Origin of the sequence: Mesosutterella faecium, from assembly GCF_022809315.2 — a bacterium.
GTDB lineage: Bacteria > Pseudomonadota > Gammaproteobacteria > Burkholderiales > Burkholderiaceae_F > Mesosutterella > Mesosutterella faecium.
On record NZ_JAKZJU020000001.1, the window covers coordinates 1,356,613 to 1,413,074 of the forward strand.

Below are 56,462 nucleotides of genomic sequence, written 5' to 3' on the forward strand. Positions count from 1 at the left end.
GGAGCGGCGGGAGTTTAGGTGGATATAAGGGAAAATACTAAGCCGTCCCCGTTCCCGAAACCGCGCCGGGAGTCTTAAGCGAGGCTTAATGACGATTTCCTAAACTTTCGCAGACGAAGTGCCGCGCCTGGCTGTAGGCGCAGGGCGGCGCGCTCCGGCTTCTATATAGACAGGGGCCGGCTGCAGGAAAAGAAAAAAGCAGGCAGACGTGCGCTCTGCCACATGAGACGATCCATCCGATGAACAGACAGGAGCAAAAGCCGCTTGCCGCCCCGAAGCTCAGCCTTCGGGGGGTGTCCTGCGTGAGGGGAGAGCGCTGCCTCTACCGGGGGCTCTCGCTCGAGGCCCGCGCCGGCGCCGTCGTCCGCCTTTTCGGGGAGAACGGCGCGGGAAAGACCACCCTCATGAGGATCATCACGGGGCTGCTCGAGCCCGAGTCGGGAGATGTGCTCTGGCGCGGCCGCCCGATCAGGGAGCTGGGCGGGGACTACCGCGCGGAGCTTCTTTACATCGGGCACATGAACGGCCTGAAGGAGGAGCTCTCCTGCCTGGAGAACCTTCGGGTGAACGCGGCGCTTTTCGGCCGCCCGGCAGACGAGGCCGGGTGCCGCGAGGCGCTTCGCCGCGTGGGGCTTGCGGGCTACGAGGACGAGCCCGCGCGCTCCCTCTCCCAGGGCCAGCACAGGCGCGCGGCCCTCGCGCGGCTCTACCTTTCGGAGCCGGTGCCGCTTTGGATTTTGGACGAGCCCTTCACGGCGCTCGACCCCCGCGGGGTCGAGGCCCTGTGCCGCCTCATCGAGGCGCACGCCGCCTCGGGAGGCATCACCGTGATGACGACCCACCAGGCCTCGGGGCTGAGCGCTCCCGGGTATTTCGAGTTTGACGTCTCGGCTTTCGCGCCGGGGCGCAAAGGCCGGGAGGCGCGCCATGCTTAAGCTGTTTTTTGCCGTCGTGCGCCGCGACCTGATGCTGGCCATGCGCCAGAAGGCCGACCTGCTGCAGACCGTCTTTTTCTTTCTGGTCGTGATCACGCTCGTGCCCCTGGGCGTGGGGGCGGAGACGGGGCTGCTTCGCAGCATCGCCCCGGGCGTCGTCTGGGTGGCGGCGCTGCTGGCGGCGCTTCTGTCGCTGCCAAGGCTTTTCGCGCAGGATTTCGCCGACGGGACGCTCGAGCAGATGATCCTCTCGCCCGATCCCCTCGCGCTCATCGTGCTCGCGAAGACTCTCGCGCACTGGCTCACCACGGGCATCCCCATCACGGCTTTTTCGCTGCTCGCGGGCCTGATGTTTGATCTGGAGCCCGCCGTGACCGGGGCGCTGGCCGCCTCGCTGCTGCTGGGCACCCCGGTGCTCTCGCTGATCGGGTCGGTGGGGGCCGCGCTCACGCTGGGGCTTCGGGCGGGCAGCGTCCTCACCTCGCTGCTGGTTCTTCCGCTTTACATCCCGGTGCTCATTTTCGGCGCCGGGGCGGCGGGGGCGGTCGCCGTGTCGGTGGCGCCCGGCGCCTACTTCCTCATCACCGCTGCCCTGTCGCTTTTCGCGCTCGCGGTGGCCCCCTGGGCCTCGGCCGCGGCGCTGCGCATCGCGGTCTCCTGAAGGCGCGCAGCGGGGGGTAACGGGGCGGAGTTCCGCGGGGAACAGGTCGACCGGTTGAAGAATGATTGGAGAAAAGAGGCTGACGCCATGAGCTTTCCTTGCTTTACGGATCCGGAGCGCTTCTACAAGTCTGCGGGCCCCCTTGCCAAAGGCTGCTTTGCGGCCGCGCTCGTCCTTTTTGCGGTCGGGTTTTACATGGGCTTTTTCGTGACCCCGATCGACTACCGGCAGGGCAATTCCTACCGCATCATCTTCATGCACATCCCTGCCGCGTGGATGAGCCTCTTCATTTACGTCATGATGGCGCTTTACACGGTCTGGGGGCTCGTCACGCGCTCGAAGATGGCCCCGGCCTTCGCCGTGGCGATGGCTCCGACCGGCGCCCTGATGGGCTTCATCGCGCTTTTCACCGGCTCGATGTGGGGCAGGCCCACCTGGGGCACCTACTGGGTCTGGGACGCGAGGCTCACGAGCATGCTGATCCTCTTTTTCCTCTATCTCGGGTACATCGCGCTGCACGAGGCGATCGACGACTACCGCAAGGCCGACCGCGCGGCCGCGGTGATCGCGATCGTGGGCGCGCTCAACGTGCCCGTCATCTATTTTTCGGTGCGCTGGTGGAACACCCTGCACCAGGGCGCCTCCATCACCACCCGGGGCACCTCGATGGAGACCACGATGTTCTACACCGTGCTCGTCATGGTGGCGGCCCTGTGGATTTACTGCACGGGAGCGGTTCTTGAGCGCACCCGCACCGAAGTGCTGAAGCGCTGCCGCCGCGAGCCCTGGGCCCGCGCGGTCGCGCTCCAAGGAGACCGTTAAATGCATTGGGAAAGCGCATCAGCCTTTTTCGCGATGGGCGGGCACGGCTTCTGGGTCTGGATGGCCTGGGGCGCCGCAGTGCTCGCGATCGTCCTTGAACTGATCGGCCTGCGGCGCGGCCGTCGCTCGGCGCTGGCCGAGATCCGCCGGATCGCGCGCCTGGAAGACGAACAGGCCGGGGCCGAACCCCGGCCGCGGGAGTGAAGCGATGGCAGCCAACCGCTCAAGAAGAAAGATCCTCATCCTCGGGGGGCTCGCCCTCGCCGCGTGCGTCGTGGCCGGAGGCCTCATTTACTCGGCCATGTCGGAGAACGTGGTCTTCTTCTACTCTCCCAGCCAGGTCGCGGCCGGCGAGGCCCCCAAGGGGCGCGCCTTCCGCGTGGGAGGCATGGTGAAGACGGGCACGGTGAAGATCTCCCCCGACGGGATGACCACCACTTTCGTCGTGACCGACGACAGCCATGACGTCGCCTGCTCTTACAAGGGGTCGCTGCCAGACCTTTTCGCGGAGAACACGGGCGTGGTCGCGCAGGGCAAGCTTGGCGAGTCGGGGGTTTTCGTCGCCTCCGAGGTGCTCGCGAAGCACGATGAAAACTACATGCCGCCCGAGGCCGCGAAAGCGATGGAAGACGCGAAGAAGGCCCGTGCGGCCGCCGCTCCGAAATGACGCCCCGCGCCACAGCCCGCAGGGGAAGGTTTTAGACAACGGGAGAAAGTTCTGTGATAGCCGAAATTGGACATTTTGCCCTGATACTCGCCCTCGTCCTGTCCCTCGTGCAGGGCGTGCTGCCCATGGCAGGCACGTATCTGGGCGTACGCAGCTGGGCCGACCTCGCGCGCCCGGCCTCGATCGCCGTGGCGCTGTGCCTCACGCTTGCCTTTGGCACGCTCGCCTGGTGCTTCTTTGTGAGCGACTTCTCGGTGCTCAATGTCGCGAACAACTCGAACTCGATGCTGCCCTGGTACTACAGGCTCGCGGCGACCTGGGGTTCGCACGAGGGCTCGATCCTCTTCTGGGTCGTGTGCCTCGGATGGTGGTCCTGCGCGGTGGCCTTTTCCGCAAAGCGCTTCCCTGAAGTGACGCAGGCCCGCGTGCTCTCGGTGCTGGGGCTGGTCGCGACCGGGTTCCTGCTTTTCATTCTGACCACCTCCGACCCCTTCCTGCGGCTTTTCCCGCCCGCGCCCGAGGGAGCGGACCTCAATCCCCTGCTGCAGGACCCGGGGATGATTTTCCATCCGCCGCTGCTCTACCTGGGCTACGTGGGCTTCTCGGTGCCGTTCGCCTTTGCGATCGCGGCGCTGCTCTCGGGCCGCCTTGACATCGCCTGGGCGCGCTGGATGCGCCCCTGGACTACGGCAGCCTGGGTGTTTCTCACGCTGGGCATCGCGCTGGGCAGCTACTGGTCGTACTACGAGCTCGGCTGGGGCGGCTGGTGGGCCTGGGATCCGGTGGAGAACTCCTCCTTCATGCCGTGGCTCACCGCGACCGCGCTGATGCATTCACTCGCGGTGGCCGAAAAGCGCGGCTGCTTCAAGATCTGGACGGTCTTTCTTGCGATCGTCACCTTCTCGCTGTCCCTGCTCGGGACCTTCCTCGTGCGCTCGGGCGTGCTCACTTCCGTGCACGCCTTCGCCACCGATCCGGCCCGCGGGCTCTTTATCCTCGTGTTCCTGTGCCTCGTGATCGGGCTCTCGCTCGTGCTCTTTGCCTGGAAGGCCCCTGAGGTGGGCAGCGGCGGGAGCTTCGCGATCGTCTCGCGCGAGTCGATGCTGCTCGTGAACAACATCTTCCTGCTGGTCGCGATGGCCGCGGTGCTGCTGGGCACGATCTACCCGCTGGTTCTCGACGCGCTGGGACTGGGGAAAATTTCCGTGGGCGCGCCGTATTTTGACGCGGTGTTCGGCCCGATCATGATGCCGGTGGTCTTCCTCATGGCGATCGGCCCGATGACGCGCTGGAAGGAGGCCGATCCCGCGGCCATCTGCCGCGAGCTCTGGCTCGTGCTGCTGCTGTCGGTCGCCGCGGCCGTCGCCGTGCCGCTCGCGATGGGGAGTCTGAAGCTCTGGCCGGCGGTGGGCGCCTTCCTCGCCTTCTGGGTTCTCTTTTCGATCATCCACGAGGCGCGCGCCGGATCCCGCAACGCCCCGTCGTTCTTCGCCGGACTGCGCCGGCAGAGCGCCTCCTGGTGGGGCATGCAGCTCGCGCACCTGGGCGTCGGCGTCACGGTCTTCGGCATTGCGATGGTGATGGGCTATCAGGCCGAGCGCGACGTGCGCATGCACCCCGGCGACGTGGTGACGGTGCGCTCGACCACCTTCCGGTTTGACGGCGTGTCCGAGCAACGCGGCCCCAACTACCTCTCGCGCAGGGCGGACATCACCCTGATCGAGGGCGGGCGCGAAACGGGCAAGCTCCATCCGGAAAAGCGCGACTACTTCTCCTCGCGCGGCATGCCGATGACCGAGGCCTCGATCAGGCACGGTCTCACCGGCGACGTCTACGCGGCGCTCGGCAACCCGACCAGCGACGGAGGCTGGATCGTGCGCGTGTACGCGAAGCCCTTCGTGCTTTTCATTTGGATTGGAACGCTGCTGATGGCGCTGGGCGGCATTTTCGCAATCAGCGACCGGCGCTACCGGCGCTCGGGCCGCGCCGCGGACGCGGGCTAGGAAATCAGGACGCATAAAGATGAAAAAACTCAAGTATCTGCTTCCGCTTGTTCTTTTCGTGGTGCTCGCGGGCTTTCTGGTGAAGGGCCTTTACCTCGATCCCCACGAGGTGCCTTCGCCCCTGATCGGCAAGCCTGCCCCCGCCTTCGAGCTGCAGGACCTCTACCACATGGAGCGCAAGGTCTCCAGCAGCGAGCTGAAGGGCCGGGTGTGGCTGCTCAACGTCTGGGCCTCCTGGTGCGAGAGCTGCCGCGAGGAGCATCCCTACATCATGAACCTGCGCCGCTCCGGGGAACTGAAGAGCGTCGTCGTGGGACTGCAGTACAAGGACAAGGCGGCCCCGGGGCTCGCCTTCCTCTCGCAGTTCGGCAACCCCTATGACTACGTGCTGCGCGACCCCGAGGGCAAGCTTGGAATCGACTACGGCGTCTACGGCGTGCCGGAGACCTTCATCGTGGACAAGAAGGGCGTGATCCGCCACAAGGTGATCGGGCCCATGATGGAGAAGGCCTGGAAGACGGACGTGAAGCCCCTGCTCGAAAAACTGGAGGCGGAATGATGACGAATAAATTGAAGCTGGCGGCCGCGGCGGCTGCGGGCGCCCTCCTTCTCGCGGCGGCTGCGGCCGGCGCGCAGACCGCGCCTTCGGCCGCGGCCCCGGCGGGTTCCTCTGCCGCGGCGGCCTCCGCGGCGGCTTCCGCTGCCGCCCCGGCTGCGGGCCGCGAGGCGGCCTCCGACGAGTTCGATCCGGCAAAGAACAAGCGGCTGCTGAAGATCTCGGAAAACCTCCGCTGCCTCGTCTGCCAGAACCAGACGATCGCGGACTCGAACGCGGACCTTGCGATCGACCTGCGCCGCCAGGTGCGCGACCAGATCGCGCAGGGGCGCACCGACGAGGAGATCATCCGCTACATGACGGACCGCTACGGGGACTTCGTGCTCTACAAGCCCCCGTTCAAGGCGACGACCGCGCTGCTCTGGCTCGGGCCCGCGGCGCTGCTCGTGCTCGTGCTCGCCTGGTACGTCGTCACGGTGCGCCGCAGGAGAAAGGGCGGGGGCCAGAGGCCCGCGCCCTTGACCGATGAGCAGCGCAGAGAGGCGCTGCGGCTTTTGAACGGCGGCTCGGACGAAGGCCGCGGCGGAAAGGGAGATGCGTGATGGCAGCCTTCATCATTACCGCGGTGATTCTCACCGCCCTGGTCCTGCTGCTGCTTTTCTGGGGAGCGAGAGGCGGCTCCGCCCGCACGGGCGATGACGGCCGCGTGAAGACGAACCTCGAGGCGCTGCAGGGCGAATACGCCGCCCTGGAGAAAAACCGCAGCGAGGGGCGCCTGAGCCAGGCCGAGTACGAGGAGGTCCGCACCGAGCTCGAGCGGCGCGTGCTCGAGGAGACGAAGCCCGACGCGGGCCTTGAGAAGGCCGACCGCAGGCAGCGCCTCGGCACCTTCCTCTTCATCGCGCTTTTTGTCCCGATCGCCGCCGGTGTGATCTACTGGCGCTTCGGCACCTGGGACGCCTTCAACCCCGAGGTGGCCCAGGCGCAGAGCAGCTCGGGCGGCCACTCGATGGCTGAGCTCGACGCCCAGCTCGCGCACCTCGAGCAGAACCTGAAGGACAATCCCTCGGACGTGAACGGCTGGATGCTCTACGCCCGCACGAACGATGCGCTCAAGCGCTTCGACAAGGCCTCGGCGGCCTACGAGAAGCTCGCCTCGCTGCTTCAGGGCAGCGCCCGCGCCCAGGTGCTCGCCGACTGGGCGGACTGCCTTGCCGCGCAGACCGGGAACCTCTCGGGGCGGCCCGAGGCGCTGGTCGATGAGGCGCTGAAGATCGAGCCCTCGCTCTGGAAGGCCCTCGCCCTCAAGGGCACGGCGCTTTACAACCGGGGCGAATACCGGCAGGCGGCCTCCGTCTGGGAGCGGATCCTGCGCACGCAGGAGCCCGGCAGCGAGGACTGGAGCAACACCATCGCCATGGTGAACGACGCCCGCGCAAAGGCCGGGATGCCGCAGCTCACCGAGACCGCCCAGGTGAAGCGCCTCGAGGAGCGCCCGAGCGGCAGGGCCGCCTCGCCCGCCGCGGCGGCGAAGCTCTCCGGCACAGTGACGATTTCCCCCGACCTGAAGTCGAAGCTCAGCGGCGACGAGACCGTCTTTGTCTTCGCACGCCCCGTCGAGGGCTCGAAGATGCCGGTCGCGGTGACGCAGCTGAAGGCCTCGCAGCTTCCCGCGTCCTTCACCATCGACTCCTCGATGCGGCTGCCGGGCGGCATGGGCGGGCTTGAATCCCTCAGCCGCGTGGTGGTGGGCGCGAGGGTCTCGAAGACCGGCAACCTGATGCCGCAGCCAGGCGACCTCGAGGGCTACACGCCCGCGGTCTCGGTCGGGAGCTCGAACCTGGTGGTGAAAATCACCTCCGAGGTCACGCGCTGAAAGGCCGGGGCTAGGGAAAGCCCGCCTTCCGTGAGGCGCGGCTGAAGGCGGTGAAAGGCGCCCTCCGGGGCGCCTTTCGCTTTAAGATGGCAGAGGCGCCTTTTGCCTTAAACGAAAAGAAGAGAGGAACAAAGAGTGACGAAGCGCAGGCCCCGCATAGCTGTCACCGCCACCGCCGGCGAAGTCCCGCAGATGCCCGCGATGACGGCCTACAATGAATCCGACGGGCTTCTCGAGGCGATTGAGTCGCTCGGAGGCGTGCCGGTTATTTTCGCCGAGACCGAGCGGGTGCCCCCCGAAGCCTACGCGCAGCTTTTCGACGGCTTCATCGCGCCGGGTGGCTGCGACGTGGCGCCGCATTTCTACGGCGAGGAGCCCCGGAGCGGGCTCGGGCGGACGACTCCGGTGCGCGATGCCTTTGAAATCGGGATCATCCGTGCGGCGCGGTCGCAGGCTCTGCCCGTTTTCGGCATCTGCCGCGGCCTGCAGGTGATCAATGTCGCCCTGGGCGGCACGCTCTACCAGGACATCCCCACGGAGCTGCCGGGCTCCTTCGTCCAGCACAGCCAGAAGGCCGCGCCGGACCGGCCCGTGCACCATGTCTGCATTGAGCCGGGGAGCCGCCTTGCGGCGATTTTCGGGAAAGAGGCCTTTGTGAATTCGCGCCACCATCAGGCGGTGAAGGATCCCGCTCCGTCGCTTGCGGTCGCGGCGCGCGCGAAAGACGGCGTGGTCGAGGCGCTCGAAAGCGCGGACGGCCTCGTCTCGGCCGTGCAGTGGCACCCGGAGGATCTCTGGCAGAGGGATCCGGCGCAGAGGCGCCTCTTTGAGGTTTTCATGGATCTCGCCGCGGCCGCCGCCGCGAGGCGCGCCTGAGCGGCGCAAAAGCAGAGGCGACGCCGGTCGACAGGGAGGAAAGGGCAATGAGCGACAGTGAAAAGGGCATCTACCGCGTGCCGGGCAAGGGCTATGTGATCGGAGCCGGCCGTCCCGGCATCCTCGTCTCCGCCTCCGGCGACACGCCCGGCGCGATGCTCGAGTCGGTCTCGAGCCTGAGCGCCCGCCCCGAGGTCGCAGGCATCGAGCTGCGGCTCGACCGGCTGGACTGCGGCCGCAACAGCGACGAGATCCTTGAGCTTGCCGATCTTGTGAACATCGCCTGGGCCCGCGCGGGCGCAAAGCTCCTCATCGTCACCGTCCGCTCGAAGGGCGAAGGCGGCGAGGCCTCCTTTTCAGGCCCGGAGTACGAGCGGCTCGTGGGCAGCCTCGCCCGCAGCGCGCGCGCCGACCTGATCGATGTCGAGCTCTGCTGGGGCGAGGGGATCGTGAGCCGCCTCGTGCAGGCCGCGCACCTGAGCGGCGCGGGCGTGATCGTGAGCCGGCACGATTTCGAGAAGACTCCGGAGCTCGAGGCGATGCTCTCGGTGCTGCGGCGCGAAGCCATGCTCGGAGCCGATGTCGCGAAGATCGCCGTGATGCCGAAGAGCGCGGAAGATGTCGCGCGGCTGCTGCTCGCGACCGCGCGGGCCCGCGCGGAGCTGTCCTGCCCGCTCATTACGATGGCGATGGGAGCCCTCGGTGCCGTGTCGCGCGTCGCGGGTGAAGTCTTCGGCTCGGCGCTCACCTTCGCCCGGGTCGGGGGCGGCTCGGCCCCGGGGCAGCTCGAGGCCGGGGAGGCCGACGCCGTGATGCGGGCGCTGTCGCTGCGGCGCTGAAGGCGCAGGGCCGGTGGATTTCAGTTCCGGATCCGGCCTCAGGCTTATGAAAAAACGGATCCCGCGCATGGTCCACGCGGAATCCGTTTTTTTATGGCCGGAACGAAGGGCCGGCTTTTACTTCGCGCACTTGCTGGTGGCGAGCAGGTCAATCAGCTTCGTGTCGAGCGTGGTCGTGTTCGCCTTCACCATGTCGGCGGGGCTCTGGCCGCGGTCGTTGCAGAGGTCCTTGCGGGCGCCCGCCTTGAGCAGCCTCTCGATGCAGGCGCGGTTGGCGATCCGCGCGGCCATGAACAGCGGGGTCACGCCGGACTTGGTGCGGACGTTCGGGTTGGCGCCCTTCTTGAGAAAGAGATCCACGAGCTCGGGCGAGCCCGCGGCCGCCGCATAGTGCAGCGGCGACCAGCCCGAGGAGCGGTCGACGATCGCGCCCTTCGCGAGCAGCTCGTTCACGAGCGTGCGGTTCTTCTTATAGGCCGCCACCATCAGGGCGGATTCCCCGGAGGCGTTCGCCTTGTCGACGTCGATGCCCTTCGCCTTAAGCAGCAGCGGGATCACCCGGTCGTTGTCGGCGCGGATCGCGTAGACGAGGGCGGGGTCGCCGTTGGGCATCTTGACGTTGGGGTTGTAGCCCTGGTCGAGCATCTTCTTCACGACATCGGCGCGGTTGTTCTTCACCGCTCCGGTGAAGTTCGCATAGGCCTCCTCGGCGCCTGCCTGGGCGGCCTGAGCGGCAGCGGCGGGCAGGGCCGTGAGGGCCGCGGCCGGCGCAAGCGCCGCCGCAGCGGCCGCCAGAGCTGAAAACAAAGAGGTTTTGACAAATTTCTTCATGCTGGTTCCTGAAAAACACGCGCCAGGCCTCACGCGGGCCCGCCCTGCTGCTGCGGGGAGGCGCCGCCGGGGAGGCGGAAAAACTTTATTGCGTTCTGCGTGGTGGCGGACGCCGCCTCTTCGACGGTGCAGCCATGCAGTTCTGCTATTTTAGCCACTGTGAAGGAGACGAACGACGGTTCATTGCGCCGGCCGCGCCTGGGGACGGGGGCGAGGTAGGGGCAGTCGGTCTCGGCAAGGATCCGCTCGAGGGGCACCGCCCGGCAGGACTCCTGGATCAGGGTGGAGCGCCTGAAAGTGACGTTGCCGTTGATGCCCACCATGCCGCCCGCGTCGAGCACCCGCCGCGCGACCTCAGGGCTTGAGGAAAAGCAGTGCAGCACGAAGCCCGTCTCGCCGGCGTTCTCCGCCCGGAGAATGTCGGCGGCCTCAGCCTCGGCCTCCCGGGCGTGCACGATGAGGGGCTTGCCCAGGCGCCGTGCGGCCTCGATGTGCCGCACGAAGCGTTCGACCTGCCAGTCCCGCGGGGGCTCGCACCAGTGGAAGTCAAGCCCGGTCTCGCCTACGGCGACAAAGTCCTTCGTGCTGTTCGCGCGGACGATCGCCTCCACGTCCGGCTCGGGCTCCGTGTCGCGGTACTCGGGATGGTAGGCCCAGGCGCCCCAGAGGTAGCCCGGGTTCGCGGCCACGAGCGAGCGAAGCGGCTCGAGCTCGCGCGTTTCGCAGCCGATCACCACCGCGCCGCACAGCCCCGCCTCCTTCATGCGGGCGATCACCTCTGCGCGGTCCTGGTCGAATTCCGGCGCGTTGATGTGGCAGTGGGAGTCAAAGAGGAGCATCGCTCAGGCCGGGCTGTTCTGATAGAGCCGCTCGATCTCGCCGAGGAAGCGGCTTGTGATCTGCTGGCGGCGCAGCTTCATCGTGGAGGTGGTGAGGCCGTTCTCCGGCGTCCAGTGCTCGGAGAGCAGCATCACCGCGCGCGGCACCCCGTACTGCGGGAAATGCTTCGTGCGGGCCCGGATCCGCAGGATCGCCGCGCGCCTCGCCTTCGGGTGCCTGAGTGTCGCGGGGTCGGCCGGATCAAGCCCGAGACCGCGGCAGAACTGCCCCCACTGCTCGGGGTTCACCACGACGAGGGCCGAGATGAAGGGGCGGCCTTCGCCCACCACGAGGACCTGCTCGAAGAGGGGATCGCCCTGGATCGCGTACTCGAGGTCGACCGGCGGGATCTTCTCGCCCGTCGAGGTGACGATGATCTCCTTGATGCGGCCCTTGATGCGGATGCGGCCCCCGTCGGAGAGGTCGGCCTGGTCGCCGGTCTTCAGGAATCCGTCCTCGGTGAAGGCCCCGCGGGTCGCCTCCGGGCGGTTCCAGTAGCCGTCCATGAGCTGGGCGCCGCGCACGAGCAGCTCGTCGTTATCGCCGAGCTTCGCTTCGATCCCGGGCATCGGCCGGCCGACGGTGGCGGGGTGGTTCCCCGGGGTCTCGGAGACCGAGATCACGGGCGCGGACTCGGTGAGCCCGTAGCCCTGCCGCAGGTTGATGTCCATCGCGCAGAAGAACTTCGCCACCGAGTAGTTGAGCGCGGCCCCGCCGCAGATCAGCTCCCGGATGCGGCCGCCGAAGATCGCCCGCACGCGCCCGGCCACCTTCTCGTCGAGCTGCGGCCACACCGCCTCGTCGAGTTCCTCGCGGGCCGTGTGCTCGACGGGCAGGTCGTTGATGCGGCAGAAGCGCCTCCAGCCGGCCTCCTGCGCCCAGGCGAGCGTCTTGAGAGCCGCCTCGCCCCCCGCGGAGGCGTCGTTGAGGAACTTCGTGTGGATTTTCTCAAGCACCCGCGGCACGGTGTTCATGTGCGTGGGGCGGGTGTGCTGCATGTCCTCGAGCAGCGTGCCCACCGAGCGCGCGATCGCGAGGCATGCGCCGTTGGCGATCGAGTAGTAGTAGGCCACGGTCCGCTCGAAGGCGTGCGAGAGCGGAAGATAGGAGAAATAGGTGTCCTTCGAGGTGAGCGGGAAGACGTGCGACATCTGCTCGAGGTTCGCGATGATCGCGCGGTGCGAGAGCATGACGCCCTTGGGCCGCCCGGTGGTCCCGGAGGTGTAGACAAGCGCGGCGAGGTCCTGGGGGCCCGGGCGGTTTTCGGGCCGCAGCCCGGCCGCCTCGCCCGCGGCGAGGAAGTCCTCGAGCGAGAGCACCCGCTCGTGGTACGGTGCGTCCTTTTCGCTGGGGGCGTCCGAGACCAGCACGACCGTTTCGAGCGCGTCGAGCCCGTGCTCCGGGGCGGCGTCGCGGATCGCGTGCCAGCGCGCCTCTGAGGCCGACATCAGGGCCCGCGCGCCGCTGTCCTGCAGCACGAAGGCGCAGGCCGCCGGCGTGTCGATCGCATGCATGGGCACGGGCACGAGGCCGTTCGCGAGCAGCGCCTGGTCCGTGAGGATCGCCTCGGGTCCGTTCGTAAGGAGCACCGCGACGCGGTCCCCGCGCCGCAGACCGAGGGCGGAGAAGGCCTTCTGCCAGCGCCGCACGAGGCCGAGCGCTTCCTTCCAGGAGATCCTGCGCCAGCTCTCGGAGCGGCGGTCGAACCACTCGTAGGCCCGGCCGTCAGGCCAGAGCCGGGCGGCCCGCTCAAGCAGAACGGGCAGCACCCGGCAGCCTTCCGGGTACTCCACAGGCCTCATATCCAAACGGTTGCTGTATGTCATGTTCACTCGCGGGAGCCGTAAAGCTCTTCAATATCCTTGTTGAGGCGCTGCAGGATCACGCGGCGCTTGAGCTTGAGTGTGGGGGTGAGCGCCCCGTTGTCGATCGTCCAGGGCGACAGGGTCAGAAGCACGTCGCGGGGGATCCCGTAGTTCGGGAAGCTGCGGGTGGCGGCCTTCACCAGATGCACGACCGCCTGCCGCACGGGCCGGGCCCGGAGCGTGGCGGGATCCGCAGGGTCGACGCCGAGCTTCGCGCAGAGCGCCTCCCAGGCCTGCCTGTTGGGCACGATGATGGCCGCGATGTAGGGACGGTCGTCGCCGATCACCATCACCTGGTCGACGAAGGGGTCGACTTCGATCGCCTGCTCGAGGTCCGCGGGCGGCACCTTCTCGCCGGTCGACGTGACGATGATCTCCTTGATGCGGCCCTTGATGCTGATCTGTCCGTCCTCGTAGATTTCCGCGACGTCGCCCGTGTGCAGCCAGCCCTCGGAGTCGATCGCCTCGTCGGTCGCCTTCTGGTTGTGCCAGTAGCCCTTCATGATCGAGGGGCCGCGCACGAGCAGCTCGTCGTCCTCGCCCAGCTTCACCTCGAGGTTCGGCAGGGCCGGGCCCACCGTGGTCGGGTGGATCGCGCCTTTTTTGTGCACCGTGATGATCGGGGAGGCCTCGGTCATGCCGTAGCCCTGGACGATGGTGACCCCGAGGCCGAGCAGGCACCGCGCAACCACCGGGTTGAGCGCGGCGCCGCCGGACACGAAGACGTTGATGTGGCTGTGCTCGCCGAAGGCCGAGCGCACCTTGGCGCCGACCAGCCGGTCAAGCGGGCCGGCCACGATCGGGTCGAGGAACGAGAGCCGGCCGGGCGCGGCCGGCAGCCCGTTTTCGCGGCAGAAGCGCCGCCAGCCCACGTCCACGGCCCAGTTGAAGAGCGCCTGCGCGGCCTTGGGCTGCCGGCGCACCTCCTGCATGATCTTCGCGTAGATCTGCTCGTAGACCCGCGGAACCGCCATCATCACGTTGGGCGCCGCGTACTTGAGATCCTTGGCGAGGGTGGCGATCGAGCGGTAGAAGATGATCGGGTTGCCCATGCCCATGCCCACGTAGTAGGTCGTCGTGCGCTCGAAGGTGTGCGACAGGGGCAGGAACGAGAACCAGCGGTCGGTGGGCTCGGGCTGCAGGTGCTTGAGCACGGCCCGCACGTTGCTCAGGATGTTGCGGTGGGTGAGCATCACGCCCTTGGGGCGCCCGGTGGTGCCGGAGGTGTAGACGATCGCCCCGAGGTCCGTGTCCTTCGGCCCGGGGGGCAGCGGCGTGCCGCGCCCGCGCTCGAGGAAGGTCTCGAGCGGGATCACCTCGATGCGGTCGGCGGGGTCGGCGGGAACCTCGTCGTCGGTGATCACGACGAGCTTCAGATCGGGCAGCTCCACGCCGCAGTCGCGGATGCCCTTCCACTTGAGGTATTTGTTCGTGACAAGGACGCGGCAGCCGGAGTCCTGCAGGATGTAGGCCGAGGAGCCCGGGGTGTCGATCGCGTGCAGCGGCACCGGCACGAAGGCGTCGGAGAGCACGCCCTGGTCAAAGCAGATCGCGTCCACGCAGTTCGGCATCAGCATCGCGCAGCGGTCGCCGCGCTCGAGCCCCGCTGCGGCGAAGGCCTCGCGCCAGCGCTGCACCCGCTCGTTCATTTGCTCGTAGTTGAGGCTCACCCAGCGCTTTTCGCGGCTGCTGTACTCCCTGAAGGCTTCGAGCCGGGCGTGGCAGGGGATGTGCTGCGTGAGCAGCTCGGGGAGCGTCTGCACCAGTTCTAGGCTTCTCAGGCGCGCTTCGATAGTGTCAGATGGCTGGTCCAATTTCTTATCCTTTTTTTAATGTCCGGCCTGTCCCAGGCCGCCCTGATCCGGACGGCGGATTGACCGGGCTTGAAGGCATTTTGACATGATTTCGGCGAAGCTGGGGGAACGGAAACTCCCGCGATCCTAGCTCCAGAAGGGGTTGACGCAGGACAAACTCAGGCCAAATTAATTTCAAATATCCCGGAAATTCAATGATTTGAATTTGCCGGGGTATTTATTTTATGGTATCATAGTCTATAATTAATAAAAACATGCTATCGCCATGGATTCTTCTGAAAACGCCTCCGGCAAAATGAACTTTTCCACTTACACGGACAAACAGGGAAGGACCTATGTCTACACCTACCGCAACAAGTGGGATCCAAAGAAACATCAGTCGCGCATTGCGGAGCGGCATCATGTCGGCAGGCTGGATCCGCAGACCCGCCAAGTCCGTGTGGGAAAAGCCTTTCTTGCCCTTCATCCGGAATACGCTGGCAGGGACTGGTACTGGGCTGGAAACTCACTGGTCAGCGCACAGGACGTCGGAGAAGCGGAGCCGCAGGAACCGGCTTCCGATGAAGGCTGGGAGCAGAACGAGACCGTTTCCATGGGCTGCACCTGGGCGGCCCGGGAATACTGCATTCTCCACGGCATCAGGGATGACCTGAAGTCCGTGTTTGGCGCGGATCTTGCTGAAAAGCTCATGGATCTGGCCATCTTCCAGTTCGACGCCGGCCAGGCCATGATGCTCTACAGCGACTGGCTCTCAGGGGTTTATCTGCCGGGGGCCCGGCCTTTGTCCAGCCAGAGAATTTCCGAAGTTCTGGAACAGGTGGACCGCGACAAGCTCAAGGCCTATTTCAAGCTCCGCTTCAAACGCTCTGCCGAGGAAGCCCGGCAGCGCAGCGCCCTGATCAAAGCCTCGCTCAAGCCCGGCAGCTATGTCCCGCCGCAAATGCTGGCCCTGGACAGCACGAGCATCTCCACCTACTCCGAGACGATCAGAGACGCCGCCTACGGTCATGCCAAACAGAACCCGGAACTCAGGCAGGTCAATCTCGCCTTCGTCTGCGACTACGTCACCGGAGAGGCAGTCTTCGCCCACATTTACGAGGGGTCCATCAATGACGCGGCCTCTTTCCGTGAAATCCTTTTTCAGATGCGGGACGAAGGCATTGAACTGGACAAGATGCTCCTTGTCACGGACCGCGGCTACAGCAGCATCATGAACACCCAGAAATCCCTGGAGCTGAACCTGCGGTTCGTCCAGGGCGTGCGGGTCGTCGAGGACTCGGTCAAACGAAAGTTTGACAAACACAGGAAGGATTTTGAAAAACCTGCCTGCCAGTCCGGTCTGCTGGAGGTTGCCGCCGTCACCGCGCCTGACGCCGAATGGCGCTCCAACCGCCAGGACGTCAAGGTTGCCCTCCATCTCTACAGAAACAACATCCGGGCAGCAAAGGAATCTTTTGACCTGCTCAAGGCCATCGAGAAAGCCTTGAAAAAGAAGAATGAAAGGCGTTCTGTCGACAGCCAGGCCTGGCAGGACGTTAAAAATTTTCTGACCTGCACAAAGGATGACTCAGGACGTCCGGTATGGAAGCCTGACTACGAAGCAATCGAAAAGGAAACGCGCTATTACGGCTGCTTTGTCATCCGCACCAATGAGATTGCGGATCCTTTCGCCGCTTTGGAAATTTATCGGGAAAGGAATGTGGTCGAGCAGTCCTTTGACCAGTTTAAAAACGAAATCCACGGCGACAGGATCCGCTCGACGGACAGCACCTACATCGGCCGGCTGTTCATTTACATCCTCGCGCAGACCCTCAGGACCAGGATGTCCTTCAGTGCTAGGGCTCAGACTCAAAGCAATTCTGATCTGAAGCTCCCGGGCAATTCCCTGACCCTCGCACTGGCCAAACTCAGGAACGTCCAGGCCACCAAGCTGAAGACTCACAACAAATGGGTCAGCCAGCAGTTAGCAAAAAAGCATCGTGATTTGTTCACGATGCTTGGTCTGCCCGTTCCTCCCAGGGTTCTTAAAGACTAGAAACCCCGGGAGTTCAGGGGGGAAGAGGATAACGCAACGGCCGCGGCCGGGGGCGGGCGGCCCGCGCAGGGAGCAAAAAAAATGGCCCAAGCCTGAAAAAGGCTTGAGCCTGCAAAAGCATGATCACTTTTGTCTGGCGAAACCGCCAGCCCCTCGAAAGGGATCACGCAGGGAGAAACTCTCAACTGGCCGGCTCCGGAGGCGTTTCCGCACTCCCTGCCGGACGCCTGAAAGTTTAGCCTTGCCTAGATAAAATCAAATAGGTAAAAACACCTACCTTTCATTCCGCAGGGCGCAGGCTGCCCGAATGTAGGTGTTTTCCCTGATGCCTCGGGCACAAATTGTGGGTGCAGAGCGCCCGGAGAGCCTTTATCCGGCCCAAAAATTGGGGTCTGCCTCACCGGGCCGCACCAACGGCGGCGCAGTCGTTTCCCCGCCCGCATGTTATAGTTATCAGACTGTCTTTGCTAACACTATATTTAGATAATAAACGGCAATAAAACACTAAGTATTGTGTTTGAATAGATTAACTCTTCGATTTTAAAAGATAAAATTTTCTCTTAAGGAGCCCTATCCATGGAACAGGTTCAGGAGCCTCTTCACATCATCAAGCGCGACGGAAGCATCCGGAGCTTCGACCCGGACAAGATCGTGATCGCGATCACGAAGGCAGGCAAGGCGACCGGGGAGATCGGCCCCGAGCAGGCCCGGGAGCTCACCGTGCGCGAGGTGATGCCGAGGATCCGCGCCCTGAAGACCCTCACGCCCGACATCGAGCGGGTGCAGGACGCCGTCGAGAAGTCGATTTTCGCGGCCGGGTATTTCGACACGCTGCGCGCCTACATCGTCTACCGCGAGCAGCATGCGAAGAGCCGCAACGCCAAGCACTCCTGGGTGGACGTGGAAAGCTCCATCAATGAGTACCTGAACCATCTGGACTGGCGCGTCAACGCCAACGCGAACCAGGGCTACTCGCTGGGCGGCCTGATCCTCAACGTCTCGGGCAAGGTGATCGCCAACTACTGGCTCAACGCCGTCTATCCCCCGGAGGTGGGCCTCGCGCACCGCAACGGCGACATCCACATCCACGACCTCGACATGCTCTCGGGCTACTGCGCGGGCTGGTCCCTGCGCACGCTGCTGCAGGAGGGCCTCAACGGCGTGCCCGGCAAGGTCGAGGCGGGAGCCCCGAAGCACATCTCGTCGGCCACCGGCCAGATCGTGAATTTCCTGGGCACCATGCAGAACGAGTGGGCGGGCGCGCAGGCGTTCTCCTCCTTCGACACGTATCTCGCCCCGTATGTCCGCAAGGACCATGTGTCCTACGAGGAGCTGCTGCAGTCGATCCAGGAGCTCATCTACAACCTGAACGTTCCCTCGCGCTGGGGCACGCAGACCCCGTTCACCAACCTCACCTTCGACTGGGTCTGCCCGGAGGACCTGCGCGGCCAGCACCCGGTGATCGCGGGCGAGGTTCAGCCCTTCACCTACGGCGAGCTCAAGCCCGAGATGGACATGATCAACCGCGCCTACATCGAGGTCATGATGAAGGGCGATGCGAAGGGGCGCGTCTTCACCTTCCCGATCCCGACCTACAACATCACGAAGGACTTCGACTGGGACAGCCCGAACACGCTGCTGCTGTTCAAGATGACGGCCAAGTACGGGCTGCCTTACTTCCAGAATTTCATCAACTCCGACCTGAAGCCCAACATGATCCGCTCGATGTGCTGCCGCCTGCAGCTCGACCTGCGCGAGCTGCTCAAGCGCGGCAACGGGCTGTTCGGCTCGGCCGAGCAGACCGGATCGGTGGGCGTGGTGACGATCAACACGGCCCGCCTCGGCTACCTCTTCAAGAACGACCGCGAGGGCCTCTACCGGCGGCTTGACCATCTGCTCGAGCTCGCCCGCGACTCGCTCGAAATCAAGCGCAAGGTGATCCAGCGGCACATCGACGCCGGGCTCTTCCCGTACACGAAGCGCTACCTCGGTACGCTGCGCAACCACTTCTCGACGATCGGCGTGAACGGCATGAACGAGATGATCCGCAACTTCACGAACGATCAGCACGACATCACCGATGACTGGGGGCATCAGTTCGCGCTCGACTTCCTGGACCACGTGCGCGAGCGCATGGTGGAGTTCCAGACAGAAACCGGCCACCTCTACAACCTCGAGGCGACGCCGGCCGAGGGCACGACCTACCGCTTCGCCAAGGAGGACCGCAAGCGCTTCCCCGACATCCTGCAGGCCGGCACCCCGGACCACCCCTACTACACGAACAGCTCCCAGCTGCCCGCGGGGTTCACCGACGATCCCTTCCTCGCCCTCGAGATGCAGGACGACCTGCAGAAAAAGTACACGGGCGGCACCGTGCTGCACCTCTACATGAACGAGGCGGTTTCCTCGGCCGAGGCCTGCCGCGACCTCGTGCGCAGGGTGCTCACGAACTTCCGCCTGCCCTACATCACCGTGACCCCCACGTTCTCGATCTGCCCGAAGCACGGCTATATCTCGGGGCGGCACGACTACTGCCCGATCTGCGACGCGGAGCTGCTCGCGAAGAAGAAGGCCCGCGCGGCTGAGGCGGCCGGAGCCGACTGAAAACAACGAGGACGCCAGCCGATGACGACAAGCGAGGACGGCGGGGAAGGCCGCGCGCCGGCCGGGTGCGAAGCGCAGGGCGGCTCTCTGCAGGGCGGGGCCCCGGAGGCCCGTGCGCTGCGGCTGGGAGCGATCACGCCCTTTACGACGATCGACTTCCCGGGGCGGCTTTCCGCGGTCGCCTTCCTGCAGGGCTGCCCCTGGGACTGCGTGTACTGCCAGAACCCGTGGCTGAGGCCCTTCAGGTTCGACCCGCGCTACGAGCACTCGAGCTGGGAGGAGCTGCAGTCGCTCCTCAGCCGCCGGCACGGGCTGCTCGACGCGGTGGTTTTCTCCGGCGGCGAGCCGCTGGCCGATCCGGCGCTTCCCGCCGCGATCCGCGAAGTGAGGAAGATGGGGTTTCTCGCCGCCGTGCACACCTGCGGGGCTTACCCGCGCGTGCTCGAGCGGATACTGCCCGAGCTCGCCTGGGTGGGGCTTGACGTGAAGGCTCCGCTCGGCGACGCGGCCGGCTTCCGGAGGATCATCCGCGCCGAGGGCGGGGCGCCGAGGACGAAGCGCTGCCTCGAGCTCCTGCTGGGCAGCGGGGTGGCGTTTGAGTGCCGCACGACCTGCCACCCGGACTTTCTTTCCGAGGCGGCGCTGCTCGAGATCGGGCAGTCGCTTGCAGAGGCGGGGGTGCGCAGCTTTGCGCTGCAGCCCTTCAGGCAGCCCCCGGGGCTCGAGTCCGAGGCGCTGTTCTCGAACTGCCCGCCCGACTATCCGTCGCACGGCCTGCAGGAGAAGCTGCGGCCGCTGTTCGACCATTTCGAAGTCCGCCGCTGAACGGCGGGGTGCGCCTGCGCTTCCTTACTGCCGCGTGAAAAAGAGCGTCCGCAGCTCCCGGGCGGCCTCGGGATTGCCGTGTTCGGCCGACAGCACGTACCAGGCTGAGGCGGTTTCGAGGTTCCTGGGCACTCCCCAGCCGTGCCGGTAGGCGTCCCCGAGGAGCTTTTCAGCGTTCGCGGAGCCCGCCTCCGAGGCCCGCTTGAGCCACCAGATCGCGTAGCGCTGGTTTTTGTGCGCGCCGTGCTCCCCGGTGAGCAGGATGCGGCCCACGTCGAAGGCGGCCCTCGGATTCCCGTTGTTGAAGGAGCGGATCAGCCACCAGATGCCCTTGACGGGCTCGCGCCGGGTGCCGACCCCCTCGAAGTAAAAAAAGGAGAGCTGCTCCTGGCAGAGCGCGTCGCCCATGATCGCGCAGGCCCGGCTGTTGTGGAACTCCGCGCGCAGCCTGGCCTCGTCGCCGCCTCCCTGCGGCTTGGGAACCGGGGTGATGAGCGCATGAAAGCGAAGCGCGGCGGCCGCCGCCGCGGCCAGCAGAAAGACTCCCGCAGTGCGCCTGAAGCGCCGCGTGAGGCTGCGGCTCACGACCTGCGGGGAGTCCGAGGCGGAAGTCATGCCCTGCCGCTGCCTGCCCGGGCCGGACGGTGGTAGAAGTGCAGCGCCGCGGAGGCCGCGGCAAGCAGCACCGCGGCCGTTCCGAAGGAGGCCGCCCAGTTGCCGTGCGTGAGCCCCGCCACGAGGTAGCCCGTGAAGGCGCAGGCCGCGATGGTGCACGAGTAGGGCAGCTGCGTCGAGACGTGGTCAATGTGGTTGCAGCCCGAGCCCGCCGAGGACAGGATGGTGGTATCGGAAATGGGCGAGCAGTGGTCTCCGAAGACGGATCCGGCGAGCGTGGCCGAAAGGATGACGATCATCATGTCGGGGGCGACGCTCTGGGCGATCGGGATCATGATCGGAATCAGGATCCCGAAGGTGCCCCAGGCCGTGCCGGTCGAAAACGAGAGGAACGCAGCCACGAGGAAGATCACCGCGGGCAGCAGAATCGCGGCCATCGAGCCCGACTGGACCAGACCCTGGATGAACTGCGGCGTCTGCAGCATGTCGCGGCACACTCCCGAGAGCGCCCAGGCGAGCACGAGGATCATGTTGGCGGGCAGCATCACCTTCACGCCTTCGACGAATCCGTTCATGTACTCGCGGAAGGAGAGCACGCCGCGCGGCACGAACATGAGCAGCGCCACGACGTGCGCTCCGAAGCAGGCCCACACGAGGGCCTTGGAGGCTGAGGTGTTGCCGAGGGCCTCCACGATCGTGTGGTACTTCGGATCGTCGCCCCAGTAGCCGCCCACATAAAGCAGGGAGAAGACCGCAAAGCCGATGAGCGCGAGGATCGGCACCACCATGTCGCACACGCGCCCCTTCGTGCCCGCGCGCTCGAGCGCGTCGGAGTTCACCACGCCGCGGCCGGCCCCGAGCGAGCGGCCTTCCATCGCCTCTTTTTCGAAGCGGCGCATCGGGCCGAAGTCATAGTTCGTCCAGCTGATGAAAATCGCGAGCGCGATGGCGAGAATCGCGTAGAAGTTCCAGGGGATGGCCGCGGTGAAGGCGGCGAGGTCGTTGCTGAAGGCCCCCGTCGACTTGAGCGAGGAGCCTACCGCGGCGGCCCAGGAGGACACCGGGGCGATGATGCACACGGGCGCGGCCGTGGTGTCCACGAGATAGGCGAGCTTGGTGCGCGAGATGTGGTGCGCGTCGGTCACGGGGCGCATCACCGTGCCGGTGGTGAGGCAGGAGAAGTAGTCGTCGATGAAGATGCAGATCCCGAGCCCCGTGGTGGAAAGCAGCGCCCCGCGCCGCGTCTTGATGCGCGACAGGGCCCAGGCCCCGTAGGCCTTGGTCGCGCCCGAAAGCGAAATGCAGTAGACGAGCGCGCCCAGCATCGAGGTAAAAAGGATGATGGTGAAGTCAAGCTTCGCGACCATCACGCCGAAGGTCGAGGAGACGGTTCCCATGACAGGGTTGGCGCCTGTGCCGAGCGCCCAGATGAGCGACCCGGAAAGTATGCCGAGCAGCAGCGAGGAGAGCACCTCCTTGCTGATGAGCGCGAGTCCGATCGCGATGATCGGGGGCAGTATCGAGAGCCAGCCCGCCGCGTAGGGAGTGATTTCCATTTTTTCTTCAGTTCCTTGGGGGTTTGTGTTCCGGTCCCGGGCGGCCTTCGCCGGGGGCAGCGTATGCGCGATTTTAAGCAACGCGTGCGCCATCCCTCAAGGCTCGGTCCCGCGGCCGGGCGTCTTTCGTCATTCAAACAAGTTACATGTAAACCCTTATTAAAAATTAATCATTAAGGTCTAGTTATTTAGTATTTACACATAAAAACATAAAGTTAACAGTTTTCTCCAGAACATCGAATTATTGATTTAAATCAAATTTATTTTATCCCCGAAGGTTATTGTTTTTTTCATGACGACAGGGCGCGAGGGCGCCTTTCGAATCACAACGGATGCTCCTTTGGAGGATTTATGAACAACATCTGCGACAGTTTCTACGGTCTGTTCATCAACAACGAATTCGTGAAGGCTTCGGACGGCGGAGCCTTCGCCTCGCACTGCCCGGTCAACGGGGAAAAGCTGGCCGACGTGGCGGCCGCCACCGCCGAGGACCTTGACCGTGCGGTCAAGGCCGCCGACGAGGCCTTCAAGACCTGGAGCCGCACATCGGCCGCGTACCGCGCGGGGCTGCTGCTGAAGATCGCCGACGCGATTGACGCTAACGCGCAGCGCCTGGCTGAAATCGAGTCGCTTGACAACGGCAAGCCCTGGCGCGAGACGAAAAACATCGACATCCCGGCCGGCTCCGACCACTTCCGCTATTTCGCGGGGGCGCTGCGCGCGGCCGAGGGCCGCGCCGCGCAGATCGACGAGAACACGCTCTCGCTCGTGCTCCACGAGCCGATCGGCGTGGTGGGCCAGATCGTGCCCTGGAACTTCCCCTTCCTCATGGCCTGCTGGAAGCTCGCCCCGGCGCTTGCGGCCGGCGACACGATCGTGTTCAAGCCCGCCTCGGCCACGCCGCTGAGCATTCTCGAGCTGGCCAAGCTCCTGAAGGAGATCCTCCCCGCCGGCGTCGTGAACGTCCTGCCGGGCTCCGGCCGCGTGCTGGGTGAGGCGATGCTGCACCACCCGGGCTTCGCGAAGCTCGCCTTCACGGGCTCCACTTCGGTGGGCCGCAACGTGGGGCTGGCCGCCGCGCAGCGCATCATTCCCGCCACGCTCGAGCTGGGCGGCAAGTCCGCGAACATCGTCTTTGACGACTGCAATTTCGACAAGGCGATCGAAGGCGCGCAGATGGGCATCCTGTTCAACCAGGGCCAGGTCTGCTGCGCCGGCTCGAGGCTGCTCGTTCAGGACACGATCCTCGACCGGTTCGTTGCGGCGCTGAAGAAGGAGTTCGAGTCCGTGAAGGTCGGCCTGCCCTGGGAGCCGGGCGTGCAGATGGGCGCGCAGGTCGACGAGAGGCAGGTGAAGACCATTCTCGACTATGTCGAGATAGGCCGGAAGGAGGGCGCCACGGTGCTCACGGGCGGCCGCCGCCTCACCGAAAACGGCCTGGACAAGGGCTGCTTTGTCGCCCCCACGATCCTCACCAACGTGAACAACAGCATGCGCGTGGCCCAGGAGGAGATCTTCGGGCCGGTGGTGGTCGTGATCCCGTTCCACACCGAGGAGGAGGCCGTTGCGATCGCGAACGACTCCAAGTACGGTCTGGGCGGCGCGGTCTGGACGCAGGACATCAACCGGGCGCTGCGCGTCGCAAAGGGCGTGCGCACCGGCCGCATGTGGGTGAACACCTACAACGAGCTGCCGGCCCACGCTCCGTTCGGCGGCTACAAGGAGTCGGGCATCGGCCGCGAGACCTACCTGTCGATCCTGAACGCCTACACGCAGACGAAGAACATCTTCATTTCGCTCTCTGAAAAGAGGATGGGCATGTACTGACGTCCGGGCGCCGGCCTCCGGCCTTCGGGCCGGGGCGGCTGCGGTGAGGCGCAACAGCCGGGAGCGGGGCTTCAACTGAAGGGGAGCCGTCACCGCATTCCCGGCTTTTTTTATTTTGAAACCAAATGTTAGGGAAACTCCGCCCGGGGCTTTGAGGGGGTACAATTAGCCTTGTCTTAGAAGGCATCCCACCCCGTCCCGGTTTCAGGTGAATCGGACGGAATCCACCGCCGGCCGCTGCGTCAGCAGGCCGGCGCTCCGTAAAAGTTCCCCTTCCAGTACCTGAAGCCTCCGGCAGGGGGCGCCGGCGTCTCTTTTGCTCGCGCCGGCCTCTCGGTCCCGCCCCTCTGTCACGCTTTTGACAGATTGCTGTCATGGAAGCGCCATCCGTGGCGGGCACAATGGGCATGGTTCCAAGACAGCAGCAGTTCAATCTCTCCGCCAGTAAAGCAGGCGGTACAAAAACAAGAAGGTAATAAAAAATGATGGAAAAGAAAATGAATGAAAAGAAGGGACTTGCCCATGACTCGCTCGCCGCGCTCGCGGTGAGGCGCTACGGGCTGGCCTCCAGGGCCCGGCAGACCTGCAGGGCGTTCTCCGACAGCGGCCGCGACAACTACCGCGACATCGCCTGGCGCGAGGCGGTCAGGGGGCTTGACGACTTCATGAAGGAGCGCGCGCTCTGATTCTTCAGAGCCCAAAGCCCGGGGCCTTCAAAGGCCCTGAGCGGCACAAGGCGGCTTCGCCCCGGAAAAGGGCAGGCCGCCTTTTTGCTGCCCGGCCTTTCGAGGGCCCTCCCTCCCTTGTATCATCAGCTCGTAAGGGAAGGACGGGCGTCCTTCACAGGTTGGTTTCGTTTATTTCAGCACAGGGGGGTAAGGATGTCCAAAGCGAGCGTTTTCTTTGCCGACGGGTTTGAGGAGATTGAGGCCCTCACGGCGGTGGACCTGCTGCGCCGGGGAGGCGTGCAGGTGGACATGGTCTCGTTGGGCGAAGGGCTTGAGCGCACGGGCGCGCACGGTGTGAAGGTGCTCTGCGAGCTCTCGCTCGCCCAGGCCCGCTGGGATTCGGCCGACATGCTCGTTCTTCCGGGAGGCTGGCCCGGCGCGGAAAACCTTTGCCGCTCGGAGCCGCTTCGCGCGAAGCTGCTGGAGTTTGCGGCCGATCCCCGGCGCTGGATCGGGGCGATCTGCGCCGCGCCCTACGTGCTCGGGTCCCTCGGGCTGCTGCGGGGGCGCCGCGCGACCTGCTATCCCGGCTTTGAAGAAAAGCTTGGCGGCGCCGTGGCCACCGGCGCCCGGGTGGAGCGCGACGGCCGCATCATCACGGGCCGGGGCCCGGGAGTCGCCACGGAGTTCGCGCTCGCTCTGCTTGAGGCGCTCGAAGGCGCGCAGAAGGCCGGGGAAGTGCGCGACGGTCTCGCGCTTTAGCCCGCAAAGAGCCCTGCGCCCTTTCGCGCGGGGCTTCAGTCCGCCATCGGCCGCAGCTCCGAAGGCCGGTAGTTCTCGAGTTTCGTGCAGACGGAGCGCCCCGGGCCGTCGAGCCAGTCGTAGACCGGCTCGAACAGCGGAGCGCGCGCAATGATGGTCCTGCCGCTTTTCTCGATGAGCCCCGCGCGCTGCCAGCCCGCGAGGATCCGGCTCACGCTCACCCGGGTGAGGTTGACGATCGAGCCGAGCTGCGAGTTGTTCAGCAGCAGCGGCAGCACCGTTCCTTCCTGCCGGATCGGCAGCCCGTAGACGGCCAGCAGCACCTTGAAGAGCACGCGCAGCCGCATCTCGGGCTCCAGCGAGAAATTGGCCGCCATGCCCTCGATGTGCGACTCCTCCTTGGCCGTGATGTCATGCATCAGGGCCCGCCCGAACTCCGGGCTGCGGGCGGCCTCCTCTTCGAGCGTCCCGGGCGGCATCGCCAGCACCACGCTGTCCTGCCAGGCCCGGGTGCGCACGTTCACCCGCTCGTCGACGGCGGCGGAAATGTCGCACATGCTCCGCCCGGGCACGATCAGCGAGAGCGTGGAGGCGCTGCCGCGCACGAGGTTCGGAATCTCGTAGGCGCACAGCCCCCGCAGCAGGAAGAAGCACTTCGGGTGCTCCCCGCCGCTTTTGAGCACGTCGCGCTTTTTCACGTTCAGGAGCACGCCGCGGCGCCGGTAGAGCTGCGCGATGGGCTCGGGAACCGCCGGCGCGACCCAGGGAAGGCTCTGGAAAATCAAACGCATGTCGGCCTCAGGGGAGGTTTCGGGGGTGAGTCCGTGCAAAACTGTAACTCAAGTCCCGGGACCTGTAAATTTTTGTATAAGACGTTACATTATTATCCGGCCTCTCTCCAGATAATTAAACAAGCCGCCGGGAGTAAGTCCGGCGGGGGAACCCGAATTAATTCCAAAGGAGAGAGACCAAATGAAATGCAGGAACGTCATTCTCGCCGCGGCGCTCGCCGCTGCGTTTGCGACCCCCGCGCTGGCTGCTGACCGCACGCTCAGCACCGACATCGTCGTGATCGGCGCGGGCTGCGGCGGAACCGCCGCGGGCGAGGCCGCCATCGAAAAGGGCGCCAAGGTGATCATGCTTGAAAAGCAGGGCATCACGGGCGGTACCTGCAAGTTCTCCGAGGGCATCATGGCCGTCGAGTCCAAGATGCAGCGCGACTGGAACTACGGCCTTACGAAGGACCAGGCCTTCCAGATGATCATGCGCTACGGACACTGGCGCGGCAACGGCCGCGTGGTGCGCACCTTCGTCGAGAAGACGGCGAGCACGATCGACTGGATGCAGTCGAACGGCGTCGAGTTTGAGAAGCTCTTCTCCAACTACCCCGACGGCCTCTACACCTGGCACATCTACAAGGGCCGCGGCGCGGGCTGGCTCGCGAAGTACCAGGACCGCTTCGTGAAGCAGGGCGGGCAGTTGCTGCTCAACACCCCGGCCACCGCCCTGATCCAGGGCAAGGACGGCGTCGTGCGCGGCGTGATCGCCACTGAGAAGGACGGCAGCCGCCTCACCATCAACGCGAAGGCCGTGATCATCGCGACCGGCGGCTTCGGCGCCAACAAGGAAATGATGCAGAAGTACATGCGCTTCCCGGGCGTGGACGGGCTGGCCCAGACCGGCAAGACCGGCGACGGCATCCAGATGGCCTGGAAGGCCGGTGCCGACAAGGACGGCACGGAAGTTCAGGCCTCTTACCGTCCGGGCCCGAAGGGCGTGGGCACCACCAACCAGGTGGCCGCCTCCGCCAAGCAGCCTCACCTCTGGCTCAATCCGCACGGCGACCGCTTCGTCGACGAGACCGTGATGCTCGAGTGGCCCTTCGCCGGCAACGCGCTTGAGAGGAACGGCGGCAAGATGTGGGTCGTGTACGACTCCGACACGCTCAACTACATGAAGACCAAGGGCATCGACCTGGGCGTGGGCGTCATGGTCCCGGTCGCCACCAAGCTCACGAAGTTCGACCAGGAATGGGCCGCTGCCGAGGCGGCGGGCTGGGCCAAGCGCGCCGGCACGCTCGACGAGCTCGCGGCGAAGACCGGCATGGATCCGAAGCTGCTCAAGAAGAACGTCGATGAGTACAACGGCTACGCCGACATCCGCCACGACGGCCTGTTCGCGAAGAACGCGAAGTACCTCCGTCCGGTCCGCAAGGCGCCGTTCTACGCGATCCAGCTCGTGGCGACCTCGCTGGGGACGCTGGGCGGCATCAAGATCGACGACAAGTGGGAAGTGGTCCGTCCCGATGGCAGCGCGATCAAGGGCCTGTATGCGGCCGGCAACGACGCGGGCGGCATGTACGGCGACTCCTACGACCTGCTGATGGCCGGCTCGACGATCGCCTGGGCCGTGAACGGCGGGCGCATCGCGGCTGAAAGCGCTGTGAAGTACATCGGAAAATAAGAAGAAAGAGAAGAATCTCTCCGCTGCTTTTTCCGGCCCCTTTCCGCGCCGCTTCCCCCTTTCTGAGGGAAAGGCGGAGCGGAAGGGGCCGCGGAAAGCTCTGCAGCCCGCCTTCGCCGGCGGGCTTTTTTTAGCTTGAAAAAAGCCCGCTGCCTGCTGGCAGCGGGGCGCGCTCCTTCCAGCCCCGGCTTTCTCCGCCGGGGCGCGTTTTTCCTTTTCAGTCCTCGATTTCGACCTGGCAGGCTGCCATGGCGAGAAGGGCCGTGCGGTGCCGCTCCGGAGTCGAGCCCGCGCAGAGCCCGGAGCGCACCCGGATGCGGGTCTCGGGCGAAAAGGCCCTGATCAGCAGCGCGTTGCTGATCACGCAGATGTCGGTGCACACGCCGGTCACCAGCACTTCCTCGAATCCCGCGAGGGCCTGCGCGAGCTTCACCGAACCGAAGGTGTTCTTCTCAAACACGGGGGCGAGCGCCGCATAGCGCTCGAGCGGCTCACACAGCTTCCAGCCGTCGCTGCCGCGCAGGCAGTGCGGAATGGGCAGCCTGCGGCCCTCCTGGGTCTGCCGGTAGTCCGGGCCGTGCGTGTCCATGGTGAAAAGGACCTCCGCGGGATCATCCGCGAGCGCGTTGCTGTGCAGCAGCGCCTCGATCCGCGGCAGCACCTCCCCGGCCTCCTTCGAGCCGAGCACGCCGGTCACGAAGTCCTTCTGCATGTCGATCACCGCGATCGCTTTTTTCTTCATAAGCGTCTCCTCCGTGCGGGCTGCCGGCAGCGCCTCAGTCGGTGTTGAATGTTTCAATGCAGCGGAAGCGCAGCTTCGCCCCCGCGCCGCGCGTGAGCTTGCCCGCCGCGTCCTTCTCGGGCTGGATCAGGACGCTGTCGAGCGGCTGCATCCCCATTTTGCGGTCCGCGCAGAAGCCGCCGGCCGAATCGCTCAGGCCCTCCTTCACGCGCATCGGGTTGCTCTCCCAGGGCCAGACTTCGGTGCGCTCCCAGATGTTGCCCATGACGTGATGCTGGCTCACCTGCGCTGGGTTTGACAGCGTCGTGCAGGCTGGCAGCGACAGGGCGGCCGCGAGGGCCGCCGGAATCATCCACAAAAGGCGCATGGCGGAATCCTTTTCTTTTTTCAATATCCGTTCAGGTTGAACTGAAGCAGGTTGTCGTAATTAATGCGGTGGCATTCCTGGAGCCTTCTCACGCGCACGATCGACTCCGCGGGCAGCTCGGTGATGACCGCGCCGCAGGTGCGGTCGCCCTTGATGCCGCCCCAGGAGAAGGCGAACTCGTAGGAGGCGCCCGCCTTCGGCGTAAAGCGGAAGCCCGTGCGGCAGATGCCGCACAGATCCTTGGGCATGTCGTCGTCGGGGCCGAGCTTCACCTTCGGGGCGCTGCCGGGAATCCGCTCGTAGGGCAGGGAGTACTGTATTTCGATTTCGCGGCCCGCGGGAACCTTGATCTCGGCCCAGCGGTTTTTGTCAGGGTAGCGCCGGGTGGCGCTGCTCGCGGGCATGCCGAGGGACCGGCCCTGGTAGGGCAGCGAGGCGGGGGCGGACTTGGTCACGCCTTCGAGGTAGTAGAGCACCTGGTTGCGTTCGGGCTCCCAGCTGAAGCAGAAGTCGGCGTCGTCCTGCGTGACCTCCTTCACGGCGATCTGGCCTTCGCCGCCCACCCTCACGAAAGCGGTCTGCCCCTCGGAGGGCTGCACGTAGTGGTTGACCGGCGGCGTTGTGGAGCAGCCCGTTATGAGAGCCGCGGCAGCGGCCGCGGCGCAAAGCTCTCGCAGTGGCAAATCAGACTCCTTTGTTTGGGTTGAAGCGAGCTTCAGGGAAAACTCTGTCCTTGGCATTGTACCCATAAAGGGCCGCCCGGGCGGGGGGCGCGCCGCATCCGCAAAGCCTGTGGGCTCAAATAAAAAAAGGCGCCGGAACTCTCCGGCGCCGCAGGGGTCGGGCCGGGCCCTTGGAGGACCCGGGCGCTGCCGCCTCCCGCTTCAGAGCGCGGGCGAGGCTTCGTAGCCCGCCTCGGTCACGGCCTTGACGAGCGAGTCGGCCTTCACAGTCTCCTCGCAGGTCACGCGGGCGCTGGCGCCCTTGAGGTCCACTGCGGCCTCCTCGACCCCGGGGACGGCCTCAAGCGCCTTCTTGACGCGGGCCTGGCAGTGCTGGCACATCATGCCTTTCACGGAAAGGGTAATAGTCTGAGACATCTTCGAACTCCTTTTGTTGTTGGAAGTTTGTGCAGGGCGCGCGGGGCACTCCCCCGCGGCCGCGGGAGGGCAGGCGGCGGCTTCGCCGCTGCCCTTGAAAAAGCGCAGCCTGAGCGCGTTGGAGACAACGCACACGCTCGACAGGCTCATTGCGGCGGCGGCGAACATGGGGTTGAGCACCAGCCCCCAGTGCGCGAAGACGCCGGCTGCGACCGGAATGCCGAGCGTATTGTAGATAAAGGCCCAGAAAAGGTTCTCGTGGATGTTGCGGATCACGGCTTGGGAGAGCCGCCGCGCGTCGGCGAGCGCCATGAGACGCTTCTGGGCGAGCACGACGTCGGCCGAACCGAGCGCCACGTCGGTTCCGGTGCCGATCGCGATGCCGACATCCGCGGCGGCAAGCGCCGGGGCGTCGTTGATCCCGTCGCCCACCATCGCGATGCGGCGGCCCGAGGCTTTGAGCTCGGCCACGATCGAGGCCTTGTCCGCGGGCAGGAGCCCGGAGCGGACCTCGTCGATCCCGGCCCTCGCGGCGATCGCCCGGGCCGTGAGATCCCGGTCTCCCGTGAGCATCACAAGCCTCAGGCCCTGGGCCTTGAGCGCGCGGACCGCTTCGGCCGCGTCTTCCTTGAGAGGATCCTGCAGCGCGATGAGGCCGAGCAGCGACCCCGCGCGGGTGAACCAGAGCACCGTCTTGCCTTCGCGCGAGAGCCGGTCGTCGAGCGCGCGCGAGGCGGCATCGAGCCTGACGCCCTCCTTTTCCAGAAGTCTCGCGTTTCCGGCAAGCAGAGCCTCGTTCCCGAGCCGTGCCGCAAGCCCTCCGCCCGGAATCTGGCGGAAGTCCTCGAGGCGGACGGTCTCCAGGCCTTCGTCCGCGACCCGCGCGACGATCGGAAGGGCGAGCGGGTGCTCGGAGAGTTTTTCAAGCGACGAGGCCAGCCGCAGCAGCTCCGAGCCCGAGACTCCATCGGAAGGCAGCACGTCGGTGATTTCGGGCGCGCCCTTGGTGAGCGTGCCCGTTTTGTCGAGCAGCATCGTGTCGACCTTGCCTAGCAGCTCGAGCGAGCGGGCGTTCTTGACCAGAATGCCCAGGCGGGCGGCGCGGCCCGTGCCCACCATGATCGCGGTGGGCGTGGCGAGCCCGAGCGAGCAGGGGCAGGCGATCACGAGCACGGAAATCGCCATCATCACGGCGAAGGACACGTCGCCGCGGATCAGGATCCAGGCGGCCAGCGTGAGCAGCGAGATCCCGATCACGACCGGCACGAAGACCGCGGAGACCCGGTCCGCGAGCCGTGCGATCGGCGCCTTGGTGGAGGTTGCCTCTTCGACGAGAGCGATGATGCGCGACAGCGTCGTGTCGCGCCCCGTGCGCGTCACCGCGACCCTGAGATGGCCGGAGCGAAGCTGCGTCGCGCCCGTGATCGCGTCGCCCTGCAGCTTCTCAACAGGCAGCGGCTCGCCGCTGATCGCCGATTCGTCGACCCAGCCCGAGCCTTCGGAGACGATGCCGTCGGCCGGGATGGTCTCCCCTGACTTCACGATGAGCATATCGCCCTTGACGACCTCGTCAATCGAGACCGACACCTCTTTGCCGCCGCGCAGCACCACGGCCTTCGAGGGCCTCAGCTTCGCCAGCGCCGTGACCGCTTCGGTCGCCTTCGACTTGGCCCGCGCCTCCATGTACTTGCCGATCGCGACCAGGGTGGGAACCATCGCGGCCGAGTCGAAGTAGAGGTTGCCGTAGAGGGACAGGACGCGTCCGGTGCTGCCGTCGGCCAGCGCAAAGGCCATCTCGTAGAGGCTGTACAGGCCGTAGAGCCAGGCCGCGGCCGCGCCCTGCGCGACAAGCGTGTCCATGTTGGGGTGCCCGGAAAAAAGCGCTTTGAAGCCGCTCACGAAATAGTGGCGCTGGATGATGAGGACGAGCCCCGAGAGCAGCATGAGCGTCATCGTCACGGGAACCGCGCCCCGCACTCCGGAGAGAAATCCGGGCAGGGCTCCGCGCATGGCGCTCATTGAGAGAGCCATGAGAAGGAGCGACACGGCGGCCGAGGCGACGAGGGCGCGCCAGCGCCTCTTCGCCTCAAGCGCGGCCTCCTGCTCCTGGGAGGTGCGGGCGGCGGGGCCCGCGGCCGCCCCGTCCTTCGGCGAGGCCCCGTAGCCGATCGAGGCGACCTTCTCGCAGACCGCCTGGGCTGAAGTCTTCGCTTCGTCGTACTCGACGGTGAGCGAGTTCGCAAGCAGGTTGACAACGGCGCTTTGAACGCCCGGCATTTTCCCCACCGTGCGCTCGATGGCGGCCTGGCAGGCGGCGCAGCTCATGCCGGTCACCCGGAAATGCTCCTTTTTCACGGTTTAATCCTTGAGTCTTTCCATATGATTTTGGACATTTTATCTATTGCTGTTAAAATAGCAATAATGATTTAAAAGGAATTTACTTACAAAAAGTATACTTATCATGATGGAAAAGCACGGATGCGAATGCTGCGCCGGCCGCTCGCCGGCCGAGCCCGACGGCGTGAAGACCTACTGCCCGGTGGAGACCACCCTGGGTCTGATCGGCGGGAAGTACAAGGCCCTGATCGTCTGGAGGCTCATGGAGGGGCCGCTGCGCTTCTCCCAGCTCTCAAAGATCGTGAAGTGCGCATCGCCGCGGATGCTCACCCGGCAGCTGCGCGAGCTCGAGGCCGACGGCCTTGTCTCGAGGCGGGCCTACGCTGAGGTTCCGGTGCGGGTCGAGTACTCGCTCACCCGCATGGGCGAGAGCATCTATCCGATTCTTGCCGCCATGTACCGCTGGGGAAGCGGCTACCTCGCCGAGCAGGGCAAGAGCGTGGGCTGCGCGATGCGCCCGCCGCAGGATGAGCCGGCCGGTTCCTCCGGGCTCTGAAAGCCCCGGCCGGGACGCACTGATAGAATGAGGGGACGCCTGAGAAGGGGGAGCCGCACCGGGGCAAGACCCGCGGCGCGCACTGCAGCTCCTCCTCTCGGCCTTTTTCCCGAACGCTGCGTAAAGAAGGAGAGAAAAGCAATGAAGCTGGGTGTGATCGGCGCCGGCAACATGGGCCGCGCCATTATCTCTGGCATCCTGTCCTCGGGGCTCGTGAATAAAAACGACATCATCGCCTCGAACGCGACTGAAGCCTCGAGAAACGAGACCGTGAAGCTCGGAATCGCGGTGTCCGGCGACAACGCCGACGTGGCCCGCGCCGAGAACCTGCTCATCGCGGTGAAGCCCGCGAAGCTCGGCCAGGTCATCGGGGAGATTGCCCCGGTGGTGAAGCCCTCGACCCTGGTGATCAGCGTGGCGGCCGGCACGCCGATGGCCGCGCTCGAGGAGCTTTTCGGACGGCAGGTTCAGATCGTGCGCGCGATGCCCAACACGCCCGCCCTGGTGCGCGAGGGCATGACGGCGCTTTGTGCGAATTCGCTCGTTTCGGAAGAATCGTTTGCCTGGGTGCAGGCTCTCTTTGCGACCTGCGGCCGCGTGGAGGTCGTCCCTGAGTCCCTGATGGACGCCGTGGGGACGGTGAGCGGGGCCTCGCCCGCCTGGGTCTATATGCTGATCGAGGCGATGGCCGACGGGGCGGTGCGCGACGGGATGCCCCGCGCGCAGGCCTACAAGTTTGCCGCTCAGTCGGTCCTGGGGGCTGCGAAAATGGTGCTCGAGACGGGGCTGCATCCGGGCGCCCTCAAAGACCAGGTGACCAGCCCCGCGGGAACCACCATCGAGGCCGTGAGGGTGCTCGAGCAGCGCGGGTTCCGCGGCGCGGTGATCGAGGCGATGGGGGCCTGCACCGAAAAAAGCCGCCGCATGGCCGCGGCGGCCTCCGCGGCGGGCTGCCAGAAAAAAGCGGGCGCCCAGGAGGATTCGGGCCGGCTCTCGAGCCTGCTGAAGGCTCTCAAGGGCTGAAAGCCCGCGCGTTCTCCCCCGCCGGGCCCGGGCCCGGCGGGGGAGAGCTCTTTCCTTTAAGGGGGGCGGGGCGCTTCTTCTCAGGAAGAGCTTCCCTGCTCCCCTTCGCTTTCACTTTCAAAAAGAGCCCCGCCGGCCGTGAGTTCCGTGAGCTCGTGCTTCAGGGGGGCGACGGCGCTTTGGGGCAGCCGCAGCACGTATTCGGCGTCCATGCCGAAGTTCTGGCTCACCACCGTGGCGCGGTAGCCGGGCAGCAGTCTCAGAAACTGCGTGACGAAGCGGTGCTCGATCGTGACGGAGAGCCTGGCCGCGATAAGCCGCTCGGCCGTGGGCAGGGTGGCGAGGGCCTCCTTCAGAGCGCCCTGGTAGGCCCGCACGAGGCCGCCCGTGCCAAGCAGAATCCCCCCGAAGTACCGGGTGACGACGGCGCTGATTTCTCCCGTGCCGCAGTGCAGCAGCACCGTGAGCATCGGGCGGCCCGCGGTGCCGTGAGGCTCGCCGTCGTCGCTTGCGCCCACCTGCGCCGTGCTGCCCGGGGAGCCGGCGCAGTAGGCCCAGCAGTTGTGCCGCGCGTCGGAAAATTCCCGCCGAACCGACTCGATGAAGGCCTTCGCCTCCCCGGGCCCCGCGGTATGGCCGATGCTGCAGATGAAGCGGCTGCGCTTCACGGTGATTTCGGCGCGGTGGACCTCGCCCGGCCCGAGGTCGGGCACAGGGTAGAGAGCTGCGGCGTCCTCAGGCCCGGCCATCACCGGCGGCCGGCCCGGCAGCGGTCGATGTAGTACCCGCAGGCCGAGATCATCATGAGCGCGTAGGCCATGAGCTCCATGCTCTCTTCGGAAAGCCGCTTGGCGACGTAGCGCCAGTGCTGGTCTTCAATGAAGAAGCGCCACATGAACTTGTCCGAGCCGTAGAGGCGGGAGTAGACGAGCAGCATCCCGAGCCCGGCCAGCATGGTGATGAAGGCGCGCGAGCGGACGAACTGCGCAAGTCCCTCGAGCGTCTCGTCGAGCCCGCGCTTCCAGACGACGTAGAAAAGGCACACGAGGAAGGCCGCGACCGCGTAGACCCAGGCGCCGTGCACGATGAGGTCGAAGTACGCGTCCTGCTCGCGGATGAAGAGCACGGTCATGAAGCCCGCCATCAGCAGGACCCCGCCCCGCTCCTGAGGCAGCTTCCAGGCCGTGAGGTAGAAGAACACCATGGTCGCGCCGAGCACGACGTCCTGCACCCACTCGATCGCGGTTTCGGACTGCACGCCGTAGTGGGACTGCCACACGCAGGTGGCGATCAGCAGCAGGTAGACGAGAGCGCAGCCCAAAAAGGCGAGCGCGCCGTAGAGTATGGTTTTTAAATTTTCCCTGCAGCGGTTTTGGTTTGTCATGATGTTTTTTCCCCAGGGGGCCCCGCGGTTCCGGCTGATGGAAAAAGGGGCGAAGCCGCCATTATCCCATTTAAACGGCGGACGAAATCTTCATCCCGCGTTTTCGGTATTTTGGGGCAGAAGGCGGATTTTTTCAGCGTTTCCGCCTGCCGCTCAGGCAGCAGCGCGGGGCGCTGCGGGTAAGCTTAAAACAAAAAACGTCTTGAGATTAAAACAATGATGCAGCCTTTAGGACCCGCGGCCCCCGTGGCCTGCGGAGCCGGGCCGCGCATCCAAGGGAGTCTCGCTCATGGAAAGCTTCATACAGACCTTAAGCAATCTGGTGTGGTCGCCGGCCCTCGTGGCGCTGTGCCTCGGGGGCGGGCTCTGGTTTTCGTTACGGGGCCGCTTTCTGCAGGTGCGGCTCATAGGCGAGATGCTGCGGCTGCTTTTCCAGCCCAAGGCGGGCTCTACCGGCATCTCCAGCTTCCAGGCCCTTACGATGACCCTGGCCGGCCGGGTCGGAACGGGCAACATCGCGGGCGTGGCCACCGCCATCTGCTTTGGCGGGCCGGGAGCCCTTTTCTGGATGTGGGCGGTGGCTTTCCTCGGAGCTTCCTCGGCCTTCGTCGAGTCAACGCTCGGGCAGGTCTACAAGGTGAACATCGGCGGGGAGTTCCGCGGCGGCCCGGCCTTCTATATTGAGAAGGGGCTTCACAGCCGGGCCTTCGGCACGGTCTTCGCGATCGTCACGATTCTCGCGGCGGGCTTTCTCTGCCCGGGCGTGCAGAGCAACTCGATCACGAGCGCCTTCAACAACGCCTTCGGGCTGAACGTCTACGTCTCCACCGTGGTCGTGATCTCGCTGCTTTGCTTCATCATTTTCGGCGGCCTCACGCGCATCGCGAATTTCTCGGTCATCGTGGTGCCCTTCATGGCGCAGATCTACATCGTGGCCGCCCTGATCATCGTGGGCGTGAACATTGAGAAGCTGCCGGGCGTGCTCGAGCTGATCTTCTCCTCGGCCTTCGGCGCAGACGCGATGTTCGGCGCGATGCTGGGCAGCGCCGTGAGCTGGGGCGTCAAGCGCGGCATCTACTCCAACGAGGCCGGCCAGGGCACGGGCCCGCACGCCTCCTCGGCCGCCGCCGTCTCGCACCCGGCCAAGCAGGGGCTCGTCCAGGCCTTCTCCGTCTACATCGACACGCTCTTCGTGTGCTCGGCCACCGGCTTCATGGTGCTGCTCACCGGCTACTACAACGTGGTCGCGCCCGACGGCCGCCCGATCCTCACGCAGCTCGCCGGCGTCGAGGCCGGCCCGGGCTACACCCAGGCCGCCGTGGAGTCGCTCATGCCCGGCTGGGGCTCGCCCTTTGTTGCGTTCGCGCTCTTTTTCTTCGCCTTCACGACGATCCTCGCCTATTACTATCAGGCCGAGACGAACGTCGTTTACCTCACCCGCGGGACGCGGCGCGCCTGGCCCATCTTCCTGCTGCGCATTGTGTTTCTGATCGGCACGGCCTACAGCGCGATCAAGAGCGCGGGGCTGGCTTGGGCGATGGGCGACATCGGCATCGGGCTCATGGCCTGGGTGAACTTCGTGGCGATCCTGCTGCTGCAGGGGCCGGCCTTCAAGTGCCTCAGGGACTACGAGGCGCAGAGAAAGCTCGGGCTCGATCCCGCCTTCGATCCCTCGAAGCTCGGGATCACGGACGCCGAGTACTGGACGCAGCACCAGCGCGAGGTGAACGAGCTGCTGGAAAAATCCGCCGGCGTCGACAACCGCGTGCTCTCCGAGGAGCAGGAAAAGCGCGACCTCGCGGAGGCAAAGAAGGGCCGCAGGACGGGGCTTTTCGGCTCGCGCCGCGACGACGAATAAAGCCGGCCTGTCCTTCCTCAGGACAGGACTCAGGGCTTCGGGGACGACCTTCGCCCCGAGGCCCTTTTTTTCAGGCGGGCCTTCTGCGGCTTTCAGTGCTCAGTAGGAGACCTGCGCGGCGATCCCCAGAGCCCGCACCCGGTCCGCGATCGCATCGAGCGACTCCGCGGGCGCCTTCCTCAGGTCGTGGTCCGGCGTCTCGCGCGCGATGGTGTAAATCGTGACCAGCTTTGGCCGGATCTCTCCGATCGCCTTCAGCCAGGGGCCCACGTAGCGCTCGGTCGTGTTGTCGACGCTGCGGCCTTCGAAGCTGCCCCGCAGGAACATCGACTGGATGATGCCGCGCGGCCCGAAGGCCTTCATCCGCTCGAGGATCTCCTCAATCCGGTAGGGGCCGTTGGGCCGGTCGACCAGAGCGATGTAGTCGGGATCCACGGTGTCGAGCTTGAGCAGGGCGTTGTCGACCTTGAGCAGGGACTCGAAGATCTCGGGCTTCGTGATCCTCGTCGCATTGGTGAGGACCGACACCTTCGTGGCGGGGCAGTACCTGGCGCGCAGGGCCAGCGTGTCGTCCACGATGCCGGGGAAGTCGGGATGCCCGGTGGGCTCGCCGTTGCCCGAGAATGTCATGGTGTCGGGCATCTTTCCGGCCTTGCGCATCTCCAGCAGCGTCTCCTCCAGGCGCCGGGCGATGAGCCCGCGCGAGGGCATTTTGGACTTCGGGCGGAAGTCGGCGTTGAAGCCGCATTCGCAGTAGATGCAGTCAAACGAACAGATCTTCCCGTCGGGCGGGCACACGTTGATGCCCAGCGACAGGCCGAGCCTGCGGCTGTGCACGGGGCCGAAGATGGGGGAGGGATAAATGATGGTGGCCATGGGATCCTCTTTTTTTGCCGGTATTTTAATCGAGGCCCTGCCGCAGCGTGCTTCATAACCGGCCCGGCAGACGGTAAAATACGCTGTTTTGGACGCCTGTCTGTCCGGACCGCCCGGATCTTCGTGCAGGCCGATATTTTCTCAGGCTCGTCATGGCGAAACTGCAGTTTGGAACAACCTGGTGGGGCAGGAAATGGCTGGAGGCCCTGCAGCAGGGCCAGTCCGATCCCGGGCGCGAAAGCCGCGGGCGCAGCTACTTCACCCGCGGCCGCGTGCTGGGGCTTGAGATCGAAAATGAAACGGGCAGGCTGCTCGCCCGGGTGCAGGGAACCGCCGCGCGCCCTTACCGGGTCACCCTCCGGCTGCCCCGCATCGACCCTGAGAAGGCCCGCCGGCTTGCCTCGGCTCTCGCCGCGCACCCGCAGACGCTGGCGCTGCTGCTCGAGCACCAGCTCGAGCCCGGGTTCGACGAGCTCGCCCGCAGCTTTGGAGTGAACCTTTTCCCCGCCTCGGCGGAAGACTTCGCCCCCGTGTGCACGTGCCCCGACGAGCCCGGATGCTGCAAGCACGTCTGGGCCGTGTTCTATGCGCTTGTGCGCCGCATCGACACCGATCCCTTCGAGCTTTTCCGGCTCGGGGGCGTTGATTTCGGCGAAACCCTGCGGGGGCTCGGCGTGGACCTTGAGGCGCAGTCCCGGACGGGGATCCTCACGATCGATTCGTTCCTTTTCTGGAAGCTGCCCGCGGCGGAAGCCGGGGCCGCGGCCGGCTCAGAGCCTCCGAAGGGGTTCGAGGCGGTGCCTCTTTACCGGCTCCAGCCGATGGAAAAGGCGCTGCTGTCGCTGCTGCCCGAGAAGTTCGCGCTGCTGCCCGGCGGCAGGCCCTGGCTCGCGCGCGTCTGGAACCGCCTGAAAAAGAATGCCGCCCGATGCTGGACGCAGCGCTCCCAGGAGGCGAAAAGCGACGTCTGGCGCTTCATCGACCGCGGACCGCTCGGCTCCTACGGGCCCGTGGTGCCGCGGATCGGCCTTTTCGACGACACCCTCGACTTCATCCGCCCGCACCCCTCGGGCGCCCAGCCGCGTGCCCTTTCGGAGCGCCGCCCCGCGGGCTGGCTGCTCGGGGCGCTCCTCGAGCTCGGGCGCGCCGAGGCCCAGGCCCATTCCGCAGGCCTCGCGTTTTGGGAGCAGCTGGTCACCATCGCGCTCGCCCTCATGAAAAACGGGGCGGTCGCGCCCGTGCTGGTGCGCCATCAGGGGGCCCGCCAGGCCGCCTGCACGCTCGCCTGGGAGCCGGCGCTTGCCTCCTCGCTCGTGCGCGAGATTGTCGCTTCCGGCGCCCGCGCCATGGACTCGAGCGGCGTGAAGCCGCTCGAACTCCCCCCCGAAAGGACAGGAACGCCCGAGGGGCGTTTCCTCACCGTGCTCACGGTGCTGATTACCGCTTTTTCGCACTACTTTCAGGAAAATGCAGGCCGCGAGCGGATGAAGCTCGTGCCCGGGCTGTTCCTTGACCGCTACCGCTGCCTTGAGGAGGGAGCCTGCGACTCGGAAATCCAGGCCCTCGAAAGGTACCTGCGGCCGCTGGTCTTCTATCAGAGCTCCACGCGCTGGAAGCCCGTGGTGACGCTGCGGCGTACAAAAGGCGAGGACCTGTCGGCCAACCTCGGCATCGTGCCGGCGGCGGCCGCCCGCGAAATCCGGCCGGTGCTGCTGAGAGACCTGCTGTCCTCGCCCGATTATGCGGCCGACCGCTACTCGGTCCTCTCCGACTTCCAGATTCTCGCCAAGGCTTACCCGCCGCTGTCGCGGGTGATCGAGACCGGGGGGCTCGCCGTGCGGGTGCCCCAGTCCGACCTGAAGGGCTTTCTCTTCGACTCGAAGCCGGCGCTCGAGCTGCTGGGCGCGCGGGTGCTGCTTCCCAGGAGCCTCAGAAAGCTCCTGCGCCCCTCGCTTGTCGCCCGGATCTCGGGCTCCGCAGGCGGATCGGCCCGCTCCTTTTTCACCAAGGAGATGCTCTCGGAGTTCTCCTGGAAGGTCGCCGTGGGCGGCCACGAGCTCACCGAGGAGCAGTTCCGGCAGCTCGCCCGGCACAGCGGCGAGATCGCGCGCCTGGGCGAGGACTACGTGTGGCTCGACCCCGAGGACATCGATCGGATTGAAAAGAAGCTGTCCTCCCGGCGCGCCCCGGGCTACGCCGAGCGGCTGCGGGCGGTGCTCACCGGAAAGCTCGACGGCGCGCGGGTTGTGGCCTCCTCGGACATCCTGGCGGAGCTGCGGCGCATGAACCGGAGCATCGAAGTGCGGCTGCCTGAGTCAGTCCACGCGACGCTGCGCCCCTACCAGATGCGGGGCTTCTGCTGGCTCGTGAAAAACCTGAAGCTCGGCCTCGGCTCGCTCATCGCCGACGACATGGGGCTGGGCAAGACCCTGCAGGTGATCGCCGCGATTGCGTGGCTCAAGGACGAGGGAGGCCTCGAGCGCGGCCGGGTGCTCGCCGCGGTGCCCGCCTCGCTGCTCGTCAACTGGGTGCGCGAGATCAGGCGCTTTGCGCCGTCGCTGAGCTGCGCCATATACCACGGCCAGGACCGCCGCCTGCCCGGGCAGGAGCAGATGCCCGACGTCCTGCTCACCACTTACGGCACGCTCAGGCGCGACTTCGACGCGCTCTCGAAGCGCCGCTGGAGGCTGCTCGTCCTCGACGAGGCGCAGGCCGTGAAGAACACTGGAACCGAGGCCTACGGCGCGGCCTCCGCCTTTCCGGCCTCTCAGGTCATCGCCATGACCGGCACCCCGGTTGAAAACCGCCTCATGGAGTACTGGTCGATCTTCTCCATCGTGCAGCCGGGCTTTCTGGGCAGCACCTCCGAATTCAGGACGAATTTCGTGAACCCGATCGAGGGCGAGCACGACCCGGAAGTCTCGGAGGCTTTCCGCAGGCTCGTCGCCCCGCTGATGCTGCGGCGCGTGAAGACCGACCGCAGCGTGATCGAGGACCTGCCCGAGCGGCTGGTGCAGGATGTGCCGGTGAGGCTGCTGCCCGCTCAGGCGGCTCTTTACGAGCGCGCGCTTCAGGAGGCGCTGCCTGCGATCAGCGAGGCGGAGAAGGGCGGAGCGAAGGATCGCGTCCGCCGCAAGGCGCTTGTGCTCAGGCTGATCACCGAGCTCAAGCAGATCTGCAACTCGCCGTCCCAGTATCTGAAGACCCGGGAGCCGGAGCCCGACAGCGCGAAGGCGCAGGCCCTGCTCGAAATCCTGGCCGAATGCCGCTCGAACCGCCGCAAGGCGCTTGTTTTCACCCAGTACCGGGAGATGGGCGAGCGGCTCCAGGACTGGATTGAGAAGCGCTTCGGGCGCCGCCCTCAGTTTCTGAACGGCAGCGTCGCGGTCTCGCAGCGCGCGGCCATGGTCGATGATTTCCAGAACAATCCCGACTCGGACATTCTGCTGGTTTCGCTCAAGGCCGGAGGCACCGGCCTCAACCTCACCTCGGCTTCGGTCGTGGTCCACTATGACCTCTGGTGGAATCCTGCGGTTGAAAACCAGGCGAGCGACCGCGCCTGGCGGATAGGCCAGCAGCGCGACGTGCTCATCCTGCGCTTCGTCACCGAGGGAACCTTCGAGGAGCGGATCAACGAGATGCTCACGGAGAAGCGCCGCCTCGCCGATCTTGCGGTGGGCGAGGGCGAGCGCTGGATCGGGGATCTCTCCTCCTCGCAGATTGAGGAGCTCTTCGGGCTCGGGCGGGAAGGCGGCTGAGGCGCGCGAATCTGCATTTGGAAAGGAACAAAAGAAAATGAAGACTGCGGCTGCCGCGCTCATCGCTGCGGCGGGTGTTTTCGCCTCTCAGGGGGCCGCTGCCGCCTCCCAGGCGGCCTCGGCTCTCGGCGCCTGCCTTTACCGCAGCGCAACCCCCGCGCAGAAGGACGTGCTCATCCAGTGGGCGTATGTGACGATCGGAGGCTCCGCGGCGGCAAAGCGCATTCAGCCGATTCCCGAGGCTGCCGCGCGGCAGGTGACGCAGCGCACGAAGTCGGCGCTTGCCGCGCTGCTGCTTCGCTCCTGTCCGGGGGAGACCGCGGCGGCCTTCGCCTCCGATCCCCGCAATGCCGCGGCCGACGCGATGGAGGAGCTCGTCTCGCTCATGATGCGCGAGAAGGTCCGCTCGAAAATGAGCGAGCTGCTGAGCCGTCCGGGCCGGGGCCGCGCTCTGCTGCCCTAGCGGCCGGCCCCGCGCCTTCCGCGCTGCAGAAAAATAAATCCCCGGCCGCTACCGCGGCTCGGGGATTCGCGCTCCGGCAGGCCTCGGCGGCCTGCGGGCTCAATTACTTGCGGGCCTTCGCGCGGCTGCGGCAGCCCCTTTTCTTCGGTTCGTTCACGGCAGCCTTGAAGGCCGCGCCCGGAACGAATTTCGGCACTTTCGTGGCGGGAATCTTGATCTCGGCGCCGGTGCTCGGATTGCGGCCGGTGCGGGCGGGGCGCTCCTGAAGCTTGAACGTTCCAAAGCCCACGAGCGTGAGCTTGTCGCCTGACTTCACCGTCTCTTTCACGGCCGTGAGAACGGTTTCCAGAATGCGGGCGGCCTGAGCTTTCGGCAGATTTTCAGCCGCAGCGACGCGATCCACGAGTTCCTGACGATTCATAAGAAGAGCCTCCTAAAATCCAAAAATCAACAGCGATAAATTGGAAAGACAATTTGAAGCCCGGGCCGTGATCCTGGCGGTTCGGCCGCGAAAGTCTGCCGCTTTTCCCATTGGCCCGCCGCGCGAAAAGGGCGGCTGAGGGCTGGTGCCAGGCGGTCCGCACCCTGTGTCCATCAGGTGTCCGTCTGATGTTAGCTGAAAAATTTTTCCTGAAAAAGAGCGGCTTACCCCGGAGCAGGTCGCTGAAAGCCTAAAAAATGAGTAAACAATGCCCTGAGTCAATGTTTATCGGGGTTTTATAGGACTTTTCCGCGGGAAAAGCCCGCACAGCGGGCGCCTTCAGCGGTTTTCGAAAGAGCCGGGCCGGTTTTTCCCGCGCGAGCGCGCAAGCGTCGAGGCGATGAGTTCGGCGTTGCCGCCCGAGCGGCGCAGCAGCTCCTGCGCCTGCGCTTTTTCCTCCGGGCTTGCCACGGCCTCGATCTCCTCGAGCGCGCCGCGCCCGAGGGCGCCCCCCGAGAGCTCGCCCGCCCGGCGGGCGAGGGCGAGAGCCCCGGGGAGGTCGCGCGGCGCGCCGTCCCCGTGGCGCAGGCACGAGCCGAGAAAAAGCATCGCCCCGGCGTGCCCCGAGGCCGCGGCCGCCCGCGCCCACTCCAGGGCGCGCGAGGGATCGGCCTCGCAGCCGCGCCCGACCGAGTAAAGCAGCGCGAGCCGGTACTGCGCTTCGGCAAGCCCCTCGGCGGCCGCGCGGCTGATCCATTTGAAAGTCTCCGCGGCGCTCTCCTCCGGGCGGACTTTCAGCCCAAGCCCCTCGCCATAGAGCAGCCCCAGCTCCAGCGCGGCCTGGGGGTGACCCTGGCTCGCCGCCCGCCTGAGCCAGAGCGTCGCCTGGACGGGGTCGGGGCGGCAGCCCCGGCCCTGCCGGTAGCAGCGCCCGACGTGCAGCTGCGCGAGCAGGTGCCCCTGCGCGCCGGCGAGCCGAAACCAGCTGAGGGCTTCGCGCTCGTTCTTCTCGGTCCCGAAGCCGTTTTCAAGCGCGATGCCAAGGTGGTACTGGGCCGCGGCGTTGCCTGAGACGGCGGCGGCCCGAAAAAGCGCGACGGCCCTCTCCGGGTCGGGCCTGACGCCCTGGCCGCGGGCGTAGAGCAGCCCCAGCAGGGCCTCGCTTGCGGCGTGTTCGCGCGCGCTCGCCTTGCGAAGCCACTTCGCAGCCTCCCGGTTCTGGATTGAAAGGGGGCGCCCCGAGACGAGCAGCCGCGCGAGCTCGTACTGCGCCTGGGGGTCGCCCGTGGCGGCAGCGCGCGAGTAGGCCTCCATGTCGGACTCCGTCGCCCTTCTCGCCCGGGGCCTGCCCTGAAGAAGGTCGAGAACGGTGCCGGCCGCTCTCCCCGCCTCATCTCCGCCCGGGGCGGGAAAGAGGCTCTGGCCGATTTCGCGCGCGCTTTTCGCCATGGCGGTCAGGACGCGGGCAGCAGCCCCGCGATCTCCCAGAAGGTCTTTGCGATGTAAAAAAGCGCCGTCCAGGCCCCGAGCCAGAGAAGCCCCAGCGTGATCGCCCGCGACATGGGCATGCGGCGGAACTTCGGGACCTCGCGCACGGTGCGGGAGATCTCAAGGGCGTGGCGCAGGCCGCAGCAGGCGGCCCAGCTGGCGAGCAGCCCGAGGTCGACGGTGAGAAGCAGCAGCTCCCAGCCCGGGCGGACCGCAGCGAGCGGCTGAACGATGGCCGCGAGCGTGAGCAGCGCGAGCGACCCGCGCGACCACAGGTGCGCCGTGACCGCTCCGTCCCTGTCCCCGATGTGCCTCAGGTCCGTTTCGTGCAGAAGCGTTCCGAAAACAGGGGTGAATATGACGGAGAGAAGAAGAGCCGCCCACGGATTCCAGATGTCGTTTTCGTGGGATTCGGGCGAGGGCGAGGCGCGGCTCATGTCAAGGTCTCCGTAGTGAAGCGTTGCGCGGGCATTCTAGCCGATTGCAGGGGCTACCTCAGCGAGAGCCTGAAGGAGGCGCCCAGTTTTTCAAGCGCAGCCTCGATTGCTTCCATGCTCGCAAGATCGCGGTCCAGGTCGACCAGGCGCTGCGCCTGCGTCTGAGAAACGCCCAGCATCTTGGCGAGCTCCGAGAGCCTCCAGCGGTTCTCGAGCATGTAGTTCCAAAGCAGAATCTTCGCCTGAATGCGCACCGGCAGCGTGAGCCTGTCGTCGCAGCGGCCCTTGGTCGGGGTCGGAATCAGCCTGTGCTTCTTTCGATAGAAGTTGTGCATCGCAACCGGCAGCGCGGCTTTCGCAAAAGCCTTGGCGTCCTGCCGGGAGGGCTGCACGATGAAAAACTCGGGAATGTCGGGGCAGGAGACCTCGACGCTGCCGTTGGGCAGGTCGTGATAGTTGATCCGATAGGGCATGTCGTTGCGGCGCAGCAGGGCTGCTTCTTTAGACTGGAGAAGAGGCTCTTCCAAGGTGTTTTATTAAGCATACCGTGCTTAATTTTTCTCTGCAATCCAGAGATGGCCTGCCCGGCTTCCGGCGTGAGGGGCGGACTTTGGGGCGGAACGGCCCGGGGGCTTCCTCCGGGTCCGGGCGGCCTGACGCTCGGGCCTCAGGCTCAAGCCTCCGCAGCGCCGGATTTATACTGTAGGCGGCCGCTTCGCCAGCCGGATTCTTCTCCTTTGGGCGGCGCGGCGCCCGCCGCTGAACTGCGGCGGATGCTTTTATTATTCATACGTTGTATAAAAAACGGCCCATGACAGACGATTACGCCCCGCGCCCCGAAGACATCAAGGACGCCTACCGCCGCTTTGAGATTCTCAGCGACGGAGTCTCTCCCGAATCCGAGGCTTCCGACCAGCGGGTGAGCCGCTACTGGGACGGCCGCGCGGCCGGCTTCGGCGAGGTGCGCTGCAAGGAGCTTCAAAGCGCGCGGCGCGGCCTCTGGCTCTCTGAGATCCGGCCGCTGCTGCCTTCCTCGAAGGGGCCGCTCAGGATTCTCGACATCGGCACCGGCACGGGCTTCTTCGCCATCCTCATGGCCCAGCTCGGCCACGAGGCGGTTGGCGTAGACCTGTCGCCTCAGATGATCGCCCAGGCCCGTAAAATCGCCCGCAGCTGCGGAGTGAAGCCCGAGTTCAGGCTCATGAATGCGCTGGAGCTTGATTTTCCGGACGAGTCCTTCGACGTCGTTCTCACGCGCAACCTCACCTGGACGCTGCCCGATGTCCGGGCGGCCTACAAAGAGTGGATCCGCGTGCTGCGCCACGGCGGGGTCTTCGTTAATTTCGATGCGGACTACGGCTACGTCTCCTTTACGGATCTCACCCGCCGCCTAAGGCAGGAGGGCGGGAAAAACGCCCACGAGGGCATCGGCGAGGAAGTGCTCGACGAGTGCGACACGATCAAGCGCGATCTCTCGATCAGCTGGGTGCCGCGCCCTGTGTGGGACGAATCGGTGCTGCGCGAACTGGGCTGCGTCTGCGTGGAGTCCGACACCGGACTTTCCTCAAGGATCTACCGCGAGCAGGATGACTCCTGGAATCCGGTCGCGATGTTCCGCCTTTCCTGCCGCAGGCCCTGAAAGGGCGCCGGCCCCGTGCGCCTGAAGGCCCTGCCGCTCCCCCGGCGGGGGCTGCGGGCGGCTTCGTTGCCGCCGCTTCCTTCCTGCTAGCATTAGCGTAGGCCGGTTTAATATTGGCAGGACAAAAGAAATTTCTATTGGGGGAGTCCGGGGCTATGTCAGAGGAAGCGCTCCTGCAGCAGTACTTCAGTGATCTTCAGACCGAAGTGAGGCATATCGCCGCCCAGATGGGACTCAATCCCACTTTTGCACAGGTCGAGAGCGCCTTCACTGAACAGGCGGCGGGGCTGATGACCGAGATGGGCCTGATCGCCTCCCGGCCGGAAGTGAGCACGGTCGAAGGGCTGTTTGGAAATTCGAAGCTTCGCATCACCGCCTGCGCGCTCTCCGATGACCGAGACAGGCTCGACCTTTTTGTCTCTCTCTACGAGTCTTCGGACCGGATTTTCGAGCTGAGCCTTGAAGAGGCGAAGAAGGCGGCCGGGCAGGCCCTGCAGTTCCTGAAGCACTGCGCCGACGGATCGCTCTCGAAAAAAATGCCGGAAAGCGGCGTGGCGGCCTCGCTCGTGTCGCTGATCGAGTTCAACTGGAAGAGCCTGGATCAGGTGAAGCTCTGGGTGCTCACGAACGGCCTGGCCGGCAGCACCCGCTTCAAGCCCCAGGAGATCGAGGGCAGGCTGGTCGGGCTTGAAATCATCGATCTGCGGCGGCTCTCGCGAATGGCGCTCGAGGGCGAAAAAGGCGAGAGCGTCAACATTGACTTCTCGCAGCGCTGCGGGGAGCCGCTGCCGTGCGTCTTTTACTCCGATGAGACGCTGCCTTACGACACGGCGCTCTGCCTATTCCCGGGCGAAATCCTGCGCTCGCTCTACGAGAACTATGACGCGAGGCTTCTCGAGGCGAACGTGCGCTCCTACCTGTCTCTCCAGTCCAAGGTGAACCGCGGGATGTACGCCACGCTGCGCGAGCATCCCGAGAACTTCCTCGCCTTCAACAACGGCATCGTCGTGGTGGCCGAGAAGCTGCAGATCGCACGGACTTCGAGCGGCACGACCGGCATCAAGGTCCTCGCAGGCATGAAGATCGTGAACGGGGGCCAGACGACGGCCACGCTCTTTTTCGCCCGCCGCCGCGACCGCGGCATCGACCTCTCGAAGATCCGCATCCCCGCCAAAATCCTCATCCCCAAGTCCGCCGACGCGCTGGCGGGCGAATCGTTCGTGACCGATGTATCGCGTTTTGCGAACACGCAGAACAACGTCCGCGCCTCGGACCTTTCCTCTTCCTCGCCTTTCCATGTCGGGCTTGAGCACATCGCGCGCACGACCTGGTGCCCTGACGGGGCGACCCAGTGGTTCTACGAGAGGGCCACGGGGTCCTACCGCACGATGCTCGCCAAGGAGAGCTCGCCGGCGGCCCGGCGCCGCATGAAGGCGGCTGTGCCGCCGTCGAACCGGATTACGAAGCTCGATCTGGCCAAGTACATGAACGCCTGGCTCGGACACCCGGACCTGGTCTGCCAGTCGCCGCAGAAGAATTTCGCGCTCTTCATGAAAGGGCTGGAAGAGCAGACCGACATTGAGAACCTGCAGATCACCGCCGGCACCTGGAAGGACATTGTGTCGGTCGCGATTTTTTATCGGAGCAGCTACAGGCTCGCCAAAAGCGCCTATCCGGGCGAGGCCGCCGTGATTGCCGCCTACTCGGTCGCGGTCGCGGCCGGAAAGCTCGGCCGCAGGCTCAGGCTCCGCTCCATCTGGGAGGCCCAGGGGCTTTCCGAACAGCTCAAGGCCCAGATTGCGGGCTGGCAGAAGGAGATCAACGGCATCCTCAGGCTCTCGGCGCTTGGCAAGCCCCTGTCCGAATGGGCGCGGGATCCGGACTGCTGGCGCTTTGTGAAGGAGTCCGTTGAGGGACAGCCCGCCCAAGGGATTCCGGAGATGTCGCCGGAGGCGGCGCAGGAGCCCGCGGCCGGGCCCGCTCCAAAGCCCGAAGCGGAGCCGGTTCCCAGTGCGGCCCCGGCGCAGCCCGAAGGCTGAGGGCGCCTGCAGATGAAGTGGCTGGAACGTCTGAAGCGGCTTTTTGGAGGCGCGGCGGCCCGCAGCCGGGCCAGTGCGCCTCGAGGCGCCCAGGCCCTGCCCCGGGTGGAGCCCCGGAGCGCCCCTGCGGCAGCGGATCCGAGCGGGCCCGGGCCTTCGGCCAAGCGAAGCTCGTCCGACAGTCTTTTGAACTTCGACCGCACGCCGCCCGGCGTGCGCCGCCGCCCCCGCGTGTTTGAGACCGACCCGATGCCCTGGGTGAGCGAGCAGCCCTCGCGGATCGAATCCGAGCCGGTGCCCGGCCAGCCCTGGGAGGTCGACTCCTCAAACAATGTGGTGATCTGCTCGGACGACGCCCTGCGCAGGCAGGAGCGGTCCGTGCAGGATAAGTTCAGCGCTTTCCGCGGGAAAATGACGGTTTTCGAGCCGCTCACGGACGAGGAAATGTCCTGGGAGACGGACGACGACGCCGAAGATGCGGAGCCGCGGAAGAAAAAAAAGCCAAGCCAGCTCTCTTTTGACTTTGGCGAACAGAGCCGTTCCGGCGCCTGAGCCCCGGAGACCCTCAGCAGCATGGCCGCAGACAAAGAGCTCTGGCATTTCTCCGGCGATTTCAGCGCCGAGGCTCTCCGCACGCTTGCGCCGGCCGCCCGCGGGACGGGCTTCCTCGTTCTTGCCTGCGGCGGGGACGGAACGCTGCGGCTTTTGCTGGAGGCCTCGCTTTGCGACCCGGAGCGCTTTCCGGACTTCGCGGACTGGGCCTCAGGCCTGTGGTCGGCGGAAAAAGGGGCGGCCTTCCCCCGTGTTGTCGCAGCCCGGCGCGATGCGCATTTTCTTCGCAGCCTCGCCGGCTGGGCGCGCTCGCAGGGAAAGCTCCCCGAGTCGCTTTATGTCGACATCAGGCCTGACGGTGCAGCAGTCCGCGACGATGAGGCCTCCGGGGAGCTCGCCCGGCTTCTGGGCGCCCGCGGCCTCAGGTATGAGCAGCCCGGACCGGGCGGTTTCGAGCGTGCGGCAGGCCTTTTCTGGGAGCGCCTGAAAAAAGAGGAGGGCGCGGGAGAGCTCTTTCAAACCCGGCTGGAGCTTTTCCCCGGCCAGAGGCGCAGCTCGAGCCGCGAGGGCGGCCGGCGCCGCTGGATCACGCGCCTTGAGGCCGCGGAGCTGCTGATGGCCGCCTCGGGCTTCCCCTGGAGCGCGGCGCTCGGAGAGCACCGCAACGAGCGGCTTTTTAACGCCGCTGCGGGCTGCGGACTGCTGCTGCCCGGGCTGGGCCGCGCCGATCTGGAGGCCGCATGGGTTTTCACTGCCGCTGCGAAAAGCTTCCTGCGGAGGGACGCGCCGAGGCTTTGCGCGCCGGCCGCCCTGTACCTTCTGGCCGAGCTCTACCGGCAGAGCGACCGGCGGGAGCTCGCCGCGGCGATGCGGTCAGAGGGCGCGGTGCCGGCGGCGCTGGCAGGCAGGGCCAGGCTCTGGCTGCGCGCCCTCGCGCAGCACGGGCTGCTCGGCCGGCCGCGGGACTTCTGCCGCCCGGCCTTCTGGCTTGCCGCCCGGGCCCTGATGGACGTCGGGGGGCTTTGTGCCGGCAGGGGCTGATGTTATTCTTGCTTCTAGGCAGGCAAGAGCGGCGTAAAGAAAAGGCTCCGGGCCGCGGCGGATATTGACAGGGATGAAGAGCATGCAGGAAACGGCTCAGAAAATAAGAGAAGAACAGGCCTCTCAAACCAAGGCGCTTTTTGGCTTCGCCCGGGAGCTCGGGCGGGTGAGGCGGGAAAACATCACCCGGCTCGATCGCCATCCCTGGCACATCAGGATGTCGGAGATCGACGCGTCGCTGCCCGGGGTGAAGAAGTGGACCCCGGAGAGCCGGACGCCCAATGTCCTGCTGCGCGTGGAGCAGCAGGATTTGCCCGCCTGCCCCGGACTGCCCGAAGAGCTTCGCCCCTTCGTCGCCGAGGGCTGGGACCGCCCCGAATGGGAGGCTCCGGCGGACGTTCCCGGGGGCGATCCGAAGCTCGCCCGGTCCTGGAGCGCCTGGCTTGAGCGGCGCAGGAGCTGGCTGCTGAACTGGGACCGCTGCTCGCGCTCACTCGAGCTTTTCCAGAACCTTTACGCGCAGTGCCGCTTCATCGAAGACGGCAACCTGCGCTTCGTGGCGAAGGCGGGCTCCATCAGCTTTGCTTCCGACGAGGCCCACGGCGCGGCATGCCATCCCGTGCTCAGCCGGCCGGTGCTGTTCCGCCTCAGCGTGGAGCAGGGGCGCGCGGTGATCACGGTCCAGATCAATGAGTCTGAGCCGGTGCGGTTCGAGTCCGAGCTGCTCTCGGATTTCCAGGATGACGGCTTCCGGCTGGAGCTCTGCCAGGGCGTGAGGGGAAGCGTCGACAGCGCCTCTCCCCACCCGTTTGCGCCCGGGCCCGTGCGGGCTTCTTTCCAGAATCTGGCGGCAACCATCTCGCCCGAGTGCCGCTGGGCGGACGCTCCGCAGGATATCCGCTTCAACGAGTGGTGCCATTTCGCGTTCTATGAGGAACCGGTGCTCTGGATTGAAGAGCGCGCATCGGGCATGGCCGAGGCTTCGGAACGGATCATCCGCCGCATCAACGAGGGGGCGGAAATTCCGCGTCATCTGATCGACCTGATCTGCGGGGCCGCGGAAAAAGAGGAGCAGGGCGAAGCGCCCGGGCAGAAGCGCGAATCGCTAGAGCAGCGCCTTGCCAGCGCCGGCGGCGAAGACGAGGACATCCTGCTCACCATGCCTGCCAACCGCGAGCAGCTGCAGGTTGCCCGTGAAATCCGCAGCCGGGACGCAGTCCTCGTCATGGGGCCGCCTGGAACAGGCAAGACGCATACCATCGCAAACCTGATTTCCGACTTTCTCGCACAAGGCCAGACGGTTCTCATTTCTTCGCAGAAGGAGAAGGCCCTTCGCGTCCTGAAGTCCATGATGCCCGCGCCGCTGCAGGATCTGTGCGTGTCGATTTCGAGCGACCAGGACGACGTGCTGTCCACCGTGCAGAGGCTCACGGACCGGCTCGCCCTCGTGCGCATCGAAGAGCTTGGGCGCAGGATCGAAGCTGAGGAAGCTTCGCGCCGCGCGACTTTCGAGGAGCTCGGGAAGACGCGCAACGCGCTTTACGGAGAACTCTGCCGCGAATTCCGCACGGTGAGGCTCTGCGGCAGGGACTGGACGCCGAGCAGCCTCGGGCGGTGGCTCAAGGAGCACTCCGATCTGGCCGAGGCGATCCCCGACCCGGAGCTGCCGGAAGGGCCTTTCCCGCTTTCCAGCGAGGAAGCCAGGGAGCTGGGACAGCTCATGAAGCTCGCGCCCGGCAGCGGCTCTCCGGAGCTTTTGTCCGGTCTGCCCGCGCTCTCCAGCCTCCCCGATCCGGTTGAGCTCGCGCATCTTCAGGCAGAGCTTCAGGACCTGAAGGCCTTCATTGCAAAAAGCGGCTTCTCCATCGAGTCGCTCGACGGTGAGGACGGCGCTTTGAGATACCGCCTGGGAGAGCTTTCCGTCGTTGCGCGCCATCCGCAGGGGGAGCCTATGGCTTCGCTCTCCGAGTGGCTGAACCGCGACCGGACGATAGGCGAGCCCGAAGGCTGGGTCATGGCCGCCAGGGCGGCCGGCGCCGCGGGAGGCGCGCTCGAGGGACGGTGGAAGAAGCTCGGCGAGGCCATCACGTCGGCGGCTGCTCTGGCCGAAAAGGAGATGGCCCAGATGGACGACCTGCCCGTCGGCATACGGAAGGGGACGGACCGGGCCGCGCTCAGGGAAGCGCTTTCGTATTTCCGCGACAATCACATCAACGGAGAGCCCGGCTTTCTCACCAAGCTCACGCAAAAGACGAGGCTTGCGGCGCTCGCGTGCTCTTCGGTGGGCGGGCACATGCCCTCCAGCGAGCATGAGTACGAGGCCGTGCTGCTCAGGCTGAACCTCGAGGAGGCCCGCGAGTCGCTGCGCAAGCTCTGGGACGACCTCATTACCGGCGCGGGCGGCCCAGCTTTTGATGCTCTCGGAGCGGATCATCCCGAGGAGCAGGCGAAGTTGCGCTTTGCGCCGAGGCTTGAGAAGGCCCTTGGATGGTGGTCCGAGTGGGCTCAGCCTCTGCTTGAGAGGCTGCGCGGACTGGGGGTGAACCCGGACGCGCTCACCGGAGGAACCGGGGCGGGCCCGATTGAAAGCTGCGAGGCCCTGACCCGCAATGTGGAGAGCTTTATCCGCCCGGCCGCAGAGGCCGACCACGCCCGGGCCCGCATGGTTCTTCTGGGAAGGCGGCTCGCCCAGGCAAGGCAGGCGCTGCTGCAGTGCGCCCGCGGAACCCCCCAGTCCGACGCCCTTTGCGATGAGCTTCTCGCCGGGCTTGAGGAAAGCGGGGAGCGCTATGAGAAGGCCTGGAAGCAGCTCTCGGAGCTCAACCGGCTGCAGCCCCGGCTCGAGCGCCGCAAGGAGCTTCTCTCCCGCCTCATGGGCTCGGCTCCGCAGTGGACCCGGGAGATGTTTTCCGCCGGAGGCGGCGGTGTGCCGGACAACGCCGCGCAGGCCTGGGACTGGCGGCAGCTTGACGCCTGGTTCAGGAAGTACCTTGAAACGGACTACGGGGATCTGCAGAAAAAGGCGGAATCCCTTTCGAGCCGGCTTCGCGCAGAGACGGTGCAGCTCGCCGCAGACAAGGCCTGGCTCGCCCTTGCGCGGCGCATGCAGGGCAACCGCTCCCTCATGCAGAAACTCCAGGGCTGGGCGCAGATCGCCGCCCGGATCGGGCGGGGCACCAGCCGCAGCGCCGAGGTGCTGCGCGCCCAGGCCCGTGAGCTCATAGCCGAGTGCTCGCAGGCTATTCCCTGCTGGATTATGCCTGCGGAGAAAGCGCTGAGCACTTTCGACGGATCGTGGAAATTCGACGTCGTGATCATCGACGAGGCCTCGCAGTCCGACATTGCCTCCATGCCGATTCTCTTTCTTGCCAAAAAGGCAATCATCGCAGGCGACGACCGGCAGGTCTCACCGGCCGCCGTAGGCGTCGGAGACTCGGCGGTCCTTGCTTTGTCGCGCCAGTACATCCAGGGCCGGATTGCAAACTGGCCGATCTACCAGGCTCAGTCCTCGCTCTATGACCTCGCGAAAACGGCCTATTCGCCTCTGATGTTGCGGGAGCATTTCCGATGCGTCCCGCCCATCATCGGCTATTCGAACGAACTCTCCTATGACGGGTGCATCCTGCCGCTGCGGGATGCGGCCTCGACCAGCCTCCTGCCGGCCATCGTTTCCTGCCGCGTGCAGGGCGTGCGCGAGAGCAATGACACCAACCGGGCTGAAGCCGAGGCGATTGTCGGCCGCATCAAGGCCTGCCTGGCCGAGCCCCTGTACAGGGACAAGACGTTCGGCGTCATCGTCATGCGTTCGGGGCGCACCGGCGCCCAGATCCAGCTGATCAACGATCTGCTCTACAAGGCGCTCGGCCCCGAGACGATCGAAAGGCACAAGATTCTCTGCGGCCTCTCCCCGGACTTTCAGGGCGATGAGCGCGACGTGATCTTTCTGTCGCTGGTGGATTCGCCCGATGGCAGCAAGCCTCTGCGCAAGGAGACGGCGGGCAGCGACGACGGAATGAAGAAGCGCTGGAACGTGGCTGTCTCCCGCGCCCGTGATCAAATCTGGGCCGTCTATTCGTTCGACCCCGAGACGCAGCTCCAGGACGGCGACATTAGAAAGACGTTTTTTGATTACCTGAAAAAGCCGGATCTGGGGGCAGCCGCTTCCGGGTCTGCCGAGATGCCGGAATTCGCCGCGGAAGTGGCCTCGGCGCTCGAGAGCCGCCGCTACAGGGTCCTGCGCGGCTACCGCGTCGGGGCTTTCCAGCTGCCGCTTGTGGTCGAAGGCTCGGGTCGGAAAGCGGTCCTTGAGTGCGACGGAGACCTTGCCCATCCTGATGAAGAGCGCGTCATGGAGGAGCTGGAGCGCCAGGCGATTCTCGAGCGGGTGGGCTGGAAATTCGTAAGGGTGCGGGGAGGGGAATGGTACAGGGACCCCGAGTCTGCGCTCTGGTGGCTTGTTTCCGATCTGGAGGAGCTCGGGGTGAAGGCCTCGGACAACGCAGACGACGCAGACGACGCTCAGAAGCGAAATCCCGAGCTCATGAAGCACATTGAGGCCTCGGCGGGCAGCTACGCGAAGGTTCTCCGCAGGGACGTGTCGCTTGTTGCCGCCAGCCGCGCCAAGCGCGAACGGATTATCGCTGAGCTTCGGAAGCTGGGCGCTGAGGTCGACTTAGAGGTGAGAAAAGGCTCTGCCCGGAGCTGAAGAAGCTTCGGTTTTGGGAGACGACAGAAAAAATGAAGCGCATTCAATCCGCCGCCATCATAGGAATGGGGGCGCTGGGGATACTCTACGGACATCTCCTGTCGACAGGCGGTGCCTGCTCGCTGCAGTTTGTCATGGACGCCGGGCGGAAGGCCCGCTATGAAAAAAACGGAGTTTTCTGCAACGGCAGGCGATGTGATTTCGACATGAGGCTGCCGGCGGAGGCCGTTCGGCCGGATCTTTTGATTTTCGCCACGAAATACGCGGGTCTGCCCGGGGCTCTGGAGCTGGCCCGGCAGATTGTGAGGCCGGACACCATCGTGATCTCGCTGATGAACGGGATCACCAGCGAGGAGATGATCGAAGAGAAGCTCGGCGCAGGGACGGTTCTTTATGCCGTGGCCCAGGGCATGGATGCGACCCGTGAAGGCACGTCCATGAACTATGCGCACGCAGGGACTGTCTGTGTGGGGTGCCCTCAGACAGAGCCGCAGAAGCTGCCCGCGCTTGAGGCGCTCTGCGAGTTCTTTCTCCGCTCGGGCGTTCCCTTCGTTCGGGATGAGGACATCCTGCACCGGCTCTGGGCCAAATGGATGCTCAACGTCGGGGTCAACCAGGTCTGCATGGTGAAGGCCGGGGGCTACGGCATTGTCCAGAAGCCGGGGGAGGCGCGCCGTCTCATGCAGGAAGCCATGCGCGAGGCGCTGCTTGTCGCCCGCGCAAGCGGCGTCAACGTGACGCAGAAGGATCTCCAGGATTATGTGAGGCTGATCGACGGGCTTGCTCCGGACGGCATGCCCTCGATGCGCCAGGACGGGCTTGCCCGCAGGCCCTCTGAGGTTGAGCTTTTTTCCGGCACGGTTCTGAGGAAGGCGCATCAGCTCAATATTTCCGTGCCTGTGAACGAGTGGCTTTACAAGGAAATTAAGAAAATCGAGGCCGGGTATCGACAGGAAGCTTGAACCGATGGCCGAAGCAGGACCGCACCGGAGTGGAAGGCAAAACCGCTGACGATTCCTTTGGGCTCAGTCCCGGCGGCCCCGCAGTTGCCGGGTTTTCAGCCGGCGCCCGAAGGAGGCATCCGACGGGAGGGGGAGGACGTGATGAACGGAGATGGAAAAACTCTGCTGGTGTTGGGAGCCACGGGGCTCGTTGGCGGCGAAGTTCTCAAGGCGGCCGCCCTCTGCGACGAGGTGAAAGCAGTTGTCGCTCCTACGCGCAGACCGCTTCAGGCAGGCTGCGCAGGCCCCAAGGTGCTCAATCCGGCGCTGGATTACGAACGAATTGACCCAGGCCTTGGCTGGTGGAAGGCTGATGCGCTCATCTGCTGCCTCGGGACCACGATCAAAAAAGCAGGATCGCGTCAAAACTTTTACCGCGTAGATCACGACTATCCGATTCTTGCGGCCCGCGCGGCCCGGAAAAACGGTGTGCGGACCTGCGTTCTGATCTCCGCCATCGGGGCGGATCCCCATTCCTCCATTTTTTACACCCGCGTGAAGGGCGAGACCGAGGAGGACATGAAAAAAGTGGGGTTCGAATCTCTTGCGTTTTTGAGGCCCAATGTGCTTTCAGGAGGCCGCCGGGAGTTTAGGCTGGGTGAGGAGATGATGATCGCGGCTCTCACGGTCGTCGGTCCCCTTCTTCCGAAAAAGTTCCGTCTCTGCCCGGCAGAGAATGTCGCCCGGGTGGCTCTG

The 56,462-nt window shown here is 65.7% G+C and carries 48 protein-coding genes (1 of these 48 running past the window's edge); 30 read left to right on the forward strand and 18 right to left on the reverse strand.

All coding sequences use genetic code 11. The annotated features are described in order from the left end of the window. Positions 1–239: 239 nt before the first annotated feature. From ccmA to aroD, 11 genes are all read left to right on the forward strand, one after another. Complete coding sequence (gene ccmA, locus MUN46_RS06350; protein WP_243376216.1) at positions 240–935, forward strand: cytochrome c biogenesis heme-transporting ATPase CcmA; 696 nt, start codon at positions 240–242, stop codon at positions 933–935. Further along, complete coding sequence (ccmB, locus tag MUN46_RS06355) at positions 928–1,596, forward strand: heme exporter protein CcmB (protein WP_243376215.1); 669 nt, start codon at positions 928–930, stop codon at positions 1,594–1,596. The genes ccmA and ccmB overlap by 8 nt, the downstream gene beginning before the upstream one ends. An 87-nt stretch (positions 1,597–1,683) precedes the next feature. After that, positions 1,684–2,418, forward strand: a complete 735-nt coding sequence (gene ccmC / locus MUN46_RS06360) for a heme ABC transporter permease CcmC (protein ID WP_243376214.1) — start codon at positions 1,684–1,686, stop codon at positions 2,416–2,418. Then, positions 2,419–2,622: a heme exporter protein CcmD gene (gene ccmD / locus MUN46_RS06365; RefSeq protein ID WP_243376213.1), complete on the forward strand. Its 204-nt coding sequence runs from the start codon at positions 2,419–2,421 to the stop codon at positions 2,620–2,622. Between the two features lie 4 nt (positions 2,623–2,626). Continuing rightward, entirely contained in the window at positions 2,627–3,085 is a 459-nt protein-coding gene (ccmE, locus tag MUN46_RS06370; protein ID WP_243376212.1) for a cytochrome c maturation protein CcmE, read from the forward strand. A 53-nt stretch (positions 3,086–3,138) separates the two neighbouring features. Then, positions 3,139–5,088, forward strand: coding sequence for a heme lyase CcmF/NrfE family subunit (locus tag MUN46_RS06375; protein WP_243376211.1), 1,950 nt, complete (start codon positions 3,139–3,141; stop codon positions 5,086–5,088). A 19-nt stretch (positions 5,089–5,107) separates the two neighbouring features. Then, entirely contained in the window at positions 5,108–5,647 is a 540-nt protein-coding gene (locus MUN46_RS06380; protein WP_237979165.1) for a DsbE family thiol:disulfide interchange protein, read from the forward strand. Continuing rightward, the gene (locus tag MUN46_RS06385) at positions 5,644–6,246 is read left to right on the forward strand and encodes a cytochrome c-type biogenesis protein (RefSeq protein WP_243376210.1); all 603 of its coding nucleotides are present in this window, start codon (positions 5,644–5,646) and stop codon (positions 6,244–6,246) included. The genes MUN46_RS06380 and MUN46_RS06385 overlap by 4 nt, the downstream gene beginning before the upstream one ends. After that, positions 6,246–7,520 carry a c-type cytochrome biogenesis protein CcmI gene (gene ccmI / locus MUN46_RS06390; protein WP_243376209.1) on the forward strand — a complete coding sequence of 425 codons (1,275 nt, stop codon included), beginning with the start codon at positions 6,246–6,248 and terminating at the stop codon, positions 7,518–7,520. Before MUN46_RS06385 ends, ccmI begins: the two co-directional genes overlap by 1 nt. Positions 7,521–7,655: 135 nt before the next feature. Further along, complete coding sequence (locus MUN46_RS06395) at positions 7,656–8,396, forward strand: gamma-glutamyl-gamma-aminobutyrate hydrolase family protein (RefSeq protein WP_243376208.1); 741 nt, start codon at positions 7,656–7,658, stop codon at positions 8,394–8,396. Positions 8,397–8,443: 47 nt separating this feature from the next. Then, the gene (gene aroD, locus MUN46_RS06400; protein ID WP_243376207.1) at positions 8,444–9,235 is read left to right on the forward strand and encodes a type I 3-dehydroquinate dehydratase; all 792 of its coding nucleotides are present in this window, start codon (positions 8,444–8,446) and stop codon (positions 9,233–9,235) included. A 117-nt stretch (positions 9,236–9,352) separates the two neighbouring features. On the opposite strand, the gene MUN46_RS06405 is transcribed toward aroD, so the two are convergent. Genes MUN46_RS06405 through MUN46_RS06420 form a run of 4 tightly spaced genes read right to left on the reverse strand, consistent with a single transcriptional unit; the run spans position 9,353 to position 14,624 of the window. Further along, complete coding sequence (locus MUN46_RS06405; RefSeq protein ID WP_243376206.1) at positions 9,353–10,066, reverse strand: ankyrin repeat domain-containing protein; 714 nt, start codon at positions 10,064–10,066, stop codon at positions 9,353–9,355. A gap of 29 nt (positions 10,067–10,095) precedes the next feature. Next, positions 10,096–10,905 (reverse strand): TatD family hydrolase, encoded by an 810-nt coding sequence (locus tag MUN46_RS06410; RefSeq protein WP_243376205.1) that lies wholly within the window; start codon positions 10,903–10,905, stop codon positions 10,096–10,098. A 3-nt stretch (positions 10,906–10,908) separates the two neighbouring features. Next, positions 10,909–12,771 carry an AMP-dependent synthetase/ligase gene (locus tag MUN46_RS06415; protein ID WP_243376204.1) on the reverse strand — a complete coding sequence of 621 codons (1,863 nt, stop codon included), beginning with the start codon at positions 12,769–12,771 and terminating at the stop codon, positions 10,909–10,911. Positions 12,772–12,773: 2 nt separating this feature from the next. Continuing rightward, positions 12,774–14,624, reverse strand: coding sequence for an AMP-dependent synthetase/ligase (locus MUN46_RS06420; RefSeq protein ID WP_243376203.1), 1,851 nt, complete (start codon positions 14,622–14,624; stop codon positions 12,774–12,776). Positions 14,625–14,889: 265 nt separating this feature from the next. Between MUN46_RS06420 and MUN46_RS06425 the strand changes: the two genes are divergently transcribed. From MUN46_RS06425 to MUN46_RS06435, 3 genes are all read left to right on the forward strand, one after another. After that, positions 14,890–16,659 (forward strand): IS1634 family transposase, encoded by a 1,770-nt coding sequence (locus MUN46_RS06425; RefSeq protein ID WP_285230573.1) that lies wholly within the window; start codon positions 14,890–14,892, stop codon positions 16,657–16,659. Positions 16,660–17,235: 576 nt separating this feature from the next. Then, positions 17,236–19,263, forward strand: a complete 2,028-nt coding sequence (locus MUN46_RS06430; RefSeq protein ID WP_243377083.1) for a ribonucleoside triphosphate reductase — start codon at positions 17,236–17,238, stop codon at positions 19,261–19,263. Between the two features lie 21 nt (positions 19,264–19,284). Then, positions 19,285–20,088 carry an anaerobic ribonucleoside-triphosphate reductase activating protein gene (locus tag MUN46_RS06435; protein ID WP_243377084.1) on the forward strand — a complete coding sequence of 268 codons (804 nt, stop codon included), beginning with the start codon at positions 19,285–19,287 and terminating at the stop codon, positions 20,086–20,088. A gap of 24 nt (positions 20,089–20,112) precedes the next feature. On the opposite strand, the gene MUN46_RS06440 is transcribed toward MUN46_RS06435, so the two are convergent. Next, entirely contained in the window at positions 20,113–20,703 is a 591-nt protein-coding gene (locus MUN46_RS06440) for a tetratricopeptide repeat protein (protein ID WP_243377085.1), read from the reverse strand. Continuing rightward, entirely contained in the window at positions 20,700–22,259 is a 1,560-nt protein-coding gene (locus MUN46_RS06445; RefSeq protein WP_243377086.1) for a Na+/H+ antiporter NhaC family protein, read from the reverse strand. The genes MUN46_RS06440 and MUN46_RS06445 overlap by 4 nt, the downstream gene beginning before the upstream one ends. Positions 22,260–22,610: 351 nt before the next feature. Here MUN46_RS06445 and MUN46_RS06450 point away from each other — a divergent pair, with 351 nt between their 5' ends. From MUN46_RS06450 to MUN46_RS06460, 3 genes are all read left to right on the forward strand, one after another. Beyond that, on the forward strand, positions 22,611–24,086 hold the full coding sequence (locus MUN46_RS06450; RefSeq protein WP_243377087.1) for an aldehyde dehydrogenase family protein: 1,476 nt from the start codon (positions 22,611–22,613) through the stop codon (positions 24,084–24,086). Between the two features lie 482 nt (positions 24,087–24,568). Then, positions 24,569–24,772: a hypothetical protein gene (locus tag MUN46_RS06455; RefSeq protein ID WP_285230574.1), complete on the forward strand. Its 204-nt coding sequence runs from the start codon at positions 24,569–24,571 to the stop codon at positions 24,770–24,772. Between the two features lie 195 nt (positions 24,773–24,967). After that, positions 24,968–25,516, forward strand: a complete 549-nt coding sequence (locus tag MUN46_RS06460) for a DJ-1 family glyoxalase III (RefSeq protein WP_243377089.1) — start codon at positions 24,968–24,970, stop codon at positions 25,514–25,516. Between the two features lie 35 nt (positions 25,517–25,551). Here MUN46_RS06460 and MUN46_RS06465 read toward each other — a convergent pair whose 3' ends face one another. After that, positions 25,552–26,307 carry a Crp/Fnr family transcriptional regulator gene (locus MUN46_RS06465; RefSeq protein WP_243377090.1) on the reverse strand — a complete coding sequence of 252 codons (756 nt, stop codon included), beginning with the start codon at positions 26,305–26,307 and terminating at the stop codon, positions 25,552–25,554. Positions 26,308–26,488: 181 nt separating this feature from the next. Here MUN46_RS06465 and MUN46_RS06470 point away from each other — a divergent pair, with 181 nt between their 5' ends. Then, positions 26,489–27,979: an FAD-dependent oxidoreductase gene (locus MUN46_RS06470; protein WP_243377091.1), complete on the forward strand. Its 1,491-nt coding sequence runs from the start codon at positions 26,489–26,491 to the stop codon at positions 27,977–27,979. Between the two features lie 217 nt (positions 27,980–28,196). Here MUN46_RS06470 and MUN46_RS06475 read toward each other — a convergent pair whose 3' ends face one another. The 4 genes from MUN46_RS06475 to MUN46_RS06490 form a co-directional block, all read right to left on the reverse strand. Continuing rightward, complete coding sequence (locus MUN46_RS06475) at positions 28,197–28,721, reverse strand: cysteine hydrolase family protein (RefSeq protein WP_243377092.1); 525 nt, start codon at positions 28,719–28,721, stop codon at positions 28,197–28,199. A 34-nt stretch (positions 28,722–28,755) separates the two neighbouring features. Next, entirely contained in the window at positions 28,756–29,088 is a 333-nt protein-coding gene (locus MUN46_RS06480; protein ID WP_243377093.1) for a hypothetical protein, read from the reverse strand. A gap of 20 nt (positions 29,089–29,108) precedes the next feature. After that, entirely contained in the window at positions 29,109–29,771 is a 663-nt protein-coding gene (locus tag MUN46_RS06485; protein ID WP_243377094.1) for a hypothetical protein, read from the reverse strand. 201 nt (positions 29,772–29,972) lie between these two features. Continuing rightward, positions 29,973–32,543, reverse strand: a complete 2,571-nt coding sequence (locus tag MUN46_RS06490; RefSeq protein WP_243377095.1) for a heavy metal translocating P-type ATPase — start codon at positions 32,541–32,543, stop codon at positions 29,973–29,975. Between the two features lie 106 nt (positions 32,544–32,649). Here MUN46_RS06490 and MUN46_RS06495 point away from each other — a divergent pair, with 106 nt between their 5' ends. Together MUN46_RS06495 and proC are read left to right on the forward strand one after the other, a co-directional pair. Then, positions 32,650–33,081: a winged helix-turn-helix transcriptional regulator gene (locus tag MUN46_RS06495; protein WP_243377096.1), complete on the forward strand. Its 432-nt coding sequence runs from the start codon at positions 32,650–32,652 to the stop codon at positions 33,079–33,081. Positions 33,082–33,222: 141 nt separating this feature from the next. Then, a complete protein-coding gene (gene proC / locus MUN46_RS06500) occupies positions 33,223–34,104 on the forward strand; it encodes a pyrroline-5-carboxylate reductase (protein WP_243377097.1) in 882 nt (293 codons plus the stop codon). Between the two features lie 80 nt (positions 34,105–34,184). Here proC and MUN46_RS06505 read toward each other — a convergent pair whose 3' ends face one another. Beyond that, entirely contained in the window at positions 34,185–34,853 is a 669-nt protein-coding gene (locus MUN46_RS06505) for a YigZ family protein (protein WP_281069881.1), read from the reverse strand. Further along, complete coding sequence (locus MUN46_RS06510; protein WP_243377098.1) at positions 34,853–35,488, reverse strand: hypothetical protein; 636 nt, start codon at positions 35,486–35,488, stop codon at positions 34,853–34,855. Before MUN46_RS06510 ends, MUN46_RS06505 begins: the two co-directional genes overlap by 1 nt. 289 nt (positions 35,489–35,777) lie before the next feature. Between MUN46_RS06510 and MUN46_RS06515 the strand changes: the two genes are divergently transcribed. After that, positions 35,778–37,346 (forward strand): alanine/glycine:cation symporter family protein, encoded by a 1,569-nt coding sequence (locus MUN46_RS06515; protein WP_243377099.1) that lies wholly within the window; start codon positions 35,778–35,780, stop codon positions 37,344–37,346. Between the two features lie 99 nt (positions 37,347–37,445). Here the strand turns inward: MUN46_RS06515 and MUN46_RS06520 are convergent, their stop codons facing one another. Continuing rightward, positions 37,446–38,222: a radical SAM protein gene (locus MUN46_RS06520; protein ID WP_243377100.1), complete on the reverse strand. Its 777-nt coding sequence runs from the start codon at positions 38,220–38,222 to the stop codon at positions 37,446–37,448. A 152-nt stretch (positions 38,223–38,374) separates the two neighbouring features. Between MUN46_RS06520 and MUN46_RS06525 the strand changes: the two genes are divergently transcribed. Together MUN46_RS06525 and MUN46_RS06530 are read left to right on the forward strand one after the other, a co-directional pair. After that, positions 38,375–41,980 carry an SNF2-related protein gene (locus MUN46_RS06525; protein ID WP_243377101.1) on the forward strand — a complete coding sequence of 1,202 codons (3,606 nt, stop codon included), beginning with the start codon at positions 38,375–38,377 and terminating at the stop codon, positions 41,978–41,980. A gap of 37 nt (positions 41,981–42,017) precedes the next feature. Next, positions 42,018–42,443 carry a hypothetical protein gene (locus MUN46_RS06530; protein WP_243377102.1) on the forward strand — a complete coding sequence of 142 codons (426 nt, stop codon included), beginning with the start codon at positions 42,018–42,020 and terminating at the stop codon, positions 42,441–42,443. 103 nt (positions 42,444–42,546) lie between these two features. Here MUN46_RS06530 and MUN46_RS06535 read toward each other — a convergent pair whose 3' ends face one another. From MUN46_RS06535 to MUN46_RS06550, 4 genes are all read right to left on the reverse strand, one after another. Then, positions 42,547–42,864, reverse strand: coding sequence for an HU family DNA-binding protein (locus MUN46_RS06535; RefSeq protein WP_237979194.1), 318 nt, complete (start codon positions 42,862–42,864; stop codon positions 42,547–42,549). A 339-nt stretch (positions 42,865–43,203) separates the two neighbouring features. Continuing rightward, positions 43,204–44,313 (reverse strand): tetratricopeptide repeat protein, encoded by a 1,110-nt coding sequence (locus MUN46_RS06540; protein WP_243377103.1) that lies wholly within the window; start codon positions 44,311–44,313, stop codon positions 43,204–43,206. 5 nt (positions 44,314–44,318) lie between these two features. After that, positions 44,319–44,789: a hypothetical protein gene (locus tag MUN46_RS06545; protein WP_243377104.1), complete on the reverse strand. Its 471-nt coding sequence runs from the start codon at positions 44,787–44,789 to the stop codon at positions 44,319–44,321. A gap of 53 nt (positions 44,790–44,842) precedes the next feature. After that, the gene (locus MUN46_RS06550) at positions 44,843–45,316 is read right to left on the reverse strand and encodes a hypothetical protein (protein WP_243377105.1); all 474 of its coding nucleotides are present in this window, start codon (positions 45,314–45,316) and stop codon (positions 44,843–44,845) included. Between the two features lie 284 nt (positions 45,317–45,600). Between MUN46_RS06550 and MUN46_RS06555 the strand changes: the two genes are divergently transcribed. The 7 genes from MUN46_RS06555 to MUN46_RS06585 all read left to right on the forward strand — a co-directional run. After that, on the forward strand, positions 45,601–46,428 hold the full coding sequence (locus tag MUN46_RS06555) for a class I SAM-dependent methyltransferase (RefSeq protein WP_243377106.1): 828 nt from the start codon (positions 45,601–45,603) through the stop codon (positions 46,426–46,428). 155 nt (positions 46,429–46,583) lie between these two features. Then, entirely contained in the window at positions 46,584–48,467 is a 1,884-nt protein-coding gene (locus MUN46_RS06560) for an AIPR family protein (protein ID WP_243377107.1), read from the forward strand. Positions 48,468–48,479: 12 nt separating this feature from the next. Further along, on the forward strand, positions 48,480–49,019 hold the full coding sequence (locus tag MUN46_RS06565) for a hypothetical protein (protein ID WP_243377108.1): 540 nt from the start codon (positions 48,480–48,482) through the stop codon (positions 49,017–49,019). Between the two features lie 21 nt (positions 49,020–49,040). Further along, a complete protein-coding gene (locus MUN46_RS06570) occupies positions 49,041–50,060 on the forward strand; it encodes a hypothetical protein (protein WP_243377109.1) in 1,020 nt (339 codons plus the stop codon). Between the two features lie 82 nt (positions 50,061–50,142). Next, the gene (locus MUN46_RS06575) at positions 50,143–54,765 is read left to right on the forward strand and encodes an AAA domain-containing protein (RefSeq protein ID WP_243377110.1); all 4,623 of its coding nucleotides are present in this window, start codon (positions 50,143–50,145) and stop codon (positions 54,763–54,765) included. A gap of 32 nt (positions 54,766–54,797) precedes the next feature. Then, on the forward strand, positions 54,798–55,727 hold the full coding sequence (locus MUN46_RS06580) for a ketopantoate reductase family protein (protein ID WP_243377111.1): 930 nt from the start codon (positions 54,798–54,800) through the stop codon (positions 55,725–55,727). Between the two features lie 141 nt (positions 55,728–55,868). Continuing rightward, positions 55,869–56,462, forward strand: partial view of a Rossmann-fold NAD(P)-binding domain-containing protein gene (locus MUN46_RS06585; RefSeq protein WP_243377112.1) — the 5' portion only. 63 nt of this gene lie beyond the right edge of the window; only the first 594 of its 657 coding nucleotides appear in the window; its start codon is at positions 55,869–55,871; the stop codon falls past the right edge of the window.

Excerpts from the sequence above, each read along its gene's own strand:
- ccmA (WP_243376216.1), top strand. The coding sequence starts at position 240 with ATGAACAGACAGGAGCAAAAGCCGCTTGCCGCCCCGAAGCTCAGCCTT.
- ccmB (WP_243376215.1), top strand. The coding sequence starts at position 928 with ATGCTTAAGCTGTTTTTTGCCGTCGTGCGCCGCGACCTGATGCTGGCC.
- ccmC (WP_243376214.1), top strand. The coding sequence starts at position 1,684 with ATGAGCTTTCCTTGCTTTACGGATCCGGAGCGCTTCTACAAGTCTGCG.
- ccmD (WP_243376213.1), top strand. The coding sequence starts at position 2,419 with ATGCATTGGGAAAGCGCATCAGCCTTTTTCGCGATGGGCGGGCACGGC.
- ccmE (WP_243376212.1), top strand. The coding sequence starts at position 2,627 with ATGGCAGCCAACCGCTCAAGAAGAAAGATCCTCATCCTCGGGGGGCTC.
- MUN46_RS06380 (WP_237979165.1), top strand. The coding sequence starts at position 5,108 with ATGAAAAAACTCAAGTATCTGCTTCCGCTTGTTCTTTTCGTGGTGCTC.
- MUN46_RS06385 (WP_243376210.1), top strand. The coding sequence starts at position 5,644 with ATGATGACGAATAAATTGAAGCTGGCGGCCGCGGCGGCTGCGGGCGCC.
- ccmI (WP_243376209.1), top strand. The coding sequence starts at position 6,246 with ATGGCAGCCTTCATCATTACCGCGGTGATTCTCACCGCCCTGGTCCTG.
- aroD (WP_243376207.1), top strand. The coding sequence starts at position 8,444 with ATGAGCGACAGTGAAAAGGGCATCTACCGCGTGCCGGGCAAGGGCTAT.
- MUN46_RS06405 (WP_243376206.1), bottom strand. The coding sequence starts at position 10,066 with ATGAAGAAATTTGTCAAAACCTCTTTGTTTTCAGCTCTGGCGGCCGCT.
- MUN46_RS06410 (WP_243376205.1), bottom strand. The coding sequence starts at position 10,905 with ATGCTCCTCTTTGACTCCCACTGCCACATCAACGCGCCGGAATTCGAC.
- MUN46_RS06415 (WP_243376204.1), bottom strand. The coding sequence starts at position 12,771 with ATGACATACAGCAACCGTTTGGATATGAGGCCTGTGGAGTACCCGGAA.
- MUN46_RS06425 (WP_285230573.1), top strand. The coding sequence starts at position 14,890 with ATGGATTCTTCTGAAAACGCCTCCGGCAAAATGAACTTTTCCACTTAC.
- MUN46_RS06430 (WP_243377083.1), top strand. The coding sequence starts at position 17,236 with ATGGAACAGGTTCAGGAGCCTCTTCACATCATCAAGCGCGACGGAAGC.
- MUN46_RS06435 (WP_243377084.1), top strand. The coding sequence starts at position 19,285 with ATGACGACAAGCGAGGACGGCGGGGAAGGCCGCGCGCCGGCCGGGTGC.
- MUN46_RS06440 (WP_243377085.1), bottom strand. The coding sequence starts at position 20,703 with ATGACTTCCGCCTCGGACTCCCCGCAGGTCGTGAGCCGCAGCCTCACG.
- MUN46_RS06445 (WP_243377086.1), bottom strand. The coding sequence starts at position 22,259 with ATGGAAATCACTCCCTACGCGGCGGGCTGGCTCTCGATACTGCCCCCG.
- MUN46_RS06450 (WP_243377087.1), top strand. The coding sequence starts at position 22,611 with ATGAACAACATCTGCGACAGTTTCTACGGTCTGTTCATCAACAACGAA.
- MUN46_RS06455 (WP_285230574.1), top strand. The coding sequence starts at position 24,569 with ATGATGGAAAAGAAAATGAATGAAAAGAAGGGACTTGCCCATGACTCG.
- MUN46_RS06460 (WP_243377089.1), top strand. The coding sequence starts at position 24,968 with ATGTCCAAAGCGAGCGTTTTCTTTGCCGACGGGTTTGAGGAGATTGAG.
- MUN46_RS06465 (WP_243377090.1), bottom strand. The coding sequence starts at position 26,307 with ATGCGTTTGATTTTCCAGAGCCTTCCCTGGGTCGCGCCGGCGGTTCCC.
- MUN46_RS06470 (WP_243377091.1), top strand. The coding sequence starts at position 26,489 with ATGAAATGCAGGAACGTCATTCTCGCCGCGGCGCTCGCCGCTGCGTTT.
- MUN46_RS06475 (WP_243377092.1), bottom strand. The coding sequence starts at position 28,721 with ATGAAGAAAAAAGCGATCGCGGTGATCGACATGCAGAAGGACTTCGTG.
- MUN46_RS06480 (WP_243377093.1), bottom strand. The coding sequence starts at position 29,088 with ATGCGCCTTTTGTGGATGATTCCGGCGGCCCTCGCGGCCGCCCTGTCG.
- MUN46_RS06495 (WP_243377096.1), top strand. The coding sequence starts at position 32,650 with ATGATGGAAAAGCACGGATGCGAATGCTGCGCCGGCCGCTCGCCGGCC.
- proC (WP_243377097.1), top strand. The coding sequence starts at position 33,223 with ATGAAGCTGGGTGTGATCGGCGCCGGCAACATGGGCCGCGCCATTATC.
- MUN46_RS06505 (WP_281069881.1), bottom strand. The coding sequence starts at position 34,853 with ATGGCCGGGCCTGAGGACGCCGCAGCTCTCTACCCTGTGCCCGACCTC.
- MUN46_RS06510 (WP_243377098.1), bottom strand. The coding sequence starts at position 35,488 with ATGACAAACCAAAACCGCTGCAGGGAAAATTTAAAAACCATACTCTAC.
- MUN46_RS06515 (WP_243377099.1), top strand. The coding sequence starts at position 35,778 with ATGGAAAGCTTCATACAGACCTTAAGCAATCTGGTGTGGTCGCCGGCC.
- MUN46_RS06520 (WP_243377100.1), bottom strand. The coding sequence starts at position 38,222 with ATGGCCACCATCATTTATCCCTCCCCCATCTTCGGCCCCGTGCACAGC.
- MUN46_RS06525 (WP_243377101.1), top strand. The coding sequence starts at position 38,375 with ATGGCGAAACTGCAGTTTGGAACAACCTGGTGGGGCAGGAAATGGCTG.
- MUN46_RS06530 (WP_243377102.1), top strand. The coding sequence starts at position 42,018 with ATGAAGACTGCGGCTGCCGCGCTCATCGCTGCGGCGGGTGTTTTCGCC.
- MUN46_RS06535 (WP_237979194.1), bottom strand. The coding sequence starts at position 42,864 with ATGAATCGTCAGGAACTCGTGGATCGCGTCGCTGCGGCTGAAAATCTG.
- MUN46_RS06540 (WP_243377103.1), bottom strand. The coding sequence starts at position 44,313 with ATGGCGAAAAGCGCGCGCGAAATCGGCCAGAGCCTCTTTCCCGCCCCG.
- MUN46_RS06545 (WP_243377104.1), bottom strand. The coding sequence starts at position 44,789 with ATGAGCCGCGCCTCGCCCTCGCCCGAATCCCACGAAAACGACATCTGG.
- MUN46_RS06555 (WP_243377106.1), top strand. The coding sequence starts at position 45,601 with ATGACAGACGATTACGCCCCGCGCCCCGAAGACATCAAGGACGCCTAC.
- MUN46_RS06560 (WP_243377107.1), top strand. The coding sequence starts at position 46,584 with ATGTCAGAGGAAGCGCTCCTGCAGCAGTACTTCAGTGATCTTCAGACC.
- MUN46_RS06565 (WP_243377108.1), top strand. The coding sequence starts at position 48,480 with ATGAAGTGGCTGGAACGTCTGAAGCGGCTTTTTGGAGGCGCGGCGGCC.
- MUN46_RS06570 (WP_243377109.1), top strand. The coding sequence starts at position 49,041 with ATGGCCGCAGACAAAGAGCTCTGGCATTTCTCCGGCGATTTCAGCGCC.
- MUN46_RS06575 (WP_243377110.1), top strand. The coding sequence starts at position 50,143 with ATGCAGGAAACGGCTCAGAAAATAAGAGAAGAACAGGCCTCTCAAACC.
- MUN46_RS06580 (WP_243377111.1), top strand. The coding sequence starts at position 54,798 with ATGAAGCGCATTCAATCCGCCGCCATCATAGGAATGGGGGCGCTGGGG.